Source organism: Hylemonella sp. P2_B10, from assembly GCF_056404875.1.
The window spans coordinates 670,375-725,901 of sequence record NZ_JBFUDE010000004.1; the positions used below are offsets into that span (position 1 = coordinate 670,375).

Annotated in this window: 46 protein-coding genes and 1 rRNA gene (1 of these 47 only partly in view); 7 read left to right on the forward strand and 40 right to left on the reverse strand. The window is 66.3% G+C overall.

Features of this window, described 5'->3' with window-relative positions; genetic code table 11:
- The 6 genes in view from aceK to AC1DX2_RS20950 are tightly spaced (at most 33 nt apart) and all read right to left on the reverse strand, a layout consistent with a single transcriptional unit that may run on beyond the window.
- Positions 1-1,010, reverse strand: the 5' portion of a protein-coding gene (gene aceK, locus AC1DX2_RS20925) for a bifunctional isocitrate dehydrogenase kinase/phosphatase (RefSeq protein WP_477198329.1). The gene continues 865 nt to the left of window position 1, outside the view; only the first 1,010 of its 1,875 coding nucleotides appear in the window; the start codon lies at positions 1,008-1,010; its stop codon lies off the left edge, out of view.
- 8 nt (positions 1,011-1,018) lie between these two features.
- Positions 1,019-1,681: a carbonate dehydratase gene (gene can / locus AC1DX2_RS20930; RefSeq protein WP_477198330.1), complete on the reverse strand. Its 663-nt coding sequence runs from the start codon at positions 1,679-1,681 to the stop codon at positions 1,019-1,021.
- 33 nt (positions 1,682-1,714) lie between these two features.
- Positions 1,715-2,197, reverse strand: coding sequence for an acyl-CoA thioesterase (locus tag AC1DX2_RS20935; RefSeq protein ID WP_477198331.1), 483 nt, complete (start codon positions 2,195-2,197; stop codon positions 1,715-1,717).
- Between the two features lie 8 nt (positions 2,198-2,205).
- Positions 2,206-3,384, reverse strand: a complete 1,179-nt coding sequence (locus AC1DX2_RS20940) for an isovaleryl-CoA dehydrogenase (protein ID WP_477198332.1) — start codon at positions 3,382-3,384, stop codon at positions 2,206-2,208.
- Positions 3,385-3,414: 30 nt separating this feature from the next.
- Positions 3,415-3,879 carry a PaaI family thioesterase gene (locus tag AC1DX2_RS20945; RefSeq protein WP_477198333.1) on the reverse strand — a complete coding sequence of 155 codons (465 nt, stop codon included), beginning with the start codon at positions 3,877-3,879 and terminating at the stop codon, positions 3,415-3,417.
- 11 nt (positions 3,880-3,890) lie between these two features.
- Complete coding sequence (locus AC1DX2_RS20950) at positions 3,891-4,286, reverse strand: MerR family transcriptional regulator (protein ID WP_477198334.1); 396 nt, start codon at positions 4,284-4,286, stop codon at positions 3,891-3,893.
- Between the two features lie 77 nt (positions 4,287-4,363).
- Between AC1DX2_RS20950 and AC1DX2_RS20955 the strand changes: the two genes are divergently transcribed.
- The gene (locus tag AC1DX2_RS20955; protein WP_477198335.1) at positions 4,364-5,431 is read left to right on the forward strand and encodes an MBL fold metallo-hydrolase; all 1,068 of its coding nucleotides are present in this window, start codon (positions 4,364-4,366) and stop codon (positions 5,429-5,431) included.
- Between the two features lie 48 nt (positions 5,432-5,479).
- Positions 5,480-6,349: a 3-deoxy-8-phosphooctulonate synthase gene (gene kdsA / locus AC1DX2_RS20960; protein WP_477198336.1), complete on the forward strand. Its 870-nt coding sequence runs from the start codon at positions 5,480-5,482 to the stop codon at positions 6,347-6,349.
- 656 nt (positions 6,350-7,005) lie between these two features.
- Here the strand turns inward: kdsA and AC1DX2_RS20965 are convergent.
- From AC1DX2_RS20965 to AC1DX2_RS21125, 33 genes are all read right to left on the reverse strand, one after another.
- Positions 7,006-8,118: an alpha/beta fold hydrolase gene (locus AC1DX2_RS20965; RefSeq protein WP_477198337.1), complete on the reverse strand. Its 1,113-nt coding sequence runs from the start codon at positions 8,116-8,118 to the stop codon at positions 7,006-7,008.
- Positions 8,115-10,796 carry a protein kinase domain-containing protein gene (locus AC1DX2_RS20970; RefSeq protein WP_477198338.1) on the reverse strand — a complete coding sequence of 894 codons (2,682 nt, stop codon included), beginning with the start codon at positions 10,794-10,796 and terminating at the stop codon, positions 8,115-8,117. The genes AC1DX2_RS20965 and AC1DX2_RS20970 overlap by 4 nt, the downstream gene beginning before the upstream one ends.
- A 10-nt stretch (positions 10,797-10,806) precedes the next feature.
- Positions 10,807-11,445, reverse strand: a complete 639-nt coding sequence (gene tagF, locus AC1DX2_RS20975; protein WP_477198339.1) for a type VI secretion system-associated protein TagF — start codon at positions 11,443-11,445, stop codon at positions 10,807-10,809.
- A gap of 94 nt (positions 11,446-11,539) precedes the next feature.
- On the reverse strand, positions 11,540-15,052 hold the full coding sequence (gene tssM / locus AC1DX2_RS20980; protein ID WP_477198340.1) for a type VI secretion system membrane subunit TssM: 3,513 nt from the start codon (positions 15,050-15,052) through the stop codon (positions 11,540-11,542).
- Between the two features lie 64 nt (positions 15,053-15,116).
- Complete coding sequence (gene tssL / locus AC1DX2_RS20985) at positions 15,117-16,490, reverse strand: type VI secretion system protein TssL, long form (RefSeq protein ID WP_477198341.1); 1,374 nt, start codon at positions 16,488-16,490, stop codon at positions 15,117-15,119.
- Between the two features lie 38 nt (positions 16,491-16,528).
- On the reverse strand, positions 16,529-17,866 hold the full coding sequence (gene tssK / locus AC1DX2_RS20990) for a type VI secretion system baseplate subunit TssK (protein ID WP_477198342.1): 1,338 nt from the start codon (positions 17,864-17,866) through the stop codon (positions 16,529-16,531).
- 79 nt (positions 17,867-17,945) lie between these two features.
- Positions 17,946-18,332, reverse strand: coding sequence for a DUF4280 domain-containing protein (locus AC1DX2_RS20995; protein WP_477198343.1), 387 nt, complete (start codon positions 18,330-18,332; stop codon positions 17,946-17,948).
- 2 nt (positions 18,333-18,334) lie between these two features.
- Complete coding sequence (locus AC1DX2_RS21000) at positions 18,335-19,099, reverse strand: PP2C family protein-serine/threonine phosphatase (protein ID WP_477198344.1); 765 nt, start codon at positions 19,097-19,099, stop codon at positions 18,335-18,337.
- 11 nt (positions 19,100-19,110) lie between these two features.
- Entirely contained in the window at positions 19,111-20,931 is a 1,821-nt protein-coding gene (tagH, locus tag AC1DX2_RS21005) for a type VI secretion system-associated FHA domain protein TagH (RefSeq protein WP_477198345.1), read from the reverse strand.
- Positions 20,932-20,972: 41 nt separating this feature from the next.
- Positions 20,973-21,773, reverse strand: coding sequence for a hypothetical protein (locus AC1DX2_RS21010; RefSeq protein ID WP_477198346.1), 801 nt, complete (start codon positions 21,771-21,773; stop codon positions 20,973-20,975).
- Positions 21,773-23,491, reverse strand: coding sequence for a hypothetical protein (locus AC1DX2_RS21015; protein ID WP_477198347.1), 1,719 nt, complete (start codon positions 23,489-23,491; stop codon positions 21,773-21,775). Before AC1DX2_RS21015 ends, AC1DX2_RS21010 begins: the two co-directional genes overlap by 1 nt.
- Positions 23,492-23,577: 86 nt before the next feature.
- Positions 23,578-25,566 (reverse strand): type VI secretion system Vgr family protein, encoded by a 1,989-nt coding sequence (locus tag AC1DX2_RS21020; protein WP_477198348.1) that lies wholly within the window; start codon positions 25,564-25,566, stop codon positions 23,578-23,580.
- A gap of 58 nt (positions 25,567-25,624) precedes the next feature.
- Positions 25,625-26,968 (reverse strand): class I SAM-dependent DNA methyltransferase, encoded by a 1,344-nt coding sequence (locus tag AC1DX2_RS21025; protein ID WP_477198349.1) that lies wholly within the window; start codon positions 26,966-26,968, stop codon positions 25,625-25,627.
- Positions 26,969-26,995: 27 nt separating this feature from the next.
- Positions 26,996-29,722, reverse strand: a complete 2,727-nt coding sequence (gene tssH / locus AC1DX2_RS21030) for a type VI secretion system ATPase TssH (RefSeq protein ID WP_477198350.1) — start codon at positions 29,720-29,722, stop codon at positions 26,996-26,998.
- A 57-nt stretch (positions 29,723-29,779) separates the two neighbouring features.
- On the reverse strand, positions 29,780-30,841 hold the full coding sequence (gene tssG / locus AC1DX2_RS21035; protein ID WP_477198351.1) for a type VI secretion system baseplate subunit TssG: 1,062 nt from the start codon (positions 30,839-30,841) through the stop codon (positions 29,780-29,782).
- Positions 30,817-32,694 carry a type VI secretion system baseplate subunit TssF gene (gene tssF / locus AC1DX2_RS21040; RefSeq protein WP_477198352.1) on the reverse strand — a complete coding sequence of 626 codons (1,878 nt, stop codon included), beginning with the start codon at positions 32,692-32,694 and terminating at the stop codon, positions 30,817-30,819. Before tssF ends, tssG begins: the two co-directional genes overlap by 25 nt.
- A 43-nt stretch (positions 32,695-32,737) precedes the next feature.
- Positions 32,738-33,253: a type VI secretion system baseplate subunit TssE gene (gene tssE / locus AC1DX2_RS21045; protein ID WP_477198353.1), complete on the reverse strand. Its 516-nt coding sequence runs from the start codon at positions 33,251-33,253 to the stop codon at positions 32,738-32,740.
- Positions 33,254-33,296: 43 nt separating this feature from the next.
- Positions 33,297-34,115 carry a type VI secretion system accessory protein TagJ gene (locus AC1DX2_RS21050; RefSeq protein WP_477198354.1) on the reverse strand — a complete coding sequence of 273 codons (819 nt, stop codon included), beginning with the start codon at positions 34,113-34,115 and terminating at the stop codon, positions 33,297-33,299.
- A 51-nt stretch (positions 34,116-34,166) separates the two neighbouring features.
- Positions 34,167-34,649: an Hcp family type VI secretion system effector gene (locus AC1DX2_RS21055; protein WP_477198355.1), complete on the reverse strand. Its 483-nt coding sequence runs from the start codon at positions 34,647-34,649 to the stop codon at positions 34,167-34,169.
- Positions 34,650-34,788: 139 nt separating this feature from the next.
- Positions 34,789-35,277 (reverse strand): Hcp family type VI secretion system effector, encoded by a 489-nt coding sequence (locus tag AC1DX2_RS21060; RefSeq protein ID WP_477198356.1) that lies wholly within the window; start codon positions 35,275-35,277, stop codon positions 34,789-34,791.
- 86 nt (positions 35,278-35,363) lie between these two features.
- A complete protein-coding gene (gene tssC, locus AC1DX2_RS21065; RefSeq protein WP_477198357.1) occupies positions 35,364-36,854 on the reverse strand; it encodes a type VI secretion system contractile sheath large subunit in 1,491 nt (496 codons plus the stop codon).
- A 39-nt stretch (positions 36,855-36,893) separates the two neighbouring features.
- Positions 36,894-37,397, reverse strand: a complete 504-nt coding sequence (gene tssB, locus AC1DX2_RS21070) for a type VI secretion system contractile sheath small subunit (protein WP_477198358.1) — start codon at positions 37,395-37,397, stop codon at positions 36,894-36,896.
- A 79-nt stretch (positions 37,398-37,476) separates the two neighbouring features.
- Complete coding sequence (gene tssA / locus AC1DX2_RS21075) at positions 37,477-38,511, reverse strand: type VI secretion system protein TssA (protein ID WP_477198359.1); 1,035 nt, start codon at positions 38,509-38,511, stop codon at positions 37,477-37,479.
- Between the two features lie 126 nt (positions 38,512-38,637).
- Positions 38,638-40,137, reverse strand: coding sequence for a sensor domain-containing diguanylate cyclase (locus AC1DX2_RS21080; RefSeq protein ID WP_477198360.1), 1,500 nt, complete (start codon positions 40,135-40,137; stop codon positions 38,638-38,640).
- 52 nt (positions 40,138-40,189) lie between these two features.
- The gene (locus AC1DX2_RS21085) at positions 40,190-41,170 is read right to left on the reverse strand and encodes a M48 family metallopeptidase (RefSeq protein WP_477198361.1); all 981 of its coding nucleotides are present in this window, start codon (positions 41,168-41,170) and stop codon (positions 40,190-40,192) included.
- A 10-nt stretch (positions 41,171-41,180) separates the two neighbouring features.
- Positions 41,181-41,915, reverse strand: a complete 735-nt coding sequence (locus AC1DX2_RS21090; RefSeq protein WP_477198362.1) for a lysophospholipid acyltransferase family protein — start codon at positions 41,913-41,915, stop codon at positions 41,181-41,183.
- A gap of 7 nt (positions 41,916-41,922) precedes the next feature.
- Entirely contained in the window at positions 41,923-42,474 is a 552-nt protein-coding gene (gene gmhB / locus AC1DX2_RS21095) for a D-glycero-beta-D-manno-heptose 1,7-bisphosphate 7-phosphatase (RefSeq protein WP_477198363.1), read from the reverse strand.
- A gap of 36 nt (positions 42,475-42,510) precedes the next feature.
- Complete coding sequence (gene glyS, locus AC1DX2_RS21100) at positions 42,511-44,634, reverse strand: glycine--tRNA ligase subunit beta (RefSeq protein WP_477198364.1); 2,124 nt, start codon at positions 44,632-44,634, stop codon at positions 42,511-42,513.
- A gap of 116 nt (positions 44,635-44,750) precedes the next feature.
- Positions 44,751-45,659, reverse strand: coding sequence for a glycine--tRNA ligase subunit alpha (glyQ, locus tag AC1DX2_RS21105; RefSeq protein ID WP_477198365.1), 909 nt, complete (start codon positions 45,657-45,659; stop codon positions 44,751-44,753).
- Positions 45,660-45,809: 150 nt separating this feature from the next.
- Positions 45,810-47,363: an apolipoprotein N-acyltransferase gene (lnt, locus tag AC1DX2_RS21110; protein WP_477198366.1), complete on the reverse strand. Its 1,554-nt coding sequence runs from the start codon at positions 47,361-47,363 to the stop codon at positions 45,810-45,812.
- A 49-nt stretch (positions 47,364-47,412) separates the two neighbouring features.
- Positions 47,413-48,291, reverse strand: a complete 879-nt coding sequence (locus AC1DX2_RS21115) for an HlyC/CorC family transporter (protein WP_477198367.1) — start codon at positions 48,289-48,291, stop codon at positions 47,413-47,415.
- A gap of 100 nt (positions 48,292-48,391) precedes the next feature.
- Positions 48,392-49,120, reverse strand: a complete 729-nt coding sequence (locus tag AC1DX2_RS21120) for a GNAT family N-acetyltransferase (RefSeq protein WP_477198368.1) — start codon at positions 49,118-49,120, stop codon at positions 48,392-48,394.
- 88 nt (positions 49,121-49,208) lie between these two features.
- A complete protein-coding gene (locus AC1DX2_RS21125) occupies positions 49,209-49,685 on the reverse strand; it encodes an Lrp/AsnC family transcriptional regulator (RefSeq protein ID WP_477198369.1) in 477 nt (158 codons plus the stop codon).
- 131 nt (positions 49,686-49,816) lie between these two features.
- On the opposite strand from AC1DX2_RS21125, the gene hppD reads away from it, so the two are divergent.
- From hppD to AC1DX2_RS21150, 5 genes are all read left to right on the forward strand, one after another.
- Complete coding sequence (gene hppD / locus AC1DX2_RS21130; RefSeq protein ID WP_477198370.1) at positions 49,817-50,944, forward strand: 4-hydroxyphenylpyruvate dioxygenase; 1,128 nt, start codon at positions 49,817-49,819, stop codon at positions 50,942-50,944.
- Positions 50,944-51,795, forward strand: coding sequence for a phenylalanine 4-monooxygenase (phhA, locus tag AC1DX2_RS21135; protein ID WP_477198371.1), 852 nt, complete (start codon positions 50,944-50,946; stop codon positions 51,793-51,795). The genes hppD and phhA overlap by 1 nt, the downstream gene beginning before the upstream one ends.
- 49 nt (positions 51,796-51,844) lie before the next feature.
- Positions 51,845-52,600 (forward strand): FFLEELY motif protein, encoded by a 756-nt coding sequence (locus tag AC1DX2_RS21140; RefSeq protein ID WP_477198372.1) that lies wholly within the window; start codon positions 51,845-51,847, stop codon positions 52,598-52,600.
- Positions 52,601-52,648: 48 nt separating this feature from the next.
- Positions 52,649-54,337, forward strand: a complete 1,689-nt coding sequence (locus AC1DX2_RS21145; protein ID WP_477198373.1) for an AMP-binding protein — start codon at positions 52,649-52,651, stop codon at positions 54,335-54,337.
- 94 nt (positions 54,338-54,431) lie between these two features.
- Complete coding sequence (locus AC1DX2_RS21150) at positions 54,432-55,355, forward strand: MBL fold metallo-hydrolase (protein WP_477198374.1); 924 nt, start codon at positions 54,432-54,434, stop codon at positions 55,353-55,355.
- Positions 55,356-55,430: 75 nt separating this feature from the next.
- Here AC1DX2_RS21150 and rrf read toward each other — a convergent pair.
- Positions 55,431-55,527: ribosomal RNA gene (gene rrf / locus AC1DX2_RS21155) — 5S ribosomal RNA — on the reverse strand; the annotation flags it as partial.

Below are 55,527 nucleotides of genomic sequence, written 5' to 3' on the forward strand. Positions count from 1 at the left end.
GTGGAGTGGCGCAGGTGGTGCAGAAAGTCGCGGTAAAACAGCGTCTTGCCCTGCTTTTGCAGCCCCAGGGCGCTGTAGATCTCGTTGCGCGGCTTGCGCGGCATCATGCTGCGCAGGAACTGCACATAGGCCGAGGGCACCTCCATGTCCACCATGAAGTAGGCACGGGCGAAGCTGAACAGCATCAACAGATCGTCCTCGCCGAACAGCGCGGCGTCGATCACCAGCTGGCTATCCACGCTGCTGTCGCCCCAGCCGGGGGCGGCGCCGTCCTCGGGCCGCTTGCGCTGCGCCTTGTGCAGTATCGGGAGCGCGAACGGGTACTCGTTGAAGCCGTTGATCAGCTTGCCCACCACATAGCAGCCCTTGTTGCGGAAAAACAGCCCGGTCAGCACCTGGATCTGGAAGTTCGCCCGCAGCTTGGCGCCGGCCAGCTTGCCCGCCATGGCGCCGTAGACGAAGCTGCAGTCGCGCTCCAGATCGACGAACTCGCGCCGCAGATCAAAGTCGCGCACCATCTGCATCAGCACATCGCGCATGGTCTCCAGCGTGGGGTAGTAGGCGCGGTAGGTGGGGCGGGCCTCGGGCTCCTTGTTCTCGATGTACTCGGTGCTGACGGCCGGGCGCACGAAGATGAAGTCGTTCTGAAAGTAGCTGTGGTGCAGGATCTTGGTGGTGACCGAGTTGAAAAAGGTCTCGGCCAGCTCGGGCTGGTGGTGCTCCACCAGCAGGCCGATGTAGTGCAGCTTGACCTGCTGCCACACGTCCATCGGCTGCTCGCCGCCCTTGAACTCGCGCTCCAGCCGCAGCGAACATTCCTTCACCCGCAGGTCGTAGAACTCGATGCGCTCACGCTGGGCGCGTTGCTGGCCGTGCCAGTCTGCCGTCTCAAAGCGGTGCTTGGCGCGCGCGGACTCGGTGCGGAACAACCGGTAGTGGCGGTTGAAGCCGTCCATCATCGCCTTGGCGATGTCGTAGGCCAGCGGGGAGTCCAGGCGTTGCGGGAACATGGCGGCGCTCAGGCGGGCCGGGGGGCCACCGCCACGGCGGCGACGGCCTCGTCGTACTTGGCTTCCAGCTCGCTGGTGCCGGACACCGTCATGTGCAGGTCCTGCAGCAGGCCGTCGCGCAGGCCGTAGGCCCAGCCGTGAAGCGTGACCGGCTGGCCGCGCGACCAGGCGTCCTGCAGCACCGTGGACAACGCCACGTTGACCACCTGCTCGATGACGTTGAGCTCGCACAGCGCGTCGGCGCGCTGGGCCTCGGGGATGGGCTCCAGCAGCGCGCGGTGCCGGTGCCGCACGTCTTGCACGTGGCGCAGCCAGTTGTCGGCCAGGCCGATGCGGGCGCCTTCCAGCGCCGCCTGCACGCCAGAGCAGCCGTAGTGGCCCACCACCATGATGTGCTCCACCTTCAGCCGCTCGACCGCGAACTGGATGGTGGACAGCGCGTTCAAGTCCGAATGCACCACCACGTTGGCCACGTTGCGGTGCACAAACACCTCGCCCGGCTCCAGGCCGGTGACCTGGTTGGCCGGCACGCGGCTGTCGGAGCAGCCTATCCACATGTACTTGGGGCGCTGCTGGGCGCGCAGGCCCTCGAAAAAGCCAGGGCGCTCGCGCTCCATCTGCGCGGCCCAGGCCCGGTTCTGGGTGAACAGTTCTTTCAGGGATGTGGTCATATCAGGTTCAGATTGTGCCGACTGGGCGTGACATCAGCCAGCCCAAGGCAATTCGCAAGTGGTCAGCGCCGCCTCGGCGCGCGCCACCACCGCATCGGGAAACGGGCAGGACTTGCGCAGATTCGTGTCCAAGTGAGCGGCCACTAGCAGCGTCTGCGCCGCAATTTCGCCGTTGTCCTGCCGGAACATCTGGTGCGCGAAGCGGATCACCTTCGGCTTCACCTGCAGCATCGCAGTGCGCACCACCACGGTGTCGCCGGCCTGCAGTTCGCGCTGGTAGGCAATGCGCTGATCCACCGCCGCCATGCCGCGGCCGTTGGCACGCAGCCAGGTCGGCGTCAGCCCCAACAGCGTGAACAGCTGCCAGGTGGCCTCGTCGAACTTGCCCACGTACCACATCACGTTCATGTGGCCCATGTGGTCGCAATGCCAGGGGTAGACGGTGCCACGGTAGGTTTCCAGCATGGCGCCGCTGCCGCTTGCCGGCGTGTCGGGTGGGGCCAGAAGGACTTCCATGGCGGGGCTCACATGGTCTCGGCAAACAGCTCGCGGCCGATCAGCATGCGGCGTATCTCGCTGGTGCCGGCGCCGATTTCGTACAGCTTGGCGTCGCGCCACAGGCGGCCCAGCGGGTAGTCGTTGATGTAGCCGTTGCCGCCATAGATCTGCACGCCCTCGCCGGCCATCCAGGTGGCTTTTTCGGCGCACCACAGGATGACGGAGGCGCAGTCCTTGCGCACCTGGCGCACGTGCTCGGTGCCCAGCAGGTCCAGGTTCTTGGCCACGGTGTAGGCGAACGAGCGACCGGCTTGCAGCACGGTGTACATGTCGGCCACCTTGCCCTGGATCAGCTGGAACTCGCCAATGCTCTGGCCGAACTGCTTGCGGTCGTGGATGTAGGGCACCACGTTGTCCATCACCGACTGCATGATGCCCAGCGGCCCGCCGGTCAGCACCGCGCGCTCATAGTCCAGCCCGCTCATCAGCACCTTGGCGCCGCTGTTCAGGCCGCCCAGGATCTGACTGGCCGGCACTTCCACGTTCTCGAACACCAGCTCGCCGGTGTGGCTGCCGCGCATGCCCAGCTTGTCCAGCTTTTGCGCGATGGAAAAGCCCTTCATGCCCTTTTCGATCAGGAACGCGGTGACGCCGCGCGCGCCCAGCTCGGGTTCGGTCTTGGCATAGACCACCAGCGTGTCGGCGTCCGGCCCGTTGGTGATCCACATCTTGCTGCCGTTGAGCAGGTAGTAGCCGCCCTTGTCCTGCGCCTTCAGCTTCATGCTGATGACGTCGCTGCCGGCACCCGGCTCGCTCATGGCCAGCGCGCCCACATGCTCGCCAGAGATCAGCTTGGGCAGGTACTTCTTGCGCTGCTCATCCGTGCCGTTGCGCTTGATCTGGTTCACGCACAGGTTGCTGTGCGCGCCGTAGCTCAGGCCCACCGACGCGGAGGCGCGGGAAATCTCTTCCATCGCGATCATGTGCGCCAGGTAGCCCATGTTGGCGCCGCCGTACTCTTCCCCGACGGTGATGCCCAGCACGCCCAGCTCGCCCATCTTGCGCCACAGGTCCATGGGGAACTGGTCGCTGCGGTCGATCTCGGCGGCGCGCGGTGCGATTTCCGCTTGCGCGAACTGGTACACCGCGTCGCGCAGCGCATCAATGTCTTCTCCCAGCTGGAAATTCAATCCGGGCATGTTCATGGTCGGTCTCCTGTCAGTTCTTCGAATGGTTCAATGGTGCACGCCGGGCCGGTCGTACACGCTCATCACGGTGCAGCTCATGGTGGCGATCAGCCGCTGCTGGCCGTCGTCCAGCGCGTAGGCGCGGCCATCCACCACGCTGATGGTGCGCCCGGGCTTGACCACCTGGCCCAGCATGCGGAAGGTCTGGCCTTTGGCGGGCGCCAGCAGGTTGATCTTGTATTCGATGGTCAGCACCGCCGCCTCGGGCGGCATCAGCGAAAAGGCGGCATAGCCGCAGGCCGAGTCCAGCGCGGCGGCCACCATGCCGGCGTGCAGGAAGCCATGCTGCTGCGTCAGGCCCTGCGCCCATGGCAGCTCGATGACCACCTGACCCGGCTGCACCGAGGCCAACGTGGCGCCCAACGTGCCCATGGCACCCTGACGCGCGAAGCTGGCGCGCACCTTGGCGTCGAATTCGGCATCCTTGGGGGTGAAGTAGGTTACGGTTTCCATGGCTCGGCCCCTTACTTGGACTTTTCAGCCTTGGCCAGCAGGGCCTTGGCCTCGCGCTGGTGCACCTTCAGCTCGTCCAGGTTGGCCTGCAGGTCGGCCATTTGCTCTTCGATCTGCAGGCGGTGCGCGGCCAGCACGGTCAGGAACTTGCGCAACTGCGGCCCGGTGTCGCGCGGGCTGTCGTACATGTCGATGATGTCCCTGGCTTCCGTCAGGCTCAGCCCCAAGCGCTTGGCGCGCAGCGTCAGCTTCAGGTGGGTGCGGTCGCGGCCGCTGTAGATGCGGTTGCGTCCACCCGGGCCTGTGCGCTCGGGTTTGAGCAGGCCCATGTCCTCATAGAACCGGATGGCCCGTGTGGTCAAATCGAATTCACGGGCCAGATCGCTGATGCTGTAGGTGGTTGCCATAGGTGACAGTGCGGTCAAGAGCAGACGCCTAGAATACGAGAGTTGACGTTTACGTAAACGTCAATTATGGACCAAAAATGCAGAAACCCCCGAACGAGAACGAGCTTGCGCTGAACTACCCGTTGGGCGACCAACTTCCCGACAGCGGGGGCACGCTGGAGGTGGCACCCGGGGTCAAATGGGTGCGCATGACGCTGCCCTTCGCGCTGGACCACATCAACCTGTGGCTGCTGCGCGATGAGCTCGATGGGGTGCCCGGCTGGAGCATCGTGGATTGCTGCATCAGCAAGGACGAGGCCAAGGACCAGTGGGAGCAGATCTTCGCCACCCAGCTGAAAGGCCTGCCGGTGCTGCGCGTCATCGTCACCCACATGCACCCGGACCACGTGGGCCTGGCCTATTGGCTGTGCCAGCGCTGGAACTGCCGGCTGTGGATGAGCGCCACCGACTACAACATGGCCCGCCTGGGCACCGAGGGGCCCACTGCCTTTGGCGGCGAGGCGGCAGCGCGCTTCTTCGCCGCCCACGGGCTGACCGACCCCGAATCGGTGGAGAAGATCAAGGGCCGGACCCGCTACTACCCCACGCTGGTGCCGGACATCCCGCGCCAGTTCCGCCGCATGATGGACGGCGACGTGCTGCACATTGGCGGACGCGACTGGCGCTGCATCGCCGGCTACGGCCATGCGCCGGAGCACATTGCCTTGTACTGTGATGAACTGCATGTTCTGATCGGCGGCGACATGATGCTGCCACGCATCTCCACCAACGTCAGCGTGTACGAGATGGAGCCCGAGGTCGACGCGCTGAAGCAGTTTCTGGACTCCATCGACCGCTTCAAGGCGCTCCCCGGGGACACGCTGACGCTGCCCTCGCACGGCAAGCCCTTCACCGGCCTGCACACGCGCATCCAGCAGTTGCACGACCACCACCGCGATCGCCTGGCCGAGGTGCTGGAGGCCTGCACGGTAGCGCCCCAGAGCGCCGCCGACGTGTTGCCGGTGCTGTTCAAGCGCCAGCTGGACCTGCATCAGACCACCTTCGCCATGGGTGAATCGGTGGCCCATCTGCACCTGCTGTGGTATGCCGGCCAGCTGCGCCGGCAGCAGGATGCCGACGGCGTGTTCCGCTTCGCGGCGGTCTGAAACATCACCCGGCGACAGGCCGGGACAGGGTCTGAGAAAATAGCAGCCATGAACACTGCCGCGAACACTCCCTTCAGCACGGTCTCCATCTCCCCCGGCATCCAGGTGGCCAACCAGGCACCCTTTGTGCTGTTTGGCGGCATCAACGTGCTGGAGTCACGTGACCTGGCGCTGCGCTCGGCCGAGGCCTACGTCAAAGTGACCGGCAAGCTGGGCATCCCCTATGTCTTCAAGGGCAGCTACGACAAGGCCAACCGCTCGTCCATCCATTCCTACCGCGGCCCCGGCCTGGAAGAGGGGCTGAAGATTTTGCAGGCAGTGAAAAGCGAGTTCGGCGTGCCGGTGCTGACCGACGTGCATGAGCCCTGGCAGGCCGCCCCTGTGGCCGAGGTGGTGGACGTGTTGCAACTGCCCGCTTTTTTGGCCCGCCAGACCGACCTGGTGGTGGCTCTGGCCAAGACCGGCCGCGTGATCAACATCAAGAAGCCGCAGTTCCTCAGCCCCAGCCAGGTGCAGAACATCGTGGAAAAGTTTGCCGAGGCCGGTAACCAGCAGCTGCTGCTGTGCGACCGGGGGAGCAGCTTTGGCTACGACAACCTGGTGGTGGACATGCTGGGCTTTGGCGTGATGAAGAAAACCACCGGCGACCGCCCGGTGATCTTCGATGTGACGCATGCGCTGCAGCAGCGCGAGGCCGGCGCCGCTGCCTCCGGCGGGCGACGTGAACAAGTGGCCGAACTGGCACGCGCCGGCATGGCCACCGGTCTGGCCGGCCTGTTTCTGGAAGCCCACCCCGACCCTGCCAACGCCAAGTGTGATGGCCCCAGCGCGCTGCCGCTGGACCTGCTGGAGCCGTTCCTGGCGCAGATCAAGGCGCTGGACGACCTGGTCAAGTCTTTCCCCGTGCTCCCGCTGTAAGCGGTCGCAGCGCCGTTGCTCAGGGCTTGCACAACGATGCCTGAATCGCTCAAACGCGCCGCAGCGGCGCGTGGGGCACCGAAAACTCCTGCCTATCGGCGCGACGGGATGTATCGGTTTTTGAGTGTTTAGCCGATACGCTGGTTTGGTCCTGCCTCTTGTGCAGTGGAAACTGCCCCCTTAGGCGCCCTGCCAAAAAAACGATGATAAATGGCTGAGAGTAGGGGGAAGAGTGCCCAAAGAGGGACCAGTGCCGTGACGATACTCAGAAGAGCGAATAGCCCTTGATTCCCGCCCCCGTATGGAATTCCCGACAGCAACGCCAACACTGCAATTAACAGCCATGCGATCCCTCCAAAAAACAATCTGAAGATCAACAGAAGGATCCCATCGCCAATTGACATTTGGCTAGCAACACGTTTTCGAGGCTTCCATTTCCCCTTGTTGTTGGCGACGGGCTCCCAAGCGGCATCTGGACCAAAGTCTGCTCCGCATGATGAACACGAAACAGCCGCTCGTCCCTCGAGTAGCTCTCGACGACAGGCAGGGCAATACCATACGGTACTCATGCGACACGTTGAGATCGGTTGAGTAGGCGAACGGAAAGAGGCAAATACAACCCTAAGTCTCCTATAGGCGTATTAAACCAGACACCCTCACCCGCGCCGCAATGGCGCATGCGGCACCGAAAACTCCTGCGCCTGCGCGCCATCGCCCTTCAGCCAACTGCGTATCCAGTGCGTCTGGTTGCGGTCTGACAGCAGCGGCGTGTGGCCGGTGTGCGGGATGTGGGCCAGCGTCATGGCGCGGTTGCGCTGCATGCGCTGTATGGTGCGCTGCGACAGCGCGTCGGACTCCATGCCGTGCAGCAGCATCACCGGGCAGCGCACACGCTCCCACTGCACCCACTGGTCCAGGCTGTGGCGCGCGTCCTGGCGGTAGGCCTGCATGGCGCGCGGGTCATAACGGTATACGCGACCGCCATCCTCGGACGACCAGCGGGTCTGGAAGTAGGTCAGGAACAGGCGGATGTCGTCGCTGACCGGGCCGTCGTTCTTCTGTGCCGCGCCCACGCGACGCAGCATTTCCTCCGGCGAGCGAAAGACGTAGAAGCGCGACAGCGTTTCCGAGCGCCGCTTGCGCCGCGTGCTGGGGATGTAGGGGCCGATGTCGTTCAACACCATGCGGCGCACCAGCTTCGGGTGCCGCGCCGCCAGTTCTATGGCAACGCTGCCACCCAGCGACGAGCCCAGCACGGTTACAGCGCCTGCACCCAGGCGCGTCACCAACTGGCGCACCTGCTCCACATAGGTGGCCAGGGTGTACTCGCGCTCGTCGGCCAGCCAGCCGGAAAAGCCCCGGCCCAACCAGTCCATACAGACCACGCGGTACTCGTCGCGCATCTCGGCGGCCAGGAAGGAAAAGCGCATCGCGGTATTGGCCACGCCACCGCAGCAGATGATGACCGGCGCATCCGGTGGCCCCCAATCCGCATAGGCCACGCGGATGGCGTACGGCTTGCGCAGACGCGGTGGCACGCCCTTTTGCAGCGCCAACGGCTGCAGGTAGTCGAAGGACTTCAGTTGGTACAGGTCCTGAAAGCGCCGCGCCAGCTTGGATGCGGCCGCATCGTAATCGCGCCAGCGCGCCAGGTCTGCCGACAGGCCGGCACCGGCGGCCGTGCCGCGGCGCTCCACGCCGGGCACGCCGGACACGCCGGGTGTGCCGGGCACAGCGGCCCGTTTATCGGGGGAAGCGCCGCCGCTCATGCCCGTGGCTTCTTGCGCGAGGAACTGCCGCGCTTGGCCACGCGCTGGCGCTCGCGCTCACGCTGGCGCAGCACATCGATCAGCACATTGAAGGTGCGCGCCAGCTGGCCAATCTCGTCGCGCGTCTTCACGGTGACGGTGGCTTGCGAGTAATCACCGTTCTTCAGCGCGTGGGCGGCAGCCGTCAGGTCCTCCACTGGCCGGGCGATGGAGCGGGCAAAGCGCCAGGCCAGCACGAAGAACAGCAGGCCCAGCAACAGCAGGCTCCACTGCAGGTTGGTGAACAGCACGGCAAACGGTTGCTCGAAGTCCTTGCGCGATTCGGTCACGCCCACCACCCAGTCGTGGCCGCGCACCGGCGCAAAGCCGGCGATCTCCGGCACCTTGCTGATGCTGGAGTCGTAGGAGATGTGGCCCTGCTGCTTGGCGTTCACCATGGCGGAGGCCAGGTCGGGCATGTTCAGGTTGACCAGGTTATCGCGGCGGAAGCGCTTTTCCTCGCGAATCTCGGCCAGCTTGGCCGGCGCCAGCGGCGCCAGGCTGCTGTACAGCACTTTGGCATCCGGGTGGTAGATGACCACGCCGTCGCCGTCCACCAGGAAGAGCGTGCGCACGTCGGACCGCGCATCCTCCAGAATGGCGGCGAAGGACGAGGCTTTGATGCGCATCACCACCGCGCCGATGACGTTGCCGGCCATCCCATACACCGGGTAGGAATAGAACATGCCGGCGTCGCCCGCCACCGAGCCCACCACGATGCCGGTCACAAAAGGCTTGCCCTCCATCGCGCTCTTGAAGTAGGCCCGGTACATGAAGCTCTTGCCCACCACGTCGGGGTTGTTGGAGATGACAGCAGTGCCGGCCGCGTCCATCACCATCAGCAGGTCAAGATCCGAGTTGGCCTGCGCCAGCGACACCAGCTTGAAGCGGATGATCTCCTTGGCCTCGTCGGTTTGCGCGCGCAGCAGGCCGACAAAATCGGCATCGGTGCCCAGCGCGCGCGCCAGGTTCTCGCTGTCATTGATCAGCTGGGCCACCCGACCGGCTGTACTGCGGGCCAGCTGCTCCAGGTTGCGCAGTTCGCTGGCCGACACCACGTCCAGGCTGGAGCGCAGGTTGTAGGAGCCGACGATCAGCATCGGCACGATGGTGGCCAGCACCATGGCCGTGATGATCTTCACCGACAACGGCCACGACGACGGCTCCATCATGTCGCGCAGGCGCCGCCTGATGCGCGCCGGCCACTGGCGCGGCGAAGTCAGCACCGTCCACCACGAGGTGGTTGCCGCCGTGGTCTCGGCGTCAGCCCCGGCCCGCAGCGCCTCCTGCAAGCCCAGCGTGGAGCCATGGGCGGCAAACAACGCCCCGGCGAACTGGGCCACGTCCTGCGGCCGGTCCTGCGGGTAGGGCTTCAGCGCCCAGTCGACGGCTCTCAAATACTCCGGCGTATAACGGCCCTTGCCGGCTTCGACCGCCGGCAGCATGGTGTCGTTGACCACCCGCTCCGGTGCGATGGGGGGCTTCTTGCCGGTCATCATCCAGTACAGGGTGGCGCCCAGGCCGTAGATGTCGGTGAAAGCGCCCTGGTTGCCGTCCTCATACTGTTCTATGGGCGCGTAGCCGGGTGTCAGCGCATGGCCCATCAGATCGGCCGTGCCAACCGCCTGACGCGCCGAGCCGAAGTCCAGCAGCACCAGGCTGCCGTCCTCCTGGCGCACATAGATGTTGTCGGGCTTGATGTCGCGATGCAGGAAGCCCTCGGCATGCACCACCGACAGGCCTTCCAGCAAGGGCTGCAGCAGCTGCACCAGGTCGCGCTCGGTCAGGCTGCTGTTATTTCGCTGCCACCAGGAGCGCAGCGCATCGCCCTTCTCGTACTCCAGCACCATGTAGGCCGTCTTGTTGGCCTCGAAGAAGCGCGCCACCCGCACGATGTTGGGGTGGCGGAAGGTGGCCAGCGTGCGCGCCTCGGTCAGGAAGTTGTCCAGCCCCTGTTGGTACCGGTCGCGGTCGGTTTCCGAGTTGGCCGACACCGTCTTGGTGGACAGGCGGTAGGCAAATTGCTCGGGCAGGTATTCCTTGACGGCAAAGCGCGTGTTCAGGTTGACGTCGGTGGCGAGGTAGGTCAGGCCGAAGCCGCCCTTGCCCAACAGCCGGTCGATGCGGTATTCGAACAGCCTGAAACCCACCGGCAACTCCAGCTTGCCTGCACTGGGCATCGCCCGCGCGCTCTTGGGCTGCATGGTGACGTCCACATCCGGCTTGTCGATCGCCGCAGCGCGCTCGCCCGCGGGCCAATTGGCATCGATGCGGGTGCGATCGTCGTCTTCTTCACTGCCACTGCCGGTGGTGTTTCCGGTGTTACCCGTGTTGCCCGTATTGCCGGTATTGCCGCTGCCGCCGGTATCCCCCGTATTGCTGGTGTTGCCCGTCGTGTCCGAGCCGCTGCCGCTGCGGTACCGGCGCGCCTGTTCCAGAGGCAGCGTGCGCGCATACTGCAAGGACTCCAGCACCGCCGGCCGGATGACGGTGGCGTCGTCGGCATCTTCCGGTTCGGCAGGCGGCTGCGGCGCGGAGGGCAGCGGCGTCTTGCGCACGGCGCGAACGATGGTGCGGTCGTCCTCCTGTTGCGGCTCGAAGGCCGACATCAGCGGGTGGCGGTCACCGTCGTTGGCCATGGCGCCTGGCTCAACTGCGCCACAGGTTGACGATGGAATCGTCCAGCACGTCGGACGTCAGCAGCCGCGGGGCCGACACGTCGGCCTCGCTGTACCACACGCAACGCCCACCACCGCCGCTCAGGCAGGCGGAGAAAAAATTGTCGGCCGGCGACGCCGCCGCCGTGCCCAGACCGTGGCTGAGGTGAGGCATGGGCATGCCCATGCGCGCCAGTTCACCCTCCAGCTGGTCTATGGTCCAGTCGTCCTGCAGGGCATCCACCGCCAGATCTTCCAACCGGTGCAGCCACGACCACAGCGCGGCCTGGGCGTGGCTGGCCAGCGGCACCTGCGGCAGCGGGCAAGCCAGCGTCAGCGGGTAGTAACGGCCCACCCTGTCCACCGAAGGCATCACCACGCCGGTCCAGGTCTGGGCCTGCAAGGGAGGCGGAAGGAAACCGGGGGTGGCCACAAAACGCCAGGTCGGGCTGGACAGGTAGGCGTCCAGCCACTGGCCATCGCCCTCGGTGCGCAACCGCGCCAGGCCCGTGGACAACCAGTTGTCCCACAGGTGCACGAAGTCGGCGTCCAGCCGCCGGGTGGCGAAATCGCCCAGCGTGGGCAGCTTGCCATGCCAGCCTGCGGCAGATACAACCTGCGCAGCTGACATGGCGACGTTCACAGACGACCCCCACGTTCGCCCATTGCATGTGGCTCTCTGCCCCCCCAGGGGGCCTTCGCACCTTGGGACGGCCCTGCGGTGCTCACAGCGCCCCCGGGCAGCGGAACTGCTGGATCTCGCGCATGCGGAACGGGTTGATCACGCTGTTGGCGATGACCTCGAAGCGCACCTTTTTGCCGTCCAGCACGGCCTGCATGCTGAATTTTTCTGGCTGCGGCGAGGGCTGCACGTCAAAGCGGTCGAACATGCGGAACAGCGCCCAGGGCCCCTCGAAGCCCAGCGGCGTGACACCAGGTCCGCTCAAGCGGACTTGCGAGCTGACCTTCTGGCTGGGCCAGTTGATCACCACCGAGTTGGTGTTGCCCGCGGTGAACTTCATCGGCTGGCCGTCGATGTCCAGCGTCAGCTCCTTCAGCGCCGGGTCCCATTCCACCGCGCGCATTTCCAGCTTGAAGCTGGGCTGCTTGCTGCCGCCACGGAAGAAGCCTTCCTTGATGCGCGCCGCGCGCTGGAACTCCACCAGCGCGGCCGGTGTGGCCGGCTTGGTGCCGTCGCCCAGCGGCTTGTACTTCCACGGCGTGCTGCCGGTGTCCACCAGGTTGACCAGGCGGCGCTGGTAGAAGTCATCCAGCATGCCGCCGACGCCAAACAGCTGACCGAAATCGTCCGGCAACACATCGGCCTGCGAGCCGGAGGCGAACGGGTAACGGTTGGTGATGGCGCGGCTGCAGAAGTCGAAGATGGGCTTTAACTCGCTGGTCAGCACCTCGCGCTCGCCCTCGCGGCCGCCTTTGGCGCTGGCATCGGCCAGTGCGCCCAGCATGCTGCGTATCGGTTCGGGCTGCGTGCCAGCGGCGGCCTTCACCTTGTCGGCGCCGCCCGGGGGCGGGGGCGGGGCCTTGCTCTTTTGCGCCGCGTCCACCGCCTGCAGTTGCGCATAGACCTCGCCGAACAGTTTCAGCGTGTCGTCAATCGGCGCCGGGCTGCCTTGCACCTGCCGGTTCATGGCGGCGAAGTGGTCGTCGACGATGCGCTCTATGGGCCCGCTGGCGGCATCGGGTGTGGGCTGAGCGCCGGCCAGCTTGGCCAGGTCGTCCTTGGCCTTGTTGGCCTGCTCGGCCAGCTTGCCGACCACGCTCTGGCTGGCCTGGCCGGCGGGCGGCACCAGCGTGGTTTCACGCGCGACACCGCGCAGGTAGGCGGCCAGTGGCGAATCCACCGCGGCCAGCACGCGCGCGGCGTTCATGCTGGCGGCCACGCCGGACAGCTTGATCAACCGCACATCGGCCAGGTAGGCGTCCCAGGTCTTCACATAGTCTTCCAGGTACAGGCGACGCACCTTGTCGGTCACCTCGTTGCCCGCCACGTCCTTGACGGACAAGGTCTTGGCCGGCACGCCCAGCACCCAGCTTTCCTCGGCGCCCAGCTTCAGGGCCACGGGCTGCAGCGAGCCCTGGAAGGTCTTCTGATAGCCGTCTTTGGAGTAGAAGCCCGAGATGCCCTTGGTCAGCGGCTCGCCACTGGCGCGCTCGAACACCTGGGCGGCGTTCGGCCCACCGGCGCGCGCCACCGAGAACTCGGGCAGGTCACCCCGGTAACTGCGCTTCAGGCGGCTGTAGATGCGGTATTCCAGCGGGTACACGGTGAGCATGTCGCGGGTGGCATCCACCAGCGCCTTGTCCATCGGCGCCACGCTGCTGGGCGCGCCCAGCGCCAGCAACGCGTCCAGGTGCGCGTCCAGCGCCTTGCGCTGTTCCGGGCTCATGCTGCGCGCGTAGTTGACGTCCCAGTCCACCGACACCCAGGCCTTCAGCGACTCGGGGTCGAATTTGTCGGGCGTGTACAGCATCAGGTAGCCCTTGAGCGCCTCGTAAGCCTGCTCCAGGTTGTTCTTGTTGGTGGCGCGCAAGCGCTCTTCCAGCCGGCGCGCCAGGCGCGGCAGCAGCGCGTGCTGCAACAGCTTGTGGTACGCGATCTGCGCTGCGGCGTCCAGCTTGTCACCCTGGTACAGGCCCAGCGTATTCAACAAAGGCGGGTTGTCGATGGCGAAGTCCGGCGACTGCGCCGCCTGGTGCACCGCCATCAGCGCGGGCGGCAGCGGCGACACATCACCCGACTGCGCGGCTGGCAGGCTTTCCACCAGCGGCTTCAATTCCGGCACCTTGGCCGCCACCTGCTGGGCATAGGCGGTGTTGCGCATGTAGCTGATGGCCCAGCCCACCACCAAGCCCAGCGACAGCAACGCCACCACCGCAAAGCCGGTGCTGCGCAGCACCGTGCGGCGGCGCTCGGCCACCGGGTTGAAGGCCACCAGGTGCTGCTCTTTGAAGATCAGGTCCTGCAGCAGCTGGCGCAGGAAAAAGCTTTTGCCCCGCTGGCCGCTGGCGGCCGTGGCCCGCCCGGCCAGGCCGAAGGAGCGCGACAGCGCGCCCATCACCCGGTCTATCGGCGTGCCCTCTTGCGTGCCGCTGGTGAAGTAGACACCGCGCAGGCGGGCGTCCTCCTGCAGGCTGCCGCCGCTGGCAAACACCATGCTCAAAAAGTCCCCCAGCACCGGCCGCAGGCTGGCCAGCTCCATCGGGAAGGCGAACATGGCGGCGCGCTTGGCGCCGTCGCGCTCGGCCTGCAGGCGCTCGAACAGGCCGCTGTTCAGGCGCTGCTCCAGCGCGATGAAGTCGGCGTCGAACGAGGCCATCAGCTGCGCGCCACCGGCGTCGGGCGCGAAGGTGAAACCCCAGACCTGGTCGCGCTGCTCCTTGGAGAAGGCGTCAAAGGTTTCGTTGAAGCCGGCCACCAGATCGGTCTTGGTGATCAGCACATACACCGGCGCGCGCACCCCCAGCTTGGTCTGCAGCTCGTGCAGGCGCTCGCGCAGCTTGGTGGCGTGCTCCTTGCGCTCGGTGACGTTCTGTTGCAGCAGGTCCTGGATGTTGATGGTCAGCAGCACACCGTTGATGGGACGGCGCGGCCGGCCCTGGCGCAGCAGCGCCAGGAAGTTGTCCCAGGCCTTGGCGTCCACCACCGCATCGGACTCCTGCGTGGTGTAGCGGCCGGCCGTGTCCACCAGCACCGCCTCGCTGGTGAACCACCAGTCGCAATTGCGTGTGCCGCCTATGCCCTTGACCGGGCTGTTGCCCGTGCTGTCGGTCAACAGGAACTGCAGGCCGGCGTTCTGCAGCGCCGTGGTCTTGCCCGAGCCGGGCGCACCGACGAACACATACCAGGGCAAGTCATACAGCGATCCCGTGCTGCTCAACCAGGACTTGCGCCCGGCCTTCTTCAGCTTGTCCATGGCCTCGCGGAAGCGCTGGTCCAGCAACTGGCCCTCGCGGTCGGTGGCGGCGGCGCCAGCCGACATGCCGCGCAACAACGCGGCGTTGGCGCGCTTGCGCCGCCAGGCGCGCCAGGCCAGCACGGCCACCAGCAACAGCCACAGCACCACGATCCACAGGGTGCGCGCCAGCCAGCCGTCCATCGGCCGCCAGCTGCCAAAGGCCAGCAAGGGCCCCACCCACCAGATCAGCGCGGTCAGGACCCCCATGCCCAGCACGCTGAGCACCACCGGACTGAGCAACCAACTCCAGAACCGCTTCATCGGCCCACCCTCATTTGAGTTATCCGCGCTGCCTGTGTTGTCCGCGTCATGTTGTGCGCCTCGCTCACTGCGGCTGCGCCAGCGTCAGCGTGATTTCCACGCGCCGGTTTTGGGACCGCCCCTGCGGCGTGGCGTTGTCACCCACTGGCTGGGTGTCGGCCAGGCCCTCGGAGCGTATGCGCTCGGGCTTGATCTTGGTGCCCAGAATGTCTTTCACAGACTGCGCGCGCTCCTGCGACAAATGCCAGTTGGACGGGAAACGCAACGAGCGTATCGGCTGGTTGTCGGTGTGGCCGGTCACCAGCACCTTGCCCGGCAGCTTGGCCAGCTCGTCGCCAATGCGGTTGAGCAGCGGCAGCACCTTGGCGGCGACCTCGGCGCTGCCGGCGTTGAAGAAGCCGTCACCCCGGATGATGATGATGGAGCGGTCTACCAGGTCGCGCACCTCCACCTGGCCGGCATCGATCTCGGGCTTCAGGAAGCCCGACAGGCGCGGCTGTGGCGCGGGCGCAGGTGGCGGCGGGGGTGGCGGCATGGCGGCGGGCTTGACGTCCAGCGCCTGCAAACTGGTGAACACGGCGTCGGTGTTGCCGGCAATCAGCAGGCGCAAGGCCACGAACAGCAGCGCCAGCACCAGCGCGGACAGCGTGGCCACCAGCCAGATGGGAATGCCGTCGCGCAGGCGCCGGCCGTCGGCCACGCCGGCCCAGCGCGGCGACAGCTCTTGCAAGGCGCTGCCGCTTTGCTCGCGCAGCATGAGCGCCAGCTTCTCGCGCACGCCGTCCAGCTGGGCACGGCCGCCCTGCACCACCCGGTAGCGGCCCTCGAAGCCCAGCGCCAGGATGACGTAGATCAGTTCCAGCAGGCCCCGGTTGGCGGTGACGTTCTCGGCCAGCTTGCCCAACAGCTGGAACAACTTTTCGCCACCCCAGGATTCGTTGTGGAACAGCACCAGCAGGCTTTGCGACGACCAGGCACCCGAGCCGCCCCAGGGCGTGCTGGACGCGCATTCGTCGATGAAGGTGCACAGCAGGTAGCGGCCGGCCACCACCTGTTCGTTGGGCAGGCCCTGGGCGCGCGCCGCGGCCTCGAACTTGCGCACCGCCTCCACCAGCGCGGCGCGCAGCGCCGCAGGGTTGGCATGCTGCGGCATCACGCGGATGCGCGAACCGGTCACCAGCAGCGGCGCGGCCAGTTGCAGCAGCGGGCTCAGGCCCGCGCTGCCGGGCACCTCGGGCAGGCCCACCGCCTCCATGGCGGGAGCGCCACCGGCCACGGATGGCGCGGCCGGGGCGCCGCCGGGCGGTGCCTGCAGCGGCGCACCTGCCGGGGGTGTGGGCACGGCACCCGGCGCAGGCGCGCGCACGCCACGGCCCGCCGAGGGCTTAATGACGGTGCGGTCCTGCTCGAAATCGGAAAACGGGTCGTATTCGCTCATGGGGCTGCCGCTTTCACACGCACACTATCACAACCGGGCTACGGCCTGATGGCCCAGAACTCCAGCTCCAACCCGGGGAATTCGCCGGCAATGTGCATGGCCAGACCGCCGGAGTTCTCCAGCTCACGCCACATCTCGTTGCCGCGCGTCTCCAGCTCGAAATAGCAAAAGCCGGCGTGAAAAGGAATCTGGCGCGGCGCCACCGGCAGCGCCCGCAGCGTGACGCCGGGCAACTGCAGGTTCACCAGGTCGCGGATGCGCTCGGCCGGACCGATCTTGACCTGGGTAGGAAAGCGCGCGCGCAACTGTTCGCTGCCGATCTGCGCATTGACCGCCAGCACGAACTGGGCGCTGCGCTGCAGCTCCAGGTCGGCAATGATGGCCACGCGAATGCCGTACTTGCGCTCCTGCAGCTCTATCGGGATGGCCGACTGCTCGCGCACCATGGACAGCGACTGGCGCAGGTCGTTCATCAGCGCGGCCAGGCAGGGTGCCGGGTCGTCGTGGTTGTAGGCCGGCAACTCGGCCGGGCGCTTGCTGTCGCGGAAGGTGGCCAGCTCACCGGCCAGGCCCAGCAGCGTGGCGTACATCTGCTCGGCGTGGAAGACCGGGTTGGCGCGCATGTGCACCAGTTGCGGCTCAAAGCGGTTGCAGACCTGCAGCAGCAGGAAATCGGCGATCTCGCCCACGCCGGCGCGGCCCGGCTGGGCCAGCCGCCCGGCCAGCGACTCGCCGCGCTGGTGCAACAGGCCGATGACCTCGCGCAGGAAGCCGTCGGCCAGCGCGTTGTCCACCACATGCAGCATCGGCGGCAGGTGCTGGGTGTCCAGCAGCAGCCGGCCGTCGGCACGGCGCTCGATGACGCGGGCCACACCCAGGTGCGCATAGCCTTCGTTGGCGTCGCGTTCCAGCAACAGGCGCAGGTTCAGCCGGCCCACCTGCAACGGTGCCTGGCGCAGGTTGGCCGCATGGCTGTCGGCCACGTCGACGTCGGCGGCGTGGTAGCGCGCCGGCATGGCCGCCGAGGTGTCTTCCACGTCGCTTTCGGCCACGCCGGGACGGATCAGCGCCACCGCCAGCACCACGCGCTCATCGCGCACGTCGGCGGGAATGTCCAGTGCCGGCGGCGCCGGGTCGTCGCCGGGCAGCGAGAACGGGGTGCCGTCAGGCAGCACGCCGCTGGCATGCGTCAGCGCCAACTTGCCCTGGTGCAGCGCGGCCTCGTCAATGCCCAGTGAATAGAAGCCCCAGGGATAGGCCACGGACTGGCGCAGGCGCGCGTCCAGCGAGCGCGTCACGAAACGGTCTTGCTGCTGGAAATGCTGCGGCTGGAGGAACATGCCCTCCGTCCACATGACTTTGTTGTGCCAGGTCATAGTCTCGAAATGGGGTCGTCAACCATCTGGGCCCTGGGTAGGAGCCACTGATGATACCTGCATGGATTGAAACAGGCCCTCATGGGATCATGTGGTTGGTCTGCCCCGCATTCGTGAACTGGATCACGCCGCCCCAGATGCAGGTCAGCATGGACACGTTGTCCAGCGCCGGCGCGTTGCACAGCATCACCGTGGGCGCGCCGGGGACCCAGGGCGCCGGCGTGTTGGGTATGCAGGGCATGGGCGTCAGCACGCCCAGGGCGGCGGCGGTGGCGGCGGCCACCATGGGGTTGCTGGGCGAGTTGCACATGCCGAACGGCGGGATGTTCATGATGGGGATGTGGTCCATGATGTTGGCCGCCATCATGTTGTTGGTGATCACCGTCTTGGGCGTAGGCATCAGGGTGCTGGGGGCCACGCCGAAGCTGCACTTCATCATGGCGCCCATGCAGGTCTGCATCGGCATGGTCAACCTCCTTCCGGGGCGCCTTGCAGCCACACGGCCAAGGCGGTGAAATTGTCATGGCTGGGCAGGCCCTGGGTGGCCTGGCGTATCAGGCGCTCGAGCTCGGCCAGCCAGGACTCGGGGGTGGGCTGGCCACGCAGCGAATCCATCAGCACGCCGTCGGGCAGGTATTCCCACACGCCGTCCGAGCACAGCAGCAGCACGTCGCCGCCAGCCAACTGGCGCGAACTGTCGGTGGCGCTGGCATCCAGTTCGTCCATTTCGCGGCCCAGCGCCGAGCACAGCACGCTGCGGTTGGGGTGGCTGCGCACCTCGTCCTCGCGGATCACGCCGGCCGCCACCAGCGACTGTACGAAGCTGTGGTCCAGCGTGTGCTCCAGCATGCGCCCGCCACGGAACCAGTACAGCCGCGAATCGCCGCAGTGGGCCCAATCGGCGCGGCCCGTCACCACGTCCAGGCCCAGGCCCACGATGGTGGTGTGCATGTCGCGGCGCGGGCCGGTGGGCTCGCGCCCATCCAGCACCGCCTGGTTGGTCTGGCGCAGCAGCGCCATCAGTTCGGTGCCGTTGGTGGTGGGTGTCTGTGCAAAGCCCCCCAGCATGGCGGTGACGGCCAGCCGCGAGGCGATGTCGCCGCCGCCATGGCCGCCGGCGCCGTCGGCCAGCACGCAGCACAGGTGGCGCTCGGAGGCCCAGTGGCCGCAGGCGTCTTCGTTGTACTTGCGCCCGCCGGGGTCGGACTTGATGGCGATGGTGTAGCTGAGCATGAACGTGCCGCCTAGTTCTTCTTGCTGGCGTTCAGTTCCGCCACATAGCGCTCGAAGGCCTTGCCGAACAGTTCGTCAAAGTCTTCCTCCACCTCGTGCGACAGCTGGCCGAACTGCTCCTGGAACAGCTCCCACAGCTTGGCCTTGCGACTGGACGGCAGCAGGCCGCCACCAGCACCCGCGCCCAGTTTCTTCTCCAACTGGGCCGGGTCGAAACGCTTGACCGCCTCGGCCAGCGCGCCGCGCATGCCGGCCATCACACCGAGTTGGTGGGCGCGCAGGCTGTCATAGGCGTCGCGCATGGAATCCACCGGGCCCATGAAGCCGGCGGTGGGCGGGCCCAGCAGGTACTGCAGTGCGAACTCCACCGTGGGTGAAAATTTCAGTGCGTTGTTGCGGTTGGGCACCATCACCGTGACCTCGGCACGCACCTCTTTCTTCAGCGCGGTGCGCGCGGCCAGCAATTCCACAGTGCCCTTGGCGGCTTCGCGCACCAGCTCGCCCAATTGGCGCATGGCTTCGGGCGTCAGCGGCGCCATGCGCAACTCGGACGCCCCCAGCCCTTGCAGGAAAGCCAGCATCAGTTGTTGCGAATCGGCGCTGGCCGAAAACGGCGCCGGCACCGGCGTGGTCAGGTCCGGCGCGGCGCGCGGCGCCGGAGCCGGCACGGCAGGCGGCTGTGGTGCGGCTGGCGCCACGGGTTGGGCCGCCACCGGCGTGGGTGGCGGTGCAGGTACCGGCGCGCGCCCGGGCGGCCGGGCAATGATGGTGGCCGACTCCGGTATCAGCATCTGCGGCGCGGGCTTCGCCGCTGGCGCGACCTGGGCCGGCTGGTCCCAGGACAGCACGGCCCCGGACAGTGGTGTGGTTGCAGTCGGATTGAACGGTGGCGGCGCTGGAATCGGCGCATGCGCGGGCACGGCGCGCCCTTGGTGCCAGGGTGCCTGCATGTCTGACGCATGGTCGTGGTCACTGGCGCCGCCCGGCTTCGCACTTTGCAGTAAGGCCTGCATGGGGTCACCGCTGGCGGCGGTGTTGGGTTGCGCAACCTGGTGCTCGCCCAGCAGGGAAGAGCCGGCCAGCGGATCACCCGAGGGCGCGCCACCGGACAGGCCAAACAACGCATCCAGCGACTGCTCGCTGGACGGCTGTGCCACCGGCAAGTCGTCCATCAGCGGGTTGGGGTGGCGCCCCGCGGGTGGCCGGGGCGCACTGGCACCCAGGTTGGCGGCCGGCGCCGGGGGATCGGGGCGGAACGGATCCCAGTCGTCCGGGATGCCGGCAGCTTGAGGGCGTGCGGCCGGTGCGCTCGCCACCGGCGGTGCCGCACGCGGTGCCGGTACAGGTGCAGCCCGTGGCGGCGACGGTGGGGGCGGCGCGGGTCGCTGTGCCGGAGAGGCAGTGATATCGCCTTTGGCGGCGCGCACAGGTGGCTGTGCGGACGGCGCCGGAGGCGCGCGACCACCCACCACACCGGCATCGCCATCGAAATCGGCAAACGGGTCGTTGGCCTTGGGCGCGGCGCCGTTGGAGACGCTGATCAGGTAGCCACCGATCTGGATGTCGTCACCCACCACCAGCAGCACCTCGCGGCCGTTGCCTATGGGTTGGCCGTTGTGCAGCACGGCGTTGCTGCCGCGGTCCACCAGCGCATAGTGGCCGGCGCGGAACACCAGCTGCGCGTGCACGCGGGAAATGGTGCGCTCGGCGTCGGGCAGCACCAGCTGGTTGGTGTCGGCGCGGCCAATGGTGCCGCCCAGTTCGTCAAAACTGACCGGTGGAATATTGTTGACGGCCGCGCCGTTGTAGCTGATGACGCTCAGGACGATCATGAATTTCTCTGTGTGTCCATGTGAGTCGGATTATCAGCGCTTCACCGCAGAATGTGGCATTGTCCGTTGACCACGGCGATGCGCACCGGCCAGGCGTTGCTGCTGCCGTCCGGCGCCGCTGCGGTGCGCAGCGCCGGCTCACCGCCGGCCACCAGGCACTCCAGCAGCCGGTCGTTGGCGCAGGGGCGAAAGCGCAGCGCGTCGGCCTCAGGAATCAGCATCTTCAGCGCCTTGGTGGCATGCAGCAGTTGCAGGCGCGAGCGCAGCCGGGTGGTCAGCTCGTCCAGCGGCTGCTGGTAGGCCAGCGCCAACTCCTCCAGTCGCAGGCGGCTGGCGGCGACGAAGATGTCCACATCACCACGCGCCAGCCCGACCGCGATGTCCTGCACGAACTGCACCGCCAGGGGTTTCACCGCGTCCACGCTGGGCACCGGTGGCGCGTCCAGCCAGCGCCAGCGCGGAAACTTCAGCGGCAATTGCGCCACGATGGACACCGCATGCGGCACCTGGTAGACGTCACCATCGGCCACCGCCCAATCCAGCTCGGCCAGCGTGCGCGCCTGCAACTCGCTGCCCAGCTGGCCCATGCGCGGAAGCAGCAGCCGCAGGCTGACGCCCACCAGCCCGTCCGCCACCTTGGGGGTGGTGATGGGGCGGCCCGAATCAGCCGGCGGCGGGTCAATCACCAGCGTGACCTCGTTGTCGCCGGCCAGCAAGTACTCGTGCACTGGCAGACACAGCGTGCCGCCGGCACTGCCCAGGCGACCCACCGGCACATCGTTGAGCAGCACCTCGGCGGCGCAGCCCTGGGCCTGCAGACGCAGCATCAGCACGCGGTCCATCAGCCCAGGCTCCAGTCAAGCAAGCTGACGGCGGGCAGCAGGAACAAGGTCTTGCGTGTGCGGCCCAGCACCGGGTCATGCACCACCAGCGGCAGCGACACCGGCTCGGTGGCCAGACGCGCGTACCATTGCCAGCCGCCACTGCCCGCCAGACGCGGGCGCAGGCCCACTTCGCCGGTCAAGGCGCCGGTACAGGGGCCGGCCTCACACCACAGGGCGGCGTCTTCCACAGCCAGCGGGTCAAATTCGACCTGGAACTTGAACTGCCAGCGGCAGGTCAACCCCAGCAACAGCTCAAACATCCCAGGTTGGGCCGCCTCGCGCGCCAGGTCGTGGCGCATCGGTGCCTCACCGCGCGCCATCAGGCGCAGGCGGGTGCGGGTGACGCCCAATTCGATGTCACCCACCAGTTCCAGGTCGATCTTGTGCAGCAGGTCCAGGCCGCCGGCCACGCGCAGGAAGGGCGGGCCGGACAGCCCCTGCTCGCCTTCGCGCCAGCCCCAGGCCAGCGTGGCCTGGCCGGTCATCAGGGAACTGGCGGAGCGCATGCTGGCGTTCTGGGTGGCGGTTTGCCAATGGCTGAACAGCCCATCCAAGCCGTTGTTCAGCGCCTGGTGCAAGCCTTCCTGTACACCCTGGGCCCAGCCGGTGGACGCCAGTGGCGTGCCGTCGCGTTCCAGCCGGCAGCGGGTGGCACCCAAGGCGAAGGCCGATGGCGCCTCGGCGCCCACCGGGCGTGGCCAGCGCTGCTCGTCGCCGGCTTCGCGCTGCAAGGACCACAGGTATTGGTCAGCCGGATAAGCAAACACATGCGTCTGCAGTGGGCCGGTGGGCACGCCATCGTCGCGCAGGCCGCAGCTGGCGCCGCGCAGCAGCGCGGTGTCGGGCACGGGCTCCTCCAGCAGCGGCGCACCCATGCCACTGGCCGCTGGCGTGGGCGGCAGCGCCGGCACCTGCCAACTGACCGCCTGCGCCAGGTGGCCGCGCCACTGCGACAAGCCGTGTGCACCGGCGTAGCTGACCAGTGGGTGGCGGTCCTGGTCGCAACGCGCATGCGACAGCAGGCGCACCTGCAGCCGGGCCTGGCCACCCATTTTGGACGCATGCGTCAGCACGGTGATCTGCGGTGGCGCCGGCCGCCCCGGTCCCACCCGCACCGAGGCCAGCGCAGGTTGGTGCGGCAACAACTGCCAGATGTCGTCTTGCTGCTGGTATTCGCGCCGCCAGTCGATTTCCAGCAGGCGTATGTCCACCGCCTCCAGGTCACAGGCCAGGCGCGCCAGCGGCACCGCATCGACATCGGCCTCGCGGGCCTTGGCATCGTGCCAGTCCAGCAGCGCGGCGTCGGCGCGCAAGAACTCGGCCGCCACCTGCCGGCCATCGTCGGCACGGCGCCCCAGGGTGGTGGCGCAGCGCACCACCAGCTGGTGCAGCTTCACCCATTCGTCCAGCCGCTCGTCCACCAGCACCGCCAACGCCCATTCGTTGTCGGGCTTGTCTTCGAAGTTGGGGCCCAGTACGCAGCACAGGTTGACGTAGCGCGCCACGGCGGCGTCCTGCACCAACTGGTGCACAGAAGCCTTGCGGCGGGCGGCGTCCAGGTAGTCGGCAGCACGCCCTTGCAAGCGCGCGAACAGATCCGGCCAGTGCGCAGCCAGGATGCCGCGCCACGCCTGCGTCAGCGTGTCGATGCCGGTGTCGGGCGGCGCCGCGCTCACTGGGCTACCCTCCGTCTTTCAGACTGCGGTGCGAGCGTCTTGGGAACGGCCCGGCGACGCATGCCAGCGCCCCGCTGTGAAATGCATCAGGACGCAAGGGGGTCGTCCTTCTTCTCCGGCGGCGTCACGCTTTTTCCCGCCTTGGGGCTGGCACCGCTGCCGGAGCCGCCACCTCCGCCGGAATTGATCATCACCATGGTGCCGGTGATCATCACGCCGCTGGGGCCCAGCACCACCGAGGAGCTGCCGGCCTTCAGCGTCATCATCACCCCGGCCTCCACCACCACGTTGACGCCGCCCTTGATGTGCACGTTGACGCCGGCGTCCACACCCAGGTTAGTGCCCAGCTTGACGTCCATCTGCGTGCCGGCCTTGTGCGAGATCGACACCGAGGATTCGTTGACGATGTCGCCGGTGGCCTTCAGGCTGGCCGCGCCGGTGACCTCGTGGTCAAACGCGCCGCCCACCTTCATCTTGACGTCACCGTCCACCTTTTCGGTCAACGTCTTGGTCACCAGGCGCTCCTGCTTGCCGCGCACCTCCAGTGTGGCGTCGTTCTTCACCAGCTGATGGAAGTCCTTCTCGGCTTGCAACCAGACGTATTCGGAACCCTTCTTGTCCTCGAAGCGCAGCTCGTTGAAATTGGCGGCGCCGCCGCCCTTGCTGGAGCGGCTGCGCAGTGTGCTGACCGTGGCATTGCCCGGCAGCGCATAGGGTGGCGTCTGCTCGCCGTTGTAGACGCGCCCGGTGATCAGCGGGCGGTCCGGGTCGCCGGCCAGAAAATCAACCACCACCTCCTGGCCAATGCGCGGCAGCGAGATGGCGCCCCAGCCCTGGCCGGCCCAGGGGCTGGAGACACGCACCCAGCAGGAACTCTTGTCGTCCTTCTGGCCCAAGCGGTCCCAATGGAACTGCACCTTGACGCGGCCATGCTGGTCGGTGTGGATCTCCTCGCCCGACGGCCCCACCACCACGGCGGTGTGCAGTCCCGCCACCTGGGGCTTGGGCGTGGCGCGCGGCGGGCGATACGTCTCGCTGGCCGGCATGGCGGTAAAGTGGCAGGTGAAGAAGGTCAGGTCCTCGCCCGATTCGTAGCCGCTGTAGGCGCATTCAATGCGGGTGGCCAGTGCGATGTGCGCCTGGTTCTGGTCGGCGCGCGGGTGGCTGGCCAAGGTGAAGCGGTAGCCACAGGCCATGGCGCGCATGGAACCCGAGCCATCGGCCCGCGCGTACTGGGCCTGCAGCTCTTCGACACGCAGCTTGGAATAGCGGTCGCCGGCCGCCTTGGTGGGGTAGGTGCCGGGGTAGTCATAAACCTCCAGCTTGGTGGAGGCGGTGCTGCGGGTGGCCTTGGCGGTGGTCTCCAGCGAGGTGCTGGGCTGGACGAAGTCGTAGTCGCGCAGCACCACCTGGCCGGACTGGATTTCCTTGCGTGTGCGCCATTGGGTGATGGGCTCGACGTCAAGCTGGCCGTCGGCCGACTCGCGGTATTCGAAACTGGCCTGCAGCGGGTTGGCGGTGTGCGCGCTGGGCGCGTTGACGATCACCATGGTGTGCTTGCCCGCTTCATGCTTGAAGTAGTAGTACACCCCCTCCTGCTCCATCAGCCGGCTGACGAAGTTGAAATCGCTCTCGCGGTACTGCACGCAGTACTCGTATTGCGGCAACGTGCCGCTGATCTGGAACTCATAGTCGGCGCTGAAGGGCGCGAACACCTTCTTCAAAATGTCTTCCATGCTCATGGCCTGGAAGATGCGGGTGTCGCTGCGCCGGGTCAGCAGCCACAGCCAGGGCCGCAGCACCAGGCGGTAGCCGAACTGCTTGCGCACCGCGCCTTCGATGCCCATGGCGCACACCAGGCCGTGGAAGTGGCGCGGTTTGCCGTCGGCCAGCTCCACCGTCACGCTGGCGGGTTTTCCCAGCAGGTCCTCGGACTGGATGGCCTCGCTGGCGGCCAACGCCTGCACGTCGAACTCGAACAGTTGGCCCAACGCCTCGGTGGCGGCCATGCGCTTGAACTTCAGGCCGGTGTTGCCGGTCGTCGTCAGCGTCATCACCGTGGAGTTTTCAGCCATTGCATGGGCCCTTTGAGTTCATCCTTGGCATCCTTCAACTGAGCGCAGTATCGCAGCCTCACCAGGCCGCCACCAGCCAGCCAGCCACCGGCTCAGCGCTTTCCATGCGCAGCACCACGTCGCGCAGGTCGATGTGGGCAAAGCCGGCACGCGCCAACGCCTGCTCCAGGTAAGCGCGTGCGTGGCTGAAGCGGCCGTGCGTCTCCAGGCGGTAGGGCTCGCCACCCGGGTTGGCCTCCACCGTGAACACCCAGTGGCCACCGGCGCGCAGCGCCTGGCGCACGGCGGCAAATGCCCCGTCCAGCCGGCCGAAGTAGCACAAGGTGTCGGCTGACGCCACGAGGTCAAAGGACTGCGGGTTGGCCAGCAGGTAAGCCACCAACTCGGCCTCGGCCAGCTCGTCGTACAGGCCGCGCTGGCGCGCCATCGCCAGCATATTGGCCGACAGGTCCACACCGGCCAGCCGGCGCGCGAACGGCCGCAGCAGCGGCGCGCACAGGCCGGTGCCGCAGCCGGCATCCAGCACGCTGCGGTTGGCCTGCGGCTGACCCAGCAAGCGCGCCACCGCCTCGCCCACCCGCTGGGGTGCCTGGTAGTTCAGTGAGGCCAGCTTGGCGTCAAAGCTGGCGGCAAAGCCATCGAACTCGGCCACCACGTACTGGTCGGACGCCCGCTCCGGCGTGGCCACGCCGCCGAACGCGGCGTACAGGTGCTGCGCCTGCGGATTGTCGGGCTCCAGCTGCAGCCATTCCAGACAGGCCTGGCGGCCGTCGTCCAGGCGACCGGCCTTGCCGTAGGCGATGGCCAGCAGACGGCGTGTGTGCGGGTCGAGGGGCTTCAGCGCCAGCGCATTGGCAAAATGCGAAAACGCCTCCGTCATGCGCTGGGTGGCGATGCACAGCGTGGCCAGGTTGTTGTGCGCGCTGACAAACTCCGGTGAACGGACCAGCGCACGACGCAGGGCCTCCTCGGCCTTGTCCAGCTGGCCCAGGTTGCGGTACAGCACACCCAGGTTGTTCAGCACTTCCAGGTTGTCTGGGTCCAGCTCGGCGCAACGGTGATAGGCCTGGGCGGCTTCGTCGAAGCGGTTCGCGTCCAGCAGCACATTGCCCAGGTTGTTGTGCCAGGGCGCAACGCCGGGATCGTGCGCGATGGAGGCCTGTATCAGCTCCAGCGCCGGTCCCTGCTGGCCGCGCTGGTGCAGCAACACGCCCAGGTAGTGCCGCGCGTTGGCGTTCTCGGGCTCCAGTTGCAGCAGGCTGCGGTAGCACTTCTCCGCCATATCCAGCCGGTTGTCGCGGTGCATGCGAATGGCCAGCAACAACAACTCATGCGGCGTCATCTCGACGTCGTCCGAGGCCGGCAGGCCCATGGGCGCGGTGGATTCCCAGGAACTGGCCATGTCAGCCCTCAGGCGGGTTGCCCCAGCTTAAAGGAATTCATAGGTGAAGCCTTCCGCATTGGTGCCGACGTTGACACCGGCAATGGTACGGCCGTCCATCATTCGCGTCAGGAACTCGCGGCTCAGGTCGGGCAGCATGGTGTTGGTCAGAATGGCATCGATCATGCGGCCGCCGGACTCGCTTTCGGTGCAGCGCGACACCACCAGCTTGATGACGTCGTCGCTGTAGTTGAACGGGATCTTGTAGCGCGCCTCGATGCGCTTCTTGATGCGGTTCAATTGCAGGCGCACGATCTTGCCCAGCATATCGTCGGACAGCGGGTAGTAGGGGATGGTCACCAACCGGCCCAGCAACGCCGGCGGGAAGATCTTCAGCAGCGGCTCGCGCAGCGCCTTGGCCATGCCTTCTGGCTCGGGCATCAGGTCCGGGTCCTTGCACATGCTGGCGATCAGGTCGGTGCCGGCATTGGTCGTCAGCAGGATCAGCGTGTTCTTGAAGTCGATGAAGCGGCCTTCGCCGTCTTCCATGAACCCCTTGTCGAACACCTGGAAGAACATCTCGTGCACGTCCGGGTGGGCTTTTTCCACCTCGTCCAGCAGCACCACCGAATACGGTTTGCGGCGCACCGCCTCGGTCATCACGCCGCCCTCGCCATAGCCCACATAGCCGGGGGGCGCGCCTTTCAGCGTGGAGACGGTGTGCGCCTCCTGGTACTCGCTCATGTTGATGGTGATCAGGTTCTGCTCACCGCCGTACAGCGCCTCGGCCAGCGCCAGCGCGGTTTCGGTCTTGCCAACGCCCGAGGTGCCGGCCAGCATGAACACGCCGATCGGCTTGTTGGGGTTGTCCAGCCCGGCGCGCGAGGTCTGGATGCGCTTGGCGATCATCTCCATCGCGTGGTCCTGGCCGATCACGCGCTGGGCCAGCAGCGAGCCCACCTTCAGGATGGTCTCCATCTCGTTGCGCGCCATGCGGCCCACCGGGATGCCGGTCCAGTCGCCCACCACGGCGGCGACCGCCTGGTAGTCCACCGTCGGCAGGATCAGCGGTGATTCGCCTTGCAGGGCGGCCAACTTGTCCTGCACCACCTTCAACTGCTTCAATTGCTCCAGGCGCTCGGCCTCCACCGGCGCGTCGTCCACTGCGGCAGCGGGTTCCACCTCGGCAGCGGCAGCTTCCAGCTTGCTGGCCGTGCCCTCCACCGGGCGTATGCCGGCGCGCAGCTTGGCGCGCAGGGCCAGCAGCTCGTCCACCAGCACCTTTTCCTCGTTCCAGCGCGCCTCCAGCGTCACCAGGCGTGCACGCTCTTCGGTCAGTTTTTCTTCCACGTCGGCACTGCGCTTGGCAGTGTCCATGCCGATGGCGTTTTCGCGCGCGATGATGCCCTGCTCCACCACCAGCGAGTCGATGCGCTTGCGGCAATCGTCCACCTCGGGCGGCGTGGCGTGCAGGCTGACCGCCACGCGGGCGCAGGCGGTGTCGATCAGGCTGACCGACTTGTCGGGCAACTGGCGCGCCGGGATGTAGCGGTGCGACAGCTTGACGGCGGCTTCCAGCGCCTCGTCCAGGATCTGCACCTGGTGGTGTTTTTCCATCGTCGAGGCGACGCCGCGCATCATCAAAATGGCGCGCTCTTCGCTGGGCTCGTCCACCTGCACGGTCTGGAAGCGCCGGGTCAGCGCCGGGTCTTTCTCGATGTGCTTCTTGTACTCGGCAAAGGTGGTGGCGCCCACAGTGCGCAGCGTGCCGCGCGCCAAGGCGGGCTTCAGCAGGTTGGCGGCGTCGCCGGTACCGGCGGCACCACCGGCACCCACCAGGGTGTGGGTCTCATCAATGAACAGGATGATGGGTTTGGGGCTGGCCTGCACCTCCTCAATCACCGAGCGCAGGCGCTGCTCGAATTCACCCTTCATGCTGGCGCCGGCCTGCAGCAGGCCCACATCCAGCACCAGCAATTGCACGTCCTTCAGAGCTGGTGGTACGTCGCCACGCGCGATGCGCTGGGCAAAGCCTTCCACCACCGCCGTCTTGCCCACACCGGCTTCACCCACCAGGATGGGGTTGTTCTGCCGGCGGCGCATCAGGATGTCGATCACCTGGCGGATTTCGTCGTCGCGGCCGACGATGGGGTCCATCTTGCCGCTGGCGGCCTGTTCGGTCAGGTTGGTGGTGAATTTCTTCAGAGCCTCCTGCTTGCCCATGGCCGCCGGGGCAATGGCGCCGCTGGCCTCGCCCGGCGCGCCGGCACCGGAGCCGTCGCTGGCGCCCTGGCCGTCTTCCGGCGAGCCGGTGACGATCTTGGCCATGTTGTCGCTCAGGTCGTCGGGCTTGACCTTTTCGAACTGGCGCGAGATGGCCATCAGCGCATTGCGCAGGAAGCTGGTCTTCAGCATGCCCAGCAGCACATAGCCGGTGCGCACCGCGCTGTCGCCGTACATCAGCGAGCCGTAGACCCAGCCGCGCTCCACCGCATTGGTGATGTTGTCGGAGATGTCGGAGATGGACGTGGCGCCGCGCGGCAGCCGGTCCAGCGCAGCGGTGATGTCCTTGGCCAGCGCGGAGTTGTCCAGCCCGTAGTGCTGGATGATGTGGTGCCAGTCGGAATCCTGGTTCTGGATGATCTGCGCCACCCAGTGCTCCAGCTCCACATAGGGGTTGCCACGCAGCTTGCAGAACACCGTGGCGCCCTCGACTGCCTTGTACGCCAGGTTGTTGAGCTTGCCAAAGACGGCGACGCGATTGATTTCAGCCATGGTCTATCTTCCTTTCAATGTCTTGTCGTTCTGCATTGCCCGGCCTGCTCCGCCGCCCTAGGCGGTGGGCACGCGCGGCACCAGCCTCAGTTCGGCGGCCTCGCGGCGGTCCTTCTGGCCCAGCCAACTGGTCCAGCCCAGCCGGCCGTAGCGCCCCGGCTGGCAGGGCTTGACCTGCCCGGGCCGCAGACTGAGCCGCAAATCCCAACCCAGCTCCAGCCCCACATACTGTTGCACCAGCGCCTGCACCGCCGGCAGCGCACTGCCGCCGGGCAGCAGGCTCTCAAACACCGGCAAATCCAGCGGGCCGATGTGGATGCGAAAGCTGTGCTGCCGGTCCCACACCATGCCACCCAGCACGGCGCCGCCGCCCAAGGTGGCGGTGGGGCTGCGCTTGCGCGCGCTGGCGCGGCCTATGCGGCTGCGCTCGCTCGTATTCAGGCGCAGCCAGTGGCCGGCGAACTGCTCCACCCGCACCGGCCGGCCCAGGTAGCCCGACAGCATGGCGGCCAGGCCGTCGGCATTGCGCACCTGGCGCGACAACAGGCCGGCGAAATGCAGCCGCGCGTGGTCATGGACGCCACCGCGCTCACGCAGCTCGGGCAGGCCCAGCCCCACCAGCGAGCCCACATAGGCGCTGAAGTGGTCCTGCCCGGGCCGGTCCAGCCCCACCGTGGGCTGGGCCTGAGCCCAGCCGCGGTAGAACAGCAGCAGCAGCCGGTGGTGGAACATGTCGGCAAAGCGGGCGAAACTGGCGTCAGCCTGGTGCAGCACGCGGTGGCGTGCGTACTCGGTCAGGTGAAAGGGCAGCGGGCCATTGGGGCCGAACAGGCCGAAGAAACGCACCTCGATGCGCGGCTTGGCATAGGCCGTGGCCGGCACCACGGCATGCAGCGCGCTGGGCGCGAACGACAGGTCAGCCACCTGGCCCAGACGCACCGGCTCGTCGGCCGGGCGGCGGGCGGTGCCCAGGCGTGGCTTGTCGGCATGGTAGGCGTCCAGCCAGCGCATGGCATGGAAGAAATCGAACCGCCAGGGTTCGGCGGCAATGTGGACCAGCGGGTCTTGCCGGGGAACCGGCGCAACGGCTGGCTTCACAGGATCGGACGTGACCCGCATCGCGGCCTCCCCTGCAGGATGTCGCCGCGCGTCTGTGAGCGCACGCGGATCTCGGTGAAGCCGTTCATGGACACGTGGCGGGCGAAGAAGCGCTCCAGCACGCAGCCGAACAGGAAGGCACTGCCGCCCTGGAAGGCCAGTTCGTCCACCTCCAGTTCCACCTGCACGCCTCGCCCGAAGGCAATGGGCCCGGGCAACGGCAGGCGACGCACCACCTGGCGCGTGCGCATGCTGCGCAGGCCATCGATCTGTTTGTGCAGGGCGGCGTCACCCTCATGGGTGTACAGGCGCAGCATCTCGCGCATGGCGCTGGCGCCCTGCTCGCTGTCGGTGTCGTTCAGCGCCAGGTGGTTCAGCGTCAACTGGTTGATCAGCCGCCAGGCCACATTGCCCTCGCGCTGCGCCGACAGTGGGCGCGACGGGCCCTTCATCACACGAATTGATTGCACCGGCACCGATTGCTCCAGCGTCAGGTCGGAGCCGGCGCCCCCCATGGGCATCAGCAGCGGCAGGTCGCGGTTGGAGCAGATGGCGGTGACGTCGAGCTGCTGCAGATCGTCGGCATAAGGCGCCTCTTGCGGATCGACGATGGCGATGTAGACCTCGCTGCCCACATAGGACGAGCGTGGGCCGTCGCGCCGCTGCGTGCTGGAGAGCAAACGCGGCTCGCGCTGCACTGAAAAATAGGCCGGGTGGCCATGCTCCTCGGTGTGGAAGGCGGAATACAGCGGCACGAAGCGGCGCTCGCTGTCCAGCCCGACGCCGTAGCCGGTCACGGAGGTGAGCTCGTGCACCTCGAAATCCATGGGCCGCACGCGATCGGGCACCACATGCAGGTCGGGCGTGTCGTGCGCCACATGGATGCGGTCGCAACGACGCGGGAACAGGTTGATGGCGGGCGCGCAGTTCAGCGCGAAGGATTGCGCGTCCACCGACTGCAGCAGCGCGTTGTCGCCACGCCCGAACAGCAGCACCACATCCACCTCCTGGCCGCCGAGCTGGCGCAGGGCATCGCCCAGCCCCAACAGGTCGAAGAACAGGAAGCGCTGCGGAAAGGCGAAATACTCCTGCATCAGCCGGTAGCCCTCGAAGCCGCGCAGGGTGTTGGGCAGCAGCGCATGCTCCTCGTCGAAACCCACCGGCTCCACCGTGTCGACGCCTTCCAGCAGCACGTGGCGGGTGCTGTTGCCCTTGCCCGCCATCACGCACACCCCCAGCGTGTTGCCGCACACCAGCTCGTGCAGCTTGTAGGCGATCTCGTCGCCGGCACTGCAATGCAGCCGCAGGTCTTCCAGCGGCAGCTTGGCGAAATCGTGCCCGGGCGCGGCACGCAGCGTCAGGCGCACACCGCCGCCAAACTTGCGCCACTCGGGCTTGGCGGCCAGCGGCAGGTTGGACGCGTGCGAGAAATACTCGGCACCGGCGATCTCCACCGGCCACAGCGTGAGGTCGTGCGCGGTGCGGAACTGGCACTCGGTGGGCCCGGCGCGCCCGGCCTGGCTGCGCAGCGTGCTGCCGCGCGGGATCTTCACCCCACCGGCCAGCGCGCCATCGCCCAGATCAGGGTTGAAGCGGGCGATCAGCATCGATGGCATGGGGGCCAGAAAATGCGGGTAGAGGATTTCCACCATGCGCTGCGTGAAGCGGGGGAACTCGGCGTCCAGCTTCAGCTGAATGCGCGCGGTCAGGAAGGCGAAACCCTCCAGCAGCCGCTCCACATAGGGATCGGCCACCTCCAGGCCATCAATGCGCAGGCGTGCAGCGATCTTGGGAAACTGGGTGGCGAACTCCGCCCCCATCTCGCGCAGATGTTGCAGTTCCTGGTTGTAGTGGCGCAGCAGGCGGGGGTCCATGGGGTGAAAGCGGTTGGTTCCGGGGGTGGCCAGTTGGGTGGCCTCAGCGGCTCAGTTCCTTGACCTCGACCAGGCCGGTTTCCAGGTCGATGTCGGTCTGCAGCAGCATCTCCAGCGGCACTGGCTGCGCCCAGATCTGGCCGGCGATGCGAAAACTGATCTGGTTGTGATGGTCCAGCTGCTGCTCGGACACCAGGGCCTCCACGACCAGGGTGTCGGCCAGGATGCGTGGCTCGTGGTCAACGATGGCCTGCCGAACCTGGGTTTCCAGCCCCTGCGGGTCGACCGAGGAAGCGGTCTGGCCCGACAGCGCCGGCAACCCGTAGTTCAGCACCGAGCGCCGGGCATGCGGATAGGCTTGCAGCGTGTCCGCGCTGCCGCCGGCGGCCAGCTGGGTGGTGTTGAACAGCCAGCTCAGGTCGCGCAGCACCGCCTCGCGCAGGCGTGACTTGCTGATGACACGCTGCTCGGGCGTTTCCTGGGTCTGCGTCGGGTCGTCGTCGGTCAGCCGGTCCAGCAGGGCCGGCTGCAGTCTGTCGTGCACCCTCTGTTGAACCATGCGATGACCCCTGATCAGATAACGCGCATGCGGTGTTGCCGCATCAACCGCCGCCTTCGGCGGGGCCGTCATTGAAGCTGATGGCGCGCACGTCCATCAACCCGACATCACCGGCGTCGGTGGTCAGCAGGCGTTGGCCACGGCCGACGAAGAAGCCCGGGCTGCCCTCCTCCCACTCGGTCTGGCGTGCCAGCGCCAAGGCGTTCTTCGACAGGTCGGTGCCGGCGTAGCGGGTGGGGATCAGCGCCACGCTTTCCCCGCCGTTGGAAAACTGCAGGTGCGCGGCCATCCACACGGCGTCGCGCAAATCGGTGGGCGGGTCGATGTCCACCTTGCTCAGGCGCGAGAACGGCACCCAGTAGTAACGGCCGTTGATGACAGCTTCCAGCACCGGGCCCAGCCGCATGTCGGCATCGGCCAGCCACTCGAAAGGCTGGCCGTCCATGCTGCCAGCGGCAGCGGGCGCTTCCTCGAACGCCTGGTCGCGCAGCTTGCGGGCCGCGTCGAGCTCGCCCTGGCCCTCGCGCAGCATGGCTTCAATCAGCAGCGCCACCCAGGCCTCGGGCTCGCCGAACAGCAGCGGCGCGCGCTTGCCCTGGAACACCTCGTCGCGCAGGCGCTCGCACTGGATGGCCTCGCGGTAGGTCTGCACCATGGCCAGCGTGGAAGCGTCCAGCTCGCCCGACACCGTCAACTGGTTCAGCGCGCGTTCCCACTGGCCCAGCACGCACAGCAGCTGGAACAGGAACACGCGCAGCTTGGCGTCGGCCGGGGCCGAGCGGATCTGGTCTTGCAGCAGCTTCAGCGCCTGCTGCGGATCGCCGTCACGCAGGGCTTGTTCGGCGGCGGATGGGTTGGGCATGGTGGCGGTCTCCGTCGGGTGGGCGATTGAAAATGGGCGTGTCAACAGCCCCTAGTTCACCTGCGTGGTGAAGGTGGAGCCGCCTTTGCGGGCACCCTTGTCGTCCTGGGCGAAATACTGCACTTCGATTTTTTCGAAGGCGATGGAGAGCTGCTCCAACAGATCGGGGCCGCCGGCGGGGTCGGACGTGACGTCCAAGCCGGTGATGCGGCCGCGCTCTATGGTCAGCGTGAAATAGTCGACCTGCGTGCCACCGGCCTTGCGCACGGTGAGCACGGCCTTCTTGACGATCTCGCCGCTGCGCATCACCGACATCAGTGCGGTGGTGGCGGCATCCACCGCCTTGGTAACGCGCAACTCCGACAGCGAGGTCTTGGCCCCGCCGCTGGCGCCCCCCATCACGGTGGAGGAGGCCATGCCCCAGGACCAGCCCAGCACGTCAATCTGGCCGGGATAGACCTTGTCGGCCGACTCCCCCTTGATCGTGCCGGTCTTCTGGCCATCGATCAACAAAAACATGTCGCCTTTGGCCATGGACACTCTCTTCAGTGGTTGCTAAAAGGGCAAGGCGCCACACGGCCCGGGCTTGCCCCGCAAGAAAACTCCCGCGCAACCGCCAAAACCCGGCTTGCCAGCGGCAACCGGGTCGTGGCCTGGTTTGGCGCGTCGCGGCTCAGCCGGCCTTGACGTTTTCGGCGATGTTCCAGGCCGCGATCTTTTCGCCGCCGTCCTTGGTGCCGTCTGCCTTTTGCGGCTGGTAGGCAAATTTGAACTTGGCGAAATTCAGCGTGACGTTCTCCGTCAGACGGTCTTCTCCGCCGCTGCCGCCGGTGCTGATGGCGGTCACCATGACCTCTTCCAGGTCAATCTTGATGTACTCCAGCGGCGTGCCGCCGGCCTTGCGCACGATCAGGTTGGCGGTCTTGATGTGCGTGCCCGCACAGCAAGCCGAAATCAGCGCATTGGACGACGAGTCCACGTACTTGGTGACCGAAATGTCCTGCACATTGACCTTGCCAGCACCGGCGCCACCACCCATGTGGGCGGTGCCGCTGTTGGACATGCCCCAGCTCCAGGCCAGGATGTCGATTTGCTTGGCGTGCGTCTTGTCGCGCGACTCACCGTCAATCGTGTCCAACTTCAAAAACATGTCTACAGCCATTTTTTCTCTCCTTTGGTGCCCCGATCCGGGGCGATTCGAGCTGCGCTATTGACCACCCCTCAGCGCAGCAAATAAGGGGACAGTCATCAACCCGCCTTGGCGGACGGCAACTTGGAAACCAGACGCAACGACACCGTCAGACCTTCCAGCTGGTAGTGCGGACGCAGGAAGAACTTGGACGAGTAATAACCGGGGTTGCCCTCGATCTCTTCCACCACCACCTCGGCGGCGGCCAGGGGCTTGCGCGCCTTGGTGGCCTCGGACGAGTGGGCTGGGTCGCCATCCACATACTGCAAGATCCAGTCCTGCAGCCAGCGCTGCACGTCGTCGCGCTCCTTGAAGGAACCAATCTTGTCGCGCACGATGCACTTCAGGTAATGGGCGAAGCGGCAGGTGGCGAACAGGTAGGGCAGGCGCGCGGCCAGGTTGGCATTGGCGGTGGCGTCCGGATCGTCGTATTCAGCCGGCTTTTGCAGCGACTGGGCGCCGATGAAGGCGGCAAAGTCGCTGTTCTTGCGGTGGATCAGCGGCATGAAGCCGGCCTTGGCCAATTCGGCCTCGCGCCGGTCGGCGATGGACACCTCGGTGGGGCACTTCATGTCCACGCCACCGTCGTCGGTGGGGAAGCTGTGTGTGGGCAGGTTTTCCACCGCGCCGCCGGACTCGATGCCACGGATGCGTGAGCACCAACCGAACTCCTTGAACGAGCGGTTGATGTTGGTGGCCATCGCATAGGCGGCATTGGCCCAGGTGTACTTGCTGTGTTCGGCCGAGCCGGTGTCTTCTTCAAAGTTGAAGTCTTCCACCGGATTGGTCTTGGAGCCGTAGGGCAGGCGCGACAGGAAACGCGGCATGGCCAGACCCAGGTACTTGGCGTCGTCCGACTCGCGCAGCGAGCGCCAGGCGGCATATTCGGGCGTGGAGAAGATCTTGGTCAGGTCACGCGGATTGGCCAGCTCCTGCCAGGAATCCATCTGCATCAGCGTGGGCGACGCGCCGGTGATGAAGGGCGCCATGGCGGCGGCCGACACCTTGGCCATTTCGGCCAGCAATTCCACATCGGGCGCGCTCTGGTCGAAGTGGTAATCACCCACCAGGCAGCCAAAGGGCTCACCGCCAAACTGGCCGTATTCCTCTTCGTAGATCTTCTTGAACAACGGGCTCTGGTCCCAATTGGTGCCCTTGTAGCGCTTCAACGTCTTGCCAAGGTCGGCCTTGGAGATGTTCATCACGCGGATCTTCAACTGCTCGTCGGTCTCGGTGTTGTTGACCATGTAGTGCAGGCCGCGCCAAGCGCCCTCGAGCTTCTGGAAGTCCTCGTGGTGCAGGATCTGGTTGATCTGGTCGGACAACTTCTTGTCGATGGCTGCGATCATGTCGTTGATGGACTTGACCGTGTCCTTGCCAATCAACTGGGTCTGCGCCAGCGCCTGCTGCGCCAGTGTCTGCACCGCCGCCTCGACGGCGCTCTTGGCCTCGTCCGACTTGGGTTTGAACTCCTTCTGGAGCAGCGAGGCCAGGTCACTGCCCTCGAAACTCACCTCCGCCAGCGCGGAACTGCTTTTGCTCTCTGCCATCAAATTCTCCTGGGTATCTTGGTCGGGTGGATGGCGGGCTTACTTGGCTTCGTCAGCCGGCTTGGCCGATTCGGCCAGCGAACCCAGCAAGGCCGGATCTGCCAGCACCTTGGCCACCAGTTCTTCGGCGCCGCCCTTGCCGTCCATGTAAGTCACCAGGTTCTGCAGTTGCTGGCGGGCTTCCAGCAGCTTGCTCAGCGAGTCCACCTTGCGCGCCACGGCGGCGGGAGAGAAGTCGTCCATACTCTCGAACGTCAGGTCCACGCTCATGCTGCCCTCGCCGGTCAGTGCATTGGGCACCTGGAAGGCCACGCGCGGCTTCATGGCCTTCATGCGCGAGTCGAAGTTGTCGACGTCGACTTCCAGGAACTTGCGATCGGCCACCGGCGCCAGCGGGTCCGCCGGCTTGCCCGACAAGTCGGCCAGCACGCCCATGACGAAGGGCAGTTGCACCTTTTTCTGGGCGCCGTACAACTCCACGTCGTATTCAATTTGCACGCGGGGCGCCCGGTTGCGGGCGATGAATTTTTGGCTACTTCCCATGGCAATTCCCTTTGAGTCAGGTGGAACGAAAAATCATACCGTCAAATCTGTGACGAGCAAGTGTTAGAAAGGTAAAAAGTCACTGTTCCAGGTTCACGTCGTCGGGGTTAACCCCCATCACCCGCGCAACCTCATTCAAGGCATCCGGCGCCAGCTCTTTCATCAGCTGCAGGAAGTTGTGGTTGATCAGCTTGCGCGCCCGGCGCAGCAGCAGCTGGGCCGGGTTGGTGGGCTCGGCGCGCTCCAGGTACTCGCACACCAGGTCGATGGCGCGCAAGGCCTCGTCGCGCGAGTTGACCTTGCCGGCCAACCGGGCGCCGCCGCCGGAAGCCGATGCGCCTCCCCCTTGCGCGCCCTCGTCGGCCGCTTCCTCGGCACCGGCCTCGGCCGGCAGCATGCCCTGCACGCCCTTGACCAGGCTGGACAACGGGCGCAGGTCGGGCGCGCTGTCGGCGCCGAATTTGTCATTCATCAGCGAGGTCAGCGCTGCCAGGCCCGCCAGCGCCCCCTGCACGCGCTGGCGCAGGCCGGGCGATTGCTCCAGCGCGCTGGCCAGCATCTGGCCGATCTGGTCTTTGCCGGGTGGCGTCTCGTCGGCCTTGGGCGCCAGTTGCCCCAGCGCGATCTCGATGTGGCGCAGGCGCAGTTCGCCCACACCACGCAGGTTGAACAAGGTGGCCTGGCGCAGGTCACCCAGCAGGCCTTCGGGCTGCGGCAACATGGCCAGCGCGTTGGCACGGGCATACGGGTCGCCGTCGTCCGGGTCGGGCAGGGGATGCAGGTGGTCCCAGAAGTTGCCCAGCAGACCGTGCAGCAGCTTCAGGCTGGGCGGGAAAGCGGCGAAACCGTCCAGGTTGACCACCGCGCGGCACCACAGCAGCGCCACCCGCAGGTCACGCGTCTTGGTCATCAGGCCCTCGGCCTGCTCGCGCACGTCGCGCCAGTTGGGCGGCTCGCCCGGGCCAAACTGGGTCTCGGGCTTGCCCTCGGCCGCCTTGTTCAGCTCGAGGAATTCGTTGTCGTACTCCATGTCCTTGCCGCAGGGTTCGGACGCATCGGCCAGAGGCTGCAACCAGGCGTCGACCTGGGCGCTGTCAAATTCATCACTGCTCACGAAAACTCCTCCTACGGTCCGCGACTATGCCGCATAACCCCGCCGCGCACAAGGCAAACGCGGCGAATAGACGGCAGCGCACCAAAGCGGAGCGGCCTGGGCCTTTGGCCTTTCGTTGCTCGCCTTTCAGTCGACAGGGGCGTCGGCAGCCAACACAGCGTGCTCCTGGCGCACCCGGTTGCGGCCATCGTGCTTGGCGCGGTACAGCGCATCGTCGGCACGGCCGACAAAGCTTTCCTGCGTCTCACCCGGGCGGTAGGCCGACACGCCCACGCTGACGGTGACCGTCACGGTGTTGCCGTCCTCGCCATGCTGGCGCTCGGCAATGCTGGCACGCAGGTTTTCTGCCACCTTGACGGCCTCGGCCAGCTCGGCGTGCTTCAGGATGACCAGGAACTCCTCGCCACCCCAGCGGCAGGCGATGTCGGAGCTGCGCAGGTTGGTCTTCAGCGTCAGCCCCATGCTGGCCAGCACCCGGTCGGCCGCCACATGGCCCAGGCGGTCGTTCAAGTCCTTGAAATGGTCCAGGTCCAGCAGCAGGGCGGCCATGGGGCTGCGCAGGCGGTTGGCATCCAGCATGGCCTGGCGCAGCAGCATGGTGAGCGCATGGCGGTTGGCCAGGCCGGTCAGGCTGTCGGTGGTGGCCATTTTTTCCAGCGGGCGCTGGTAGCTGGCGACCACCCAGTACACCAGCATAAGCACGACGACGGACACCGCCGCGCACAGCAGCCAGTTCATGTACAGCGTGTTGCGTATTTCCGCCAGGCCCTGGCCCTCGCGCTTGACCACGAACAGGTTCCACTTCAGCTCGGGGATGTAGCGCACGTTGAGAAAGTGCTTTTGCCCGCCGTTGGTGTATTCAAAGCTGCCCTTGTGCGCCACCAGGATGTCGGCGGCGATGGCCGACAGGCCTGGGATGTCCTGGATGCGCGATTGCGCCGCACCGGGCGCGCCGGCCGCGTATTTGGCGCTGAGCACAATGCGCCCGCTGTCGTCGACAAAATAGATCTGCCGGTCGTAGCGGCGTTGGTACTCGTCGATGGTGCGCAGCACCGAGTCCACCGCCAACCCGACGCCGGCGGCGCCTATGAAGCGGCGCGCGTAGTCGTGCACCCGGTAATTGATGAAGACGGTCAAGCGGTCGCGGTTGGCCATGTCCGGGTCGACGTTGATCTCGTAGGGCTCGGTCATGTCGCGCACGCGGAAATACCAGGCGTCGCGCGGCTCCTGCGGCTTGACCTGCTTCAACAGGCCGTTGGCCTGGTAGTAGTTGCGCGTGGCGTCCGAGATGAAGAAGGCGGTGACCGTGCCGTAGTGCGACTGCACCTCCTGCAGGTAGCGGGTGATCTGCAACGGGTCTTTCTCGCCGGCCACCGCCCAGTCGCGCAGGAAGGTGTCACGCGCCATCATGGAGGAGATCAGGATGGGACGCACCAGGTCCTTCTGGATTTCGGAATACACATTGTCCGAGGTCAGCGGCAGCTCGGTGGCGACGATGGACTGGCGCAGCGAGGCGCGCGAGGCGTAGTAGCTGATCAGCGTGGTGGCCAGAAAGCCCAGCCCCAGCAGCATGGCCAGCACCATCATCAGGTGGGCACGGTTGTCACGCAGTTGCAGGTATTTCATCAGCGGGCTGGCGGCTCGGGAAGGGAAGTGAAGAAAAGCGAAGCGACGCGCCTCAGCTCCAACGGGGAATGGCGTCGTCCTTCAACTGGCTGCGTACCTGTTCGTAGTCGGGCATGACCGTACGCACCGTGTCCCAGAAGCGCGGGCTGTGGTCCATCACGCGCAAATGGCTCAGTTCGTGCACCACCACGTAGTCGATCGCGGCCTGGTTGAAATGGACCAGCCGCCAGTTCAGGCGTATCGAGCCATCGCTGCGGGCGCTGCCCCAGCGCGTGCCGGCACTGCTGAGCGACAGCTTGCGCCACTGGACCTGCAAGCGGGGTGCGAAATGGTTCAGCCGCTCGGTGAAGATGCGCTTGGCCTGGCGCATCAGCCAGGCCTGCACGGCGTCGCGCACCTGCTCGGGCGTGGCGTTGTGCGCCAACCCCACATGCAGGGTCAGCCGCGACACGCCGGCCAGCGTCAGGTTGGGGGCGGCGGCATCGGTGTGCAGCACGGCGCCGGCTTCACTGAAGCCATGGCGCGGGTCCAGCACCAGCGTGACCTGCTCGCCCAGGAACGGGAAGCTGGCGCCGTCACGCCAGTCAATGCGCGAAGCCTGCAGGCGATCATGGCGTTCGCGCGCCTCGGCCAGCTTGTTCACCACCCAGCGGCCCTTTTCCTGCAGCGCCGCCTCCACCTCGTACAGCGGCACCCAGCGCGGCGCGCTGACCACCAGGCCATCGGCATCGACCATGAAGCCTATGGTCTTGCGCTTGCCGCGCCTGAATTCGTAGGCCACCAGGGCGTCGCCCAACCGGCTTTCGCGGTTGGCGCGCGGGTGGCGAAAGGCGGTGGGTGACAGCACCGTGGCCAGCGCTTGCGGCGACTCGGTGCCGACGCCGCTGACGTCGTGATCCGGCGCAGAAGCCGGCTTGTCTGACGCAGCAGGCGGGGAACCGGCACGGCGCCGGGGCGGCTTGGCTGCTGCGGGTGGCGTCGAAAAAGGCGTGCCTTCAAACAAATCCCGGGTGAACTGCAGCAGCCTATGCATGTCGCTGAGTTTACCTGTACGCCTCAGGATCCAACCGGCGCATCTCGCCTTCTATCCAGGCTTCCACCTCGCGCATCAGTTCATCGGGCTCGCGCCCCGCACTGGGGATGGGTCGGCCTATGGACACCTCCACCACCCCCGGGGTCTTGATGAAGGCCTTGCGCGGCCAGCATTTGGCGGAGGTGACGGCAATCGGTATCACCGGCGCGCCGGTCTCCACCGCCAGCCGGGTGCCGCCGCTCTTGTACACCCCTTTTTGCCCGCGCGGAATGCGCGTGCCTTCGGGGAACATGATGATCCACACGCCGCGCGCCAGCAGCGCCTTGCCCTGCGCCACCACCTTGCTGAAAGCCTGGGTACGCTGGCTGCGGTCGATGTGCACCATGTCCAGCCGACCCATGGCCCAGCCGAAGAAGGGCACATACAGCAGCTCTTTCTTGAACACATAGGCCAGCGGGTGCGGCATCAGCGTGGGGATGAGAAAGGTCTCCAGCGTGGATTGGTGCTTGACCAGCAGGATGGCCGGGCTGGTTTCGCCCTGCGGCAGGTTCTCGTAGCCCAGCACCTTCACCCGAATGCCCAGCAAGGTGCGCGCGCCGCCAATCGCCCACCCCAGCCAGCGCACCGCCATCCACCACAGCGCGGTGCCGCTGGACCAGATGGAAGCCACCAGCATGATGATGGCCCAGGGCATCACCGTCACCAGCATCCACAGCATGTGCAGGCAAGAACGCAGAAAAGCCATGACTTGCTCAGGCGCTCCGATTGACCAGGTGCTGCGCGAAGGCAGCCAGGTCGGCATGCACCTGCGTGTGCGCCGGAAAGCCCTCGGGCAGCGCGCGGCCCTGGTAGGCCGCACCCTTGCCGGTCAGCACAAAGTGCGGCTCGCAGCCCACGGCCACGCCGGCCACCAGGTCGCGCGAGGAATCGCCCACCACCGGCATGCCTTTCAGATCCACCCCATAGCGCTCGGCGATCTGCTCAAACAGACCGGACGCGGGCTTGCGGCAACGGCAGCCCTCGTCGGGTGCGTGCGGGCAGTAGAACACCGCATCCACCCGCCCGCCCACGGCCGCCAAGGCCTTGTGCATCTTGGCGTGGATGGCGTTCAGCGAGGCCACATCAAACAGCCCCCGACCCAGGCCCGACTGGTTGGACGCCACCACGCAATGCCAGCCGGCATGGTTCAGCCGGGCAATGGCTTCCAGCGCGCCGGGCAGGGGTATCCACTCGTCCACCGTCTTGACGAAATCGTCGCTGTCCTGGTTGATGGTGCCGTCGCGGTCGAGGACGATGAGCTTCATGCGGGGCCTTTTAGCTTTCTGCGCGGGTGCTGGGCTTCAGACAGCGAGCTTGGACAAGTCGGCCACGCGGTTCATGCCTTGGTGCAGCGTCTTCAACAGGCCCAGCCGGTTCAACCGCAGGTCGGCCTGTTCGGCATTCACCATCACGCCATCAAAGAACGCATCCACCGGCGCGCGCAGCGCGGCCAGGGTCTGCAGCGAGGCGGTGTAGTCACCGGCCTCGAACTGCGCCTGCGCCTTGGGCACCACCTGCTGCAACTGCGCATGCAAGGCTTTCTCAGCCTCTTCCTGCAACAGCAGCTCGCTGACGTGGGCGTCCACCTCGCCTTCGGCTTTTTTCAGGATGTTGGCTATGCGCTTGTTGGCGGCAGCCAGCGCTGGGGCCTCTGGCAGGGCGGCAAAGGCGCGCACGGCCGCCAGCCGCTTGCCCACCTCGCCCAGGCGCTGCGGGCGCAGCGCCAGCACGGCATCCACTTCCTGCGCGCTGTAGCCCTGCTCGCGCAGGCTGCCGGCCAGGCGGTCGTAGATGAAGTCCAGCAAGGCGGCGGACGGGTCGCTCATCTGGTCGCCAAAGACCCGCACGGAACCCTGCACCAGGTCGCTCAAGCCCAAGGGCAAATCCTTGTCCACCAGCATGCGCACCACGCCCAGCGCATGGCGGCGCAACGCGAACGGGTCCTTGTCGCCGGTGGGCAGGTTGCCAATGCCAAACATACCCACCAGGGTTTCCAGCTTGTCAGCCAGCGCCACCACCACGCCCACCATGTTGCGCGGCAGCTCGTCGCCGGCAAAGCGCGGGCGGTAATGGTCTTCAATGGCGAAGGCGATGTCTTCGCTCAGGCCATCGTGGCGGGCATAGTAGCCGCCCATGATGCCTTGCAGCTCAGGGAACTCACCCACCATGTCGGTCAGCAGATCGGCCTTGGCCAGGCGGGCCGCCTGCGCGGCCGTCTTGGCCAGGCTGGCGCCGCTCAGCATCTCGCCAATGCCCAACGCGATGTTCTGCACGCGCTGTGTGCGCTCGCCCTGGGTACCCAGCTTGTTGTGGTACACCACCTTGGCCAGGCCGGCCACGCGCGAGTCCAGCGACTTCTTGCGGTCCTGGTCAAAGAAAAACTTGGCGTCGGCCAGGCGCGGACGCACCACACGCTCGTTGCCGCCCACCACCGCGCTGGCGTCCGCCGGGCTGATGTTGCTGACCACCAGGAACTGGTGCGTCAGCTTAGCCGAGGCGTCAAGCAACGGGAAATACTTCTGGTTGGCCTTCATGGTCAGGATCAGGCACTCCTGCGGCACATCGAGAAACTGCTTCTCGAATTCGCAGACCAGCACATTGGGCCGCTCCACCAGTGCCGTCACCTCGTCCAGCAAGGCCTCGTCCTCGATCGGTCGCACGCCATTGCCAATCTTGGCCGCTACCGCCGCCAGTTGGCGCGCGATCCCGGCCTTGCGCTCGGCAAAGCTGGCGATCACGGCACCGTCTGCCAGCAGGGTGGCGGCATAGCTGTCGGCATCCTTCAGCACCACCGGGTCGACGGCGGCCTCGAAGCGGTGGCCGTGGGTGGTGTTGCCGGCGTGCAGGCCCAGCGCCTGCACCGGCACCACATCGGCACCGTGCAAAGCCACCAGGCCATGGGCGGGGCGCACGAAGCTGACACTGCTCCAGCCGGGCAACTCGCAGCCGGATTCCAGCTGGTAGCTCATCACCTTGGGGATGGGCAGCTTGGCCAGCGACTCGCTCAGCGCCTTTTGCAGGCCTTCGGCCAGCGTGGCGCCCTTGGCGGTGCTGTCGTAGAACAGCGCTTCCGCCTTGCCATCGGGCGCGCGCTTCAGGCCCGCCACGGCCGAGGCATCAGCACCCAAGGCCTGCAATTTTTTCAGCAGCGCGGGGGTGGCGTTGCCTGAGGCGTCCAGGCCCACGGACACTGGCATCAGTTTTTGCGACACCGCCTTGTCGGCGGCCTGCGCCGCCACGCCGGTGATGTGGGCCGCCAGGCGGCGCGGCGAGGCAAACGGCGTCAACACCGCGTCGGCACCCGCCAGGCCCTGGGCACGCAATTGCTCCAGCAGCACGCCGGCAAAAGCCTCGCCCAGTTTTTTGAGCGCCTTGGGCGGCAGCTCTTCTACAAACAGCTCAACCAGCAAATTCTTGTTCATCATCTTCTCTAGTCAGTTGAGGGCAGAGCGGCGCTGCGCGCTGATCTGCCCGCAAATCATCACCCCGTCAAGGACAGGGCAGCGCCGTGCGCCGCTTGTTCCGCAATGTCTTGCGCTTCTCACGCTGCCTTCTTGGCCGGCATCTGCGCCACCCACTCGCGCGGCGCCAGCGGAAAGCCCTGGCGCTCGCGGCTGTCGTAATAGCTCTGCGCCACACCGCGTGCCAGGTTACGTATGCGGCCAATGTAGGCAGCGCGCTCGGTGACGCTGATGGCGCCGCGTGCATCCAGCAGGTTGAAGCTGTGCGCGGCCTTCAGCACCTGTTCATACGCCGGCAGCGCCAGTTGCTGCTCCATCAGGTGCTTGGCCTGCTTCTCGTGCGCGCCAAAGGCGGTGAACAGGAAGTCGGCGTCGCTGTGCTCGAAGTTGTAGGTGGACTGCTCGATCTCGTTTTGCTTGTAGACGTCGCCGTAGGACAGGCCTTCGGTCCAGGTCAGGTTGTAGACGTTGTCCACGCCCTGCAGGTACATGGCCAGGCGCTCCAGGCCGTAGGTGATTTCGCCGGTGATGGGCTTGCAGTCGATGCCGCCCACCTGCTGGAAATAGGTGAACTGCGTCACCTCCATGCCGTTGAGCCACACTTCCCAACCCAGGCCCCAGGCACCCAGCGTGGGGTTTTCCCAATCGTCCTCGACGAAACGCACGTCGTTCTTCTTCAGGTCGAACCCCAACGCCTGCAGGCTGCCGAGGTAAAGGTCCAGGATGTTGCTGGGCGCCGGCTTCAGCACCACCTGGTACTGGTAGTAGTGCTGCAGGCGGTTGGGGTTCTCGCCATAGCGGCCGTCCTTGGGGCGTCGGCTGGGCTGCACGTAGGCGGCCTTCCAGGGCTCGGGGCCCAACGCGCGCAGAAAGGTGGCGGTGTGCGATGTGCCGGCACCCACCTCCATGTCGTAGGGCTGCAGCAGCGCGCAGCCCTGGCGGTCCCAATAGTCCTGGAGGCGCAAAATGATTTGCTGGAAAGTGAGCATGTTGTTCTAAGGCCGAAGAGTTTCCAGACCAGGATGGGCCCGGCGCCGGAGGGCGGCAGGCACGCCCAAGGGCGCGCGCCTGCGCAAACCCTGATTCTACGGGGAGCGGCGCGCATTGCCGCTGCCTGGCTGCCGCTTTTTCAGGCAGCGTCAGGTGCGACCGGTCACACCCCGGCCGCGCCGCCAGGCCGCCAACACCACCCCCAGGCCTAACAACCACCAGGGCCACAGGCCCAGCCGTGCCACCCACCAGGCAAACGGGGTGTCGCCGCGCCGCCCGTTCACCGTGCCCTGCAGCACACCCCGGGTCTGGCGTGGCAGCGCCTGGCGCACCACACCCTGGTGGTCAACGATGGCGGTGGCCCCGGTGTTGGTGGCGCGCACGAAGGGCCGCTGGAATTCCAACGCCCGCATGCGCGAGATCAGCAGGTGCTGGCTGATGGCCAGCTCGTCGCCGAACCAGGCCAGGTTGCTGATGTTGACGAACACCGTGGGCGACTTGGCCGGATCTGCAAAACGTGCGCCCAATTCCTCGCCAAACAAGTCTTCGTAACAGACGTTGGCCGCCAGGCGCTGGCCCTGCCACTCGAACGAAGCCTGACCGACGTCGCCGCGGTTGAAGTCCCCCAACGGGATGTTCATCAACTGCGTGAACCACTTGAACAGCGGCGGGATGAACTCGCCAAACGGCACCAGGTGGTGTTTGTCGTATTGCCACACACCGCCCTGGCCACTCTGGCCGGCCTTCAGCGCGATCACCGAGTTGGTGTAACCGCGCCGCGAATCGCCCAAGGGGATGCCCAGCATGGCGGCCTGGTTGGGGCGGCTGGTGTAGCGGCTGACCAACTGGTCCAGGTAGCCCTCGGGCAGTTCCTGCGGCAACAGCGGGATGGCCGTCTCCGGCGCGATGACCAGCGATGCCTGGTTGTTCTGCAACTGCTCGCCATACCACTGCAGCGCCAACGGCACGCCGCTGCCGGGCTGGAATTTCTCGTCCTGCGGGATATTGCCCTGCAGCAGCGCCAGGCCCAGCTTGCCGGCGTCCTGGGTAAAGTCCGGCGCGGCCAGCCTCAATCCGGCGGGCAGCGCCAGCAAGGCGATGAATGCCGCCAGCGGCGGCCAACGGCGCCTGACGGCTGCGCCGGGCCATACGCCCTGGGCCAGCAGCATGGCCAGTGCCGCACTCAGGGCACCGATGCCGAACACACCGGTCCACGGCGCCAGCGCCACCAACGGCCCCTGCACATGGGCGTAGCCGGCCGCGCCCCAGGGAAAGCCGGTGAACCAGACCTCGCGCGCCAGCTCGGCCAGTGTCCACAGGGCGGCGAACAGTGGCGTGGCCCATGCAGAGCCCAGACGCGGCGCCAGCGCGGCAAATGCAGCGCAGGCGGCGGCGTAATAGAGAGCCAGGAAGCCCGCCAGACCCAGCACCGCCAGGGCAGCCAGCGGCGCGGCCAGGCCGCCATAGGTGTGCATGGCCACATAGAGCCAGCAAAAGGTGGCTGCCAGCCAGCCGATGCCGAAGGCCCAACCGGTCCAGGCCGCCGGCCGCCAGCCAGCCGCGCGCCGCAACAGGCCTGCCAGCAGCGCCAATGCAGCCAGTTGCAGCCACCACAGCGGCTGGCCGTCCCACCAGCTGGCCAGCGACAGCGCATGGGCCACACCGGCCAACAGGCTCAGCAACAGGACGAGGGGAAACGGCACGGAGGAACGGACAACGTGGCGAAGTGGACGGTGAACCGGTGAAAGGCGCTCAGCCGGTTTCTTCCTCCGTCACCGGCGCCGGCGAGACCTTGAACCATTTGACCGCGCCACCCTTGGTGTGCAACACCACGAACTGCAGGCCGGCCAGCACATGGCGCTCGCCGCGCTTGGGCACATGGCCCATCTCATGGGCGATCAGGCCGCCGATGGTGTCGAACTCCTCATCGGGATCGCTGCCGCGCAAGGCCACCTCGAAGGCGTCCTGCACGCGCTCTATGGAGGTGTCGCCGCTGACGCGGTAAGTGCGGTCGGCCAGGCCGAAAATGTCGCCCTGGTCCTGCGCACTGTCGAACTCGTCCTCGATCTCGCCGACGATCTGCTCCAGCACGTCCTCGATGGTGACCAGGCCGGCCACGCGGCCGAATTCATCGATGGTGATGGCCAGGTGGTTGCGGTTGCCGCGAAAGTCGCGCAGCAGGTCGTTCAGGCCCTTGCTTTCGGGCACGAACACCGCCGGGCGCAGCAGCGCGCGTATGTTCAGCTCGGGCGCGCGTTGCAGCTTCAGCAGGTCCTTGGCCATCAGGATGCCGATGATGTTTTCGCGGTCACCCTCGACCACCGGGAAGCGTGAATGCGCGGTGTCTATCACCACGTGCAGCAACTCATCGAAGTCGGCGTCGATGTCGATCAGGTCCATGCGCGTGGCCGGCACCATCACGTCGGCGGCCGTCATGTCGGCCATGCGGATCACGCCTTCCAGCATGATGCGCGACTCGGCGCCGATCACGTTGTTGTCCTCGGCCTCGGCCAGCGTCTCTATCAGTTCGGCGGCGGAGTCGGGCCCGGGGTGGATGAACTCGACGATGCGTTGCAACAGCGTGCGCTTGTCGTCCTTGTCGGATATTCGCGCAGGGTGGGGGTCAGACACGGCCGGGGGAGCAGGACATGCGGTTGTTGTACAAGCTACAAGGATAGCGGAATTGTTGCCCCCACGGTCGCTCACTGCGTGGGGCTTGCTGACCGTCTTCTCAGGCAGCAGTCTTCTTGCTGGCGTCCTGCACATCGCGGCGCACCTGCTGCACCTCGGCCAGGAAATCCCAGAATTGCTTGGCCTGCTGCTTGAGGCGGTAGTCGGTCTGCGCAATCTGCTCGTCCACCAGTTCGGTCATGCGGGTGTCCAGCGTGGCGGGCGGCAGGCGCAGGAAGGATTCGGTCTCGGAACCGTCATATTCCACCGTGGCGCCGGCGTTGCGGGCGATCTTCAGCATGGCGGTGTTTTCACTCAAGGCGTGGATCAGCATCAGGCTGATGCCGTCGTTGCGGGCGTGCATGGCAGCGCGGTCGAACAGCCGCGCGCCAAAGCCGCGGCCGCGGGCCGACTTGGCCACCGAGACGCCGAACTCCACAAAGGCGCCGTGTTCCGGGCTGTCGCAATAGGCCAGGTGGGCGACGGCGATCAGCTCCAGCTTGCGGTTGTAGACGCCAAAGATTTCATCGCGCTCAAAATTCAGGCCCTCCACATAGCGGCCGATCTGCTCATCGCTGGCCATGTAGCCAAAGCGCAGGTAGCGGTCGTGGTTCTCCAGCGCCAGCAGGTGCGTGGCGATGCGCTCGCGGTGGTTGGCGCCCAGCGAACGGATGGGAATCAGCACCGGTGCCGCCTTGGGCCCGGGCGCAGCACTGCCGTCGCCCGGCGGGCGCAGCAAGTCCCGGCCGGCCTCCACAGAGGCTTGAATCAGTGCTTTGGGATCAACCATAGGCACAATATACGGGTTTTCCCTAGGATGTCCACCCTAAGGGGTCTTCAAGTGGCCTGTTTATTAGGGGTTGAGGCCCAAAAGCTGCTCACACCGGCAATGCGGTGGTGGCCTTGACCCGGTCCAGCACAAAGCTGGTCTTGCAATCCTGCACGCTGGGGTGCTTGAGCAGTGTATCCATGACGAAGTGTGAGTACGCACTCATATCTCGGACGACGACGCGCAGCAGGTAATCCATCTCGCCGGTCAGCGCGGCGCACTCCACCACCTCCGGCCAGGTCTGCACGCTGGCGCGGAACAGGTCCATGGGGTTGCGCTTGTGGCTCTCAGTGTGCTTTTCCAGTCGCACATTCAAATAGGCGGTCAGGCCCAGGCCCACGGCCTCGGGCTTCACCAGGGCCACGTAGCGGTCAATGATGCCGGCTTCTTCCAGCCGCTTGACGCGCCGCAGCACGGCGCTGGGCGACAGGCTGACCTGCTCGGCCAACTGGTCGTAAGTGGCACGGCCATCAGCTTGCAGACTGCTCAGAATCTGTCGGTCAAGCTTATCGAGTGCATCAGTCATGACAATTTTGCAGGTTTATTGCGCTTCAATGGCGTATCGTAGGTTATTTTGCAGGAATCCGCCTGCCCTGCGCTCTTAAACTCCTTCTTTTGCATTTTTCGGGCGACACGTCCGGCCATCAGGAGACACGCATGAGTTGGGACAACCCCATGGGCACCGACGGCTTTGAGTTCATCGAATACGCCGCCCCAGATCCGATCGCCATGGGCGCCTTGTTCGAGCGCATGGGCTTTCGTCCGGTGGCCAGGCACCGCCACAAGCAGGTGACGCTGTACCGCCAGGGTGGCATCAACTTCATCATCAACGCCGAGCCGGACTCGTTCGCCCAGCGCTTCGCGCGCGCGCACGGCCCCAGCATCTGCGCCATTGCCTTTCGTGTGCAGGACGCCAAGCTGGCCTACGAGCGTGCGCTGGAGTTGGGCGCCTGGGGTTATGCCGGCAAGGCCGGCCCGGGCGAGCTGAACATCCCGGCCATCAAGGGCATTGGCGACTCGCTGATCTACCTGGTGGACCGCTGGCGCGGCAAGAACGGCGCGGTGGAAGGCGACATTGGCAACATCGGCTTTTACGACGTCGACTTCGAGGCCATGCCCGGTGTGCACGCGCAAGAGGCCTTGAACCCGCCCGGCCACGGCCTGACCTACATCGACCACCTGACGCACAACGTGCACCGCGGCCGCATGAACGAGTGGGCTGACTTTTACGAGCGCCTGTTCAATTTCCGCGAGGTGCGCTACTTCGACATCGAAGGCCAGGTCACCGGCGTCAAGAGCAAGGCCATGACCAGCCCGTGCGGCAAAATCCGCATCCCCATCAACGAAGAGGGCAACGAGACGGCAGGCCAGATCCAGGAGTACCTGGACAAGTACCACGGCGAAGGCATTCAGCACATTGCGCTGGGCGCCAACAACCTGTTCGAGACGGTGGACGCCTTGCGCACCAGCGGCGTGAAGCTGCTGGACACCATTGACACCTATTACGAGTTGATCGACAAGCGCATCCCCGGCCATGGCGAGAGCGTGGCTGAGCTGCACAAGCGCAAGATCCTGCTGGACGGCAAGGCCGGCGCGCTGCTGCTGCAGATTTTCAGCGAGAACCAGCTCGGCCCGATCTTCTTCGAGTTCATCCAGCGCAAGGGCGACGACGGCTTTGGCGAGGGCAATTTCAAGGCGCTGTTCGAGAGCATTGAGCTGGACCAGATGCGCCGCGGCGTGCTGCCCGAAGGCAAGAAGAACGGCCAGCAGAAGGTGGCCGCCTGATGGCTGTGGAACCCGTGGTCTACGGCGCCAGCGAACGTCCGCCGCGCGGCGACTACAGCCGCGCGCGCGCCGACTACACCTGCGAACAGAACTACGCCGGCTACACCGAGGCGGATCACGACACCTACCGCCGCCTGTACGAGCGCCAGGCTGCACTGCTGCCGGGCCTGGCGTGCGACGAGTTCATCGCCGCGCTGCCCTCGCTGGGTGTGAAGGACCGCATCCCGCATTTCGACGAGATCAACGCACAGTTGCTGCCGGCCACCGGCTGGCAGATCGTGGCGGTGCCGGGGCTGATCCCTGAAGTGCCGTTTTTCACGCTGCTGTCCGAGCGCAAGTTTCCGGTGACGGACTGGATACGCAGGCCCGAAGAGTTCGACTACATCGTCGAGCCTGATGTGTTCCACGACCTGTTTGGCCATGTGCCGCTGCTGTTCAACCCGATGTTTGCCGACTACGTGCAGCGTTACGGCGCTGGCGGGCTGAAGGCCGATTCCCTGAGCGCCTGCGAGCACCTGTCGCGCCTGTATTGGTACACCATCGAGTTCGGACTGATACGCCAAGCCGACGGGCTGCGCGCATACGGCGCGGGCATCCTCAGCTCGTCCGGTGAACTGCAATACGCAGTTCGCGACCCAGCGCCCAACCGGGTGATGCTGGACATCCTGCGGGCCATGCGGGCACGCTACAAGATTGACAGCTACCAACAGACCTACTTCGTCATTGACAGCTTCCAGCAGCTGTTTGACTTGACGGCGCCCGACTTCACGCCGCTGTACCAGCAGGTGCAGGTGCTGCCAGACATTGAGGCGGACCAGGTGCTGGCCAGCGACCGGTTGGTGACTGTCTGAACCACCCTGCCGGCCGACTGGCCGTCGGCATCTGGCTAGACTAGGGCGCATGGATGCCGCCCAAAGCATACGCAGCGCGCTGGAACGCGTGAACGCCATGCGCCAGCAGTGCGAGGCCGAGCCCGCGCTGGCGCAGGCACGCTCAGAAGTCAAACGCCTGCAGGCACGGCGCTTTGCCGGCAGCTATGCCGACATGCTGGCGGCCGGCCCCTACCAGAGTGCGGCACGCTTCTTTCTGGAAGAGCTGTATGGCGACCACGACTTTGCCGAGCGCGACGCCCAGTTTTCCCGCATTGCCAAGGCGCTGCAGCGTGTCTTTCCGGCGGCGGTGGTGCAGATCGCCCAATCGCTGGCCGAGCTGCACGCACTCAGTGAGGACCTGGATCTGGCGATGGCACGGCAGTGGCGCGCGTCCGATCCGGGCAGGAACGGTGACGCGGCAGCGGCGCAGCGCTATGTGCAGGCCTGGCGCGGCGTGGCGCGGCAGGCCGACCGCTACCTGCAGATCCACACCGTCATCGGCATAGGCCGCGAACTGGACCGGCTGGTGCGCCTGCCCGGCCTGCGCATGATGCTGAAGATGATGCGCAAACCGGCCGAGCTGGCGGGCTTGGGCGCGTTGCAGCACTTCCTGGAAACCGGCTTTGACACCTTTGCCGGCATACAAAGCGGCAAGGGGCAGGGCGCGGGCGAATTCCTGCGCACCATTGAGGCGCACGAAACCGAACTGGCGGCCATGCTGTTTGATGAAGAGCCACGAGAAAGTGCGGCGCGTTTGCGACAGCTACTGGGAAAAGCCCGGTAACACCTGCAGGCCCCTCGCGCCCACAATGCGGGCATAGGAGACCGGCCGATGAGCGACGACATCTGGAAGAGCAGCTACCCCAGCGGCGTGCCGCACGACATCAACCCCGACAGCTATGGCTCGGTGGCCCAGCTGTTGGAGGAGTCGCTGCGCAAGAACGCCAGCCGGCCATATTCGGTCTGCATGGACCAGTGGATGAGCTACGGCGAGCTGGATGATCTGTCGGCCGCCTTTGGCGCCTGGCTGCAAAGCCTGCAACTGGAGCCGGGCGCGCGCGTGGCCATCATGCTGCCCAACCTGCCGCAGTTCGCAGTGGTGCAGGGCGGCGTGATACGCACCGGCCTGGTCTGCGTCAACGTCAACCCGCTGTACACCGCGCGCGAACTGGCGCACCAGCTGAAGGACTCGGGCGCCAGCGTCATCGTGGTGCTGGAGAACTTTGCCCACACGCTGGCCGAAGTGATTGACAAGACCGACATCCGGCATGTGGTGCTGACGGCCGTGGGCGACCTGCTGGGCGGCAAAGGCAAGTGGCTGACCTTTGCCTCGCGCCACCTGGCCAAGCTGGTGCCAGCCTACAAGCTGCCGCTGGCCAATGGCCTGAAAGTGAGCACGCTGCCCAAGGCGCTGGCCCAGGGCGCGGGCAAGGCGCTGAAACCGGTGCAGATAGACCCGAATTCACCCGTGATGCTGCAATACACCGGCGGCACCACCGGCCTGTCCAAGGGGGCGGTGCTGACGCACCGCAACGTGATTGCCGGCGTGCTGCAGGGTGAGGCGTGGTTCCGGCCGGCGCTGGAGGCCAATGGCGGCGACCTGAGCCGGCTCAACGTGGTGCTGGCGCTGCCGCTGTACCACATCTTCGCCGGTGGCATGAGTTTGCAGGCGGTGCGTTGGGGCGCGCACGTGACGCTGATCCCCAACCCACGCGACATGAACAAGTTCATCGAGGTGCTCAAAAAACGGCCCTTCCACGTGCTGCCGGCGGTGAACACCTTGTTCAATGCGCTGCTGCTGCACCCGCAGTTCAAGACGCTGGATTTCTCGAACCTCAAACTGTCCATCGCCGGTGGCATGGCCGCCACCGAGGGCACGGCCACGCACTGGCTGGAGGCCACCGGCTGCGCCATGCTGGAGGGCTGGGGCATGAGCGAGACCTGCGCCACCGGTACCGCTAACCCCACCACGGTGCGGGGCTACACCGGCAACATCGGCCTGCCGCTGCCGGGCATACAGATCGCCATCAAGGACGATGACGGCCACTCGCTGCCGCTGGGCCAGTCCGGCGAGATCTGCATCAAGGGCGGCAATGTGATGGCGGGCTATTACAACCAGCCGGAAGAGACAGCGCGCGCCTTCACGCCAGACGGCTTCATGCGCACCGGCGACGTGGGGGTGATGGATGACAAAGGCTTCACCAAGATCGTGGACCGCAAGAAGGACATGATTTTGGTCAGCGGCTTCAACGTCTTCCCCAGCGAACTGGAAAACGTGATTTCCATGTGTGACGGCATTGTGGAATGCGCGGTGATCGGTGTGCCCGACGAAAAGCAGGGCGAAGCCATCAAGGTGTTTGCCGTGCGCAGCGACCCGCTGCTGACGGAAGAAGACGTCGGCAAATACTGCCAGACCAACCTCACCGGTTACAAGCGCCCCAAGTACATCGAGTTTCGCGACGACTTGCCCAAGTCCGCCGTCGGCAAGGTGCTGCGGCGCGAATTGCGCATGGGCAAATAGGCTGCGTAAGCCGGCGCGGCACCTGACCACGTCGTGACGCCGCCCGCGGGGCGTCGCCTGAGCGCGCCCGGCACGCGGCACAATGGACACACTTATGCGCTCTGTGCCCGCCCTGCCCGCCGACATCGTGGTGTTCGAGCGTGGCTGGCTGTCTTCGAACAACATTCTGCTGCGCGCCGGCCCGGTAGCCGCGCTGGTGGACAGCGGCTACTGCACGCACGCCGAGCAGACGCTGGCGCTGGTGCAGGCTGCGCTGGGCCGCCAATCGCTGGACCTGCTGCTGAACACCCACCTGCACAGTGACCACTGCGGCGGCAACGCGCTGCTGCAGCACAGCTACCCGGCCCTGCAGACGCTGATACCGCCTGGGCTGTCACAGCATGTGCGCGATTGGGACGCGCATGCGCTGACGTTTGAGCCCACCGGTCAGCAATGCCCGCCGTTCCGCTTTGACGGTTTGCTGCGTCCGGGCAGCACAGTGCGCATAGGCACGCGCAGTTGGCAGATTCACGCGGCTAAAGGCCACGACCCGCACTCCGTGATCTTGTTCGACCCGGCTTCGCGCACACTGATTTCGGCTGACGCGCTGTGGGAAAGCGGTTTTGGCATCGTGTTTCCCGAGTTGGAGGGACTGAATGCCTTTGACGAGGTGGCGGATACGCTCGATGTGATCGAGTCACTCCAACCCACCTGCGTCATTCCCGGCCATGGCCCGGTGTTCACCGACGTGACGGCCGCGCTGCACATCGCGCGCCGGCGCCTGGCCGGCTTTGTCGCCGCGCCCAGCAAGCACACCCGCTATGCGGCCAAGGTGCTGCTGAAGTTCAAGCTGCTGGAGGCGCAGCAAATGCAGTGGCAGGATTTGCTGGATTGGGTGGGCGGTACGGAGCACATGCGCACCCTTCACCGCTTGGCCGCGCCCAGCCCGCCATTCCCGGATTGGGTGGCCGCCTTGCTGGATGAGCTGGTGGTGTCCGGCGCCGCCGTGCGCAGTGGCGATACGGTCGGCAATTCCTAGCGATTGATTGAATAACGGAAAGCGCAGAAGCAAAAAAAACGCCCAGTCACATGACTGGGCGTTTTTGCTGTAATAGCCTGACGATGACCTACTTTCACACGGGAACCCGCACTATCATCGGCGCTGAAGCGTTTCACTGTCCTGTTCGGGATGGGAAGGAGTGGTACCACCT

Coding starts and splice junctions, on each gene's coding strand:
- glyS (WP_477198364.1), bottom strand. CDS start 44,634: ATGATGAACAAGAATTTGCTGGTTGAGCTGTTTGTAGAAGAGCTGCCG.
- AC1DX2_RS21025 (WP_477198349.1), bottom strand. CDS start 26,968: ATGGCCAGTTCCTGGGAATCCACCGCGCCCATGGGCCTGCCGGCCTCG.
- AC1DX2_RS21140 (WP_477198372.1), top strand. CDS start 51,845: ATGGATGCCGCCCAAAGCATACGCAGCGCGCTGGAACGCGTGAACGCC.
- phhA (WP_477198371.1), top strand. CDS start 50,944: ATGGCTGTGGAACCCGTGGTCTACGGCGCCAGCGAACGTCCGCCGCGC.
- tssF (WP_477198352.1), bottom strand. CDS start 32,694: ATGGACCCCCGCCTGCTGCGCCACTACAACCAGGAACTGCAACATCTG.
- AC1DX2_RS21125 (WP_477198369.1), bottom strand. CDS start 49,685: ATGACTGATGCACTCGATAAGCTTGACCGACAGATTCTGAGCAGTCTG.
- AC1DX2_RS20940 (WP_477198332.1), bottom strand. CDS start 3,384: ATGAACATGCCCGGATTGAATTTCCAGCTGGGAGAAGACATTGATGCG.
- tssC (WP_477198357.1), bottom strand. CDS start 36,854: ATGGCAGAGAGCAAAAGCAGTTCCGCGCTGGCGGAGGTGAGTTTCGAG.
- AC1DX2_RS20965 (WP_477198337.1), bottom strand. CDS start 8,118: ATGAGCGGCGGCGCTTCCCCCGATAAACGGGCCGCTGTGCCCGGCACA.
- tssL (WP_477198341.1), bottom strand. CDS start 16,490: ATGAGCGAATACGACCCGTTTTCCGATTTCGAGCAGGACCGCACCGTC.
- AC1DX2_RS20945 (WP_477198333.1), bottom strand. CDS start 3,879: ATGGAAACCGTAACCTACTTCACCCCCAAGGATGCCGAATTCGACGCC.
- tagH (WP_477198345.1), bottom strand. CDS start 20,931: ATGATCGTCCTGAGCGTCATCAGCTACAACGGCGCGGCCGTCAACAAT.
- AC1DX2_RS21050 (WP_477198354.1), bottom strand. CDS start 34,115: ATGCCCAACCCATCCGCCGCCGAACAAGCCCTGCGTGACGGCGATCCG.
- tssM (WP_477198340.1), bottom strand. CDS start 15,052: ATGAAGCGGTTCTGGAGTTGGTTGCTCAGTCCGGTGGTGCTCAGCGTG.
- tssG (WP_477198351.1), bottom strand. CDS start 30,841: ATGCGGGTCACGTCCGATCCTGTGAAGCCAGCCGTTGCGCCGGTTCCC.
- glyQ (WP_477198365.1), bottom strand. CDS start 45,659: ATGCTCACTTTCCAGCAAATCATTTTGCGCCTCCAGGACTATTGGGAC.
- AC1DX2_RS21145 (WP_477198373.1), top strand. CDS start 52,649: ATGAGCGACGACATCTGGAAGAGCAGCTACCCCAGCGGCGTGCCGCAC.
- AC1DX2_RS20955 (WP_477198335.1), top strand. CDS start 4,364: ATGCAGAAACCCCCGAACGAGAACGAGCTTGCGCTGAACTACCCGTTG.
- AC1DX2_RS20995 (WP_477198343.1), bottom strand. CDS start 18,332: ATGCCGATGCAGACCTGCATGGGCGCCATGATGAAGTGCAGCTTCGGC.
- kdsA (WP_477198336.1), top strand. CDS start 5,480: ATGAACACTGCCGCGAACACTCCCTTCAGCACGGTCTCCATCTCCCCC.
- AC1DX2_RS21120 (WP_477198368.1), bottom strand. CDS start 49,120: ATGGTTGATCCCAAAGCACTGATTCAAGCCTCTGTGGAGGCCGGCCGG.
- tssE (WP_477198353.1), bottom strand. CDS start 33,253: ATGGTTCAACAGAGGGTGCACGACAGACTGCAGCCGGCCCTGCTGGAC.
- AC1DX2_RS21010 (WP_477198346.1), bottom strand. CDS start 21,773: ATGGACCGCGTGCTGATGCTGCGTCTGCAGGCCCAGGGCTGCGCCGCC.
- hppD (WP_477198370.1), top strand. CDS start 49,817: ATGAGTTGGGACAACCCCATGGGCACCGACGGCTTTGAGTTCATCGAA.
- AC1DX2_RS21080 (WP_477198360.1), bottom strand. CDS start 40,137: ATGAAATACCTGCAACTGCGTGACAACCGTGCCCACCTGATGATGGTG.
- AC1DX2_RS21055 (WP_477198355.1), bottom strand. CDS start 34,649: ATGGCCAAAGGCGACATGTTTTTGTTGATCGATGGCCAGAAGACCGGC.
- tssK (WP_477198342.1), bottom strand. CDS start 17,866: ATGACCTGGCACAACAAAGTCATGTGGACGGAGGGCATGTTCCTCCAG.
- AC1DX2_RS21090 (WP_477198362.1), bottom strand. CDS start 41,915: ATGGCTTTTCTGCGTTCTTGCCTGCACATGCTGTGGATGCTGGTGACG.
- tssB (WP_477198358.1), bottom strand. CDS start 37,397: ATGGGAAGTAGCCAAAAATTCATCGCCCGCAACCGGGCGCCCCGCGTG.
- tagF (WP_477198339.1), bottom strand. CDS start 11,445: ATGTCAGCTGCGCAGGTTGTATCTGCCGCAGGCTGGCATGGCAAGCTG.
- AC1DX2_RS21060 (WP_477198356.1), bottom strand. CDS start 35,277: ATGGCTGTAGACATGTTTTTGAAGTTGGACACGATTGACGGTGAGTCG.
- tssH (WP_477198350.1), bottom strand. CDS start 29,722: ATGGCTGAAATCAATCGCGTCGCCGTCTTTGGCAAGCTCAACAACCTG.
- AC1DX2_RS21085 (WP_477198361.1), bottom strand. CDS start 41,170: ATGCATAGGCTGCTGCAGTTCACCCGGGATTTGTTTGAAGGCACGCCT.
- AC1DX2_RS21020 (WP_477198348.1), bottom strand. CDS start 25,566: ATGGCTGAAAACTCCACGGTGATGACGCTGACGACGACCGGCAACACC.
- AC1DX2_RS21150 (WP_477198374.1), top strand. CDS start 54,432: ATGCGCTCTGTGCCCGCCCTGCCCGCCGACATCGTGGTGTTCGAGCGT.
- AC1DX2_RS20970 (WP_477198338.1), bottom strand. CDS start 10,796: ATGGCCAACGACGGTGACCGCCACCCGCTGATGTCGGCCTTCGAGCCG.
- AC1DX2_RS20950 (WP_477198334.1), bottom strand. CDS start 4,286: ATGGCAACCACCTACAGCATCAGCGATCTGGCCCGTGAATTCGATTTG.
- AC1DX2_RS20935 (WP_477198331.1), bottom strand. CDS start 2,197: ATGGAAGTCCTTCTGGCCCCACCCGACACGCCGGCAAGCGGCAGCGGC.
- can (WP_477198330.1), bottom strand. CDS start 1,681: ATGACCACATCCCTGAAAGAACTGTTCACCCAGAACCGGGCCTGGGCC.
- gmhB (WP_477198363.1), bottom strand. CDS start 42,474: ATGAAGCTCATCGTCCTCGACCGCGACGGCACCATCAACCAGGACAGC.
- AC1DX2_RS21000 (WP_477198344.1), bottom strand. CDS start 19,099: ATGCTCAGCTACACCATCGCCATCAAGTCCGACCCCGGCGGGCGCAAG.